At 71.2% G+C, this 57671-nt stretch carries 46 protein-coding genes (2 of these 46 cut by a window edge); 29 read left to right on the forward strand and 17 right to left on the reverse strand.

The features are described from left to right. Positions 1–77: the 3' end of an ROK family protein gene (locus tag ACH4SP_RS33695; RefSeq protein ID WP_398420653.1), read on the forward strand. It extends 1204 nt beyond the left edge of the window; the window shows 77 of its 1281 coding nt (coding positions 1205–1281); its start codon lies off the left edge, out of view; the stop codon is at positions 75–77. A 77-nt stretch (positions 78–154) separates the two neighbouring features. Here ACH4SP_RS33695 and xylA read toward each other — a convergent pair whose 3' ends face one another. Then, complete coding sequence (gene xylA / locus ACH4SP_RS33700; RefSeq protein ID WP_398420655.1) at positions 155–1327, reverse strand: xylose isomerase; 1173 nt, start codon at positions 1325–1327, stop codon at positions 155–157. 186 nt (positions 1328–1513) lie between these two features. Between xylA and xylB the strand changes: the two genes are divergently transcribed. The 11 genes from xylB to ACH4SP_RS33755 all read left to right on the forward strand — a co-directional run bounded on the left by xylB (position 1514) and on the right by ACH4SP_RS33755 (position 16335). Continuing rightward, positions 1514–2998 (forward strand): xylulokinase, encoded by a 1485-nt coding sequence (gene xylB, locus ACH4SP_RS33705; protein WP_398420657.1) that lies wholly within the window; start codon positions 1514–1516, stop codon positions 2996–2998. After that, positions 2995–3207 carry a hypothetical protein gene (locus ACH4SP_RS33710; protein ID WP_398420659.1) on the forward strand — a complete coding sequence of 71 codons (213 nt, stop codon included), beginning with the start codon at positions 2995–2997 and terminating at the stop codon, positions 3205–3207. Before xylB ends, ACH4SP_RS33710 begins: the two co-directional genes overlap by 4 nt. A gap of 211 nt (positions 3208–3418) precedes the next feature. Next, complete coding sequence (locus ACH4SP_RS33715) at positions 3419–5386, forward strand: acyl-CoA dehydrogenase family protein (RefSeq protein WP_398420661.1); 1968 nt, start codon at positions 3419–3421, stop codon at positions 5384–5386. Between the two features lie 66 nt (positions 5387–5452). Next, positions 5453–6181: a hypothetical protein gene (locus ACH4SP_RS33720; RefSeq protein ID WP_398420663.1), complete on the forward strand. Its 729-nt coding sequence runs from the start codon at positions 5453–5455 to the stop codon at positions 6179–6181. A 94-nt stretch (positions 6182–6275) separates the two neighbouring features. Then, positions 6276–8981, forward strand: a complete 2706-nt coding sequence (gene secA / locus ACH4SP_RS33725) for a preprotein translocase subunit SecA (RefSeq protein WP_398420666.1) — start codon at positions 6276–6278, stop codon at positions 8979–8981. A gap of 89 nt (positions 8982–9070) precedes the next feature. Further along, positions 9071–10342 (forward strand): 1-deoxy-D-xylulose-5-phosphate reductoisomerase, encoded by a 1272-nt coding sequence (dxr, locus tag ACH4SP_RS33730; protein ID WP_398420668.1) that lies wholly within the window; start codon positions 9071–9073, stop codon positions 10340–10342. Further along, a complete protein-coding gene (locus ACH4SP_RS33735) occupies positions 10339–11640 on the forward strand; it encodes a M50 family metallopeptidase (RefSeq protein ID WP_398420670.1) in 1302 nt (433 codons plus the stop codon). Before dxr ends, ACH4SP_RS33735 begins: the two co-directional genes overlap by 4 nt. Positions 11641–11821: 181 nt before the next feature. Continuing rightward, a complete protein-coding gene (ispG, locus tag ACH4SP_RS33740) occupies positions 11822–12976 on the forward strand; it encodes a flavodoxin-dependent (E)-4-hydroxy-3-methylbut-2-enyl-diphosphate synthase (protein ID WP_398420673.1) in 1155 nt (384 codons plus the stop codon). Positions 12977–13106: 130 nt separating this feature from the next. Beyond that, positions 13107–13952: a GNAT family N-acetyltransferase gene (locus ACH4SP_RS33745; protein ID WP_398420674.1), complete on the forward strand. Its 846-nt coding sequence runs from the start codon at positions 13107–13109 to the stop codon at positions 13950–13952. A 35-nt stretch (positions 13953–13987) separates the two neighbouring features. Further along, positions 13988–14602: a GNAT family N-acetyltransferase gene (locus tag ACH4SP_RS33750; protein ID WP_398420676.1), complete on the forward strand. Its 615-nt coding sequence runs from the start codon at positions 13988–13990 to the stop codon at positions 14600–14602. Between the two features lie 35 nt (positions 14603–14637). Then, positions 14638–16335, forward strand: coding sequence for a proline--tRNA ligase (locus ACH4SP_RS33755; protein WP_398420678.1), 1698 nt, complete (start codon positions 14638–14640; stop codon positions 16333–16335). 114 nt (positions 16336–16449) lie between these two features. Here the strand turns inward: ACH4SP_RS33755 and ACH4SP_RS33760 are convergent, their stop codons facing one another. Beyond that, on the reverse strand, positions 16450–17061 hold the full coding sequence (locus ACH4SP_RS33760; RefSeq protein WP_398420680.1) for a TetR/AcrR family transcriptional regulator: 612 nt from the start codon (positions 17059–17061) through the stop codon (positions 16450–16452). 89 nt (positions 17062–17150) lie between these two features. Here ACH4SP_RS33760 and ACH4SP_RS33765 point away from each other — a divergent pair, with 89 nt between their 5' ends. Further along, positions 17151–18023 carry an NAD(P)-dependent oxidoreductase gene (locus ACH4SP_RS33765; RefSeq protein WP_398420682.1) on the forward strand — a complete coding sequence of 291 codons (873 nt, stop codon included), beginning with the start codon at positions 17151–17153 and terminating at the stop codon, positions 18021–18023. A gap of 64 nt (positions 18024–18087) precedes the next feature. On the opposite strand, the gene ACH4SP_RS33770 is transcribed toward ACH4SP_RS33765, so the two are convergent. Genes ACH4SP_RS33770 through ACH4SP_RS33780 form a run of 3 tightly spaced genes read right to left on the reverse strand, consistent with a single transcriptional unit; the run spans position 18088 to position 19950 of the window. Next, positions 18088–18987 carry an aminoglycoside phosphotransferase family protein gene (locus ACH4SP_RS33770; RefSeq protein ID WP_398420684.1) on the reverse strand — a complete coding sequence of 300 codons (900 nt, stop codon included), beginning with the start codon at positions 18985–18987 and terminating at the stop codon, positions 18088–18090. A gap of 31 nt (positions 18988–19018) precedes the next feature. Further along, the gene (locus ACH4SP_RS33775) at positions 19019–19456 is read right to left on the reverse strand and encodes a ferritin-like domain-containing protein (RefSeq protein WP_398420686.1); all 438 of its coding nucleotides are present in this window, start codon (positions 19454–19456) and stop codon (positions 19019–19021) included. Next, on the reverse strand, positions 19453–19950 hold the full coding sequence (locus ACH4SP_RS33780) for a hypothetical protein (protein WP_398420688.1): 498 nt from the start codon (positions 19948–19950) through the stop codon (positions 19453–19455). Before ACH4SP_RS33780 ends, ACH4SP_RS33775 begins: the two co-directional genes overlap by 4 nt. A gap of 154 nt (positions 19951–20104) precedes the next feature. Here ACH4SP_RS33780 and rimP point away from each other — a divergent pair, with 154 nt between their 5' ends. The 9 genes from rimP (at position 20105) to ACH4SP_RS33825 (ending at position 32370) form a co-directional block, all read left to right on the forward strand. After that, on the forward strand, positions 20105–20629 hold the full coding sequence (gene rimP / locus ACH4SP_RS33785) for a ribosome maturation factor RimP (RefSeq protein ID WP_398420690.1): 525 nt from the start codon (positions 20105–20107) through the stop codon (positions 20627–20629). Positions 20630–20631: 2 nt separating this feature from the next. Then, positions 20632–21684: a transcription termination factor NusA gene (gene nusA, locus ACH4SP_RS33790; protein ID WP_398420691.1), complete on the forward strand. Its 1053-nt coding sequence runs from the start codon at positions 20632–20634 to the stop codon at positions 21682–21684. 141 nt (positions 21685–21825) lie between these two features. Continuing rightward, a complete protein-coding gene (locus ACH4SP_RS33795) occupies positions 21826–22116 on the forward strand; it encodes a YlxR family protein (RefSeq protein ID WP_398420693.1) in 291 nt (96 codons plus the stop codon). A 155-nt stretch (positions 22117–22271) separates the two neighbouring features. Then, a complete protein-coding gene (gene infB / locus ACH4SP_RS33800; RefSeq protein ID WP_398420695.1) occupies positions 22272–25427 on the forward strand; it encodes a translation initiation factor IF-2 in 3156 nt (1051 codons plus the stop codon). Positions 25428–25584: 157 nt separating this feature from the next. Beyond that, positions 25585–25878: a DUF503 domain-containing protein gene (locus ACH4SP_RS33805; RefSeq protein WP_398420696.1), complete on the forward strand. Its 294-nt coding sequence runs from the start codon at positions 25585–25587 to the stop codon at positions 25876–25878. 26 nt (positions 25879–25904) lie between these two features. Continuing rightward, the gene (gene rbfA / locus ACH4SP_RS33810; RefSeq protein ID WP_398420698.1) at positions 25905–26354 is read left to right on the forward strand and encodes a 30S ribosome-binding factor RbfA; all 450 of its coding nucleotides are present in this window, start codon (positions 25905–25907) and stop codon (positions 26352–26354) included. Next, positions 26351–27256: a tRNA pseudouridine(55) synthase TruB gene (gene truB, locus ACH4SP_RS33815; RefSeq protein WP_398420700.1), complete on the forward strand. Its 906-nt coding sequence runs from the start codon at positions 26351–26353 to the stop codon at positions 27254–27256. The genes rbfA and truB overlap by 4 nt, the downstream gene beginning before the upstream one ends. Positions 27257–27503: 247 nt before the next feature. Then, the gene (locus tag ACH4SP_RS33820; RefSeq protein ID WP_398420702.1) at positions 27504–31325 is read left to right on the forward strand and encodes a trypsin-like peptidase domain-containing protein; all 3822 of its coding nucleotides are present in this window, start codon (positions 27504–27506) and stop codon (positions 31323–31325) included. Between the two features lie 85 nt (positions 31326–31410). Then, positions 31411–32370, forward strand: a complete 960-nt coding sequence (locus ACH4SP_RS33825) for a bifunctional riboflavin kinase/FAD synthetase (protein ID WP_398420704.1) — start codon at positions 31411–31413, stop codon at positions 32368–32370. A gap of 89 nt (positions 32371–32459) precedes the next feature. Here ACH4SP_RS33825 and ACH4SP_RS33830 read toward each other — a convergent pair whose 3' ends face one another. The 10 genes from ACH4SP_RS33830 to eccE all read right to left on the reverse strand — a co-directional run bounded on the left by ACH4SP_RS33830 (position 32460) and on the right by eccE (position 48494). Next, positions 32460–34409 (reverse strand): flavin monoamine oxidase family protein, encoded by a 1950-nt coding sequence (locus ACH4SP_RS33830; RefSeq protein WP_398420705.1) that lies wholly within the window; start codon positions 34407–34409, stop codon positions 32460–32462. Positions 34410–34540: 131 nt separating this feature from the next. Continuing rightward, the gene (locus tag ACH4SP_RS33835) at positions 34541–35551 is read right to left on the reverse strand and encodes an oligopeptide/dipeptide ABC transporter ATP-binding protein (protein ID WP_398420706.1); all 1011 of its coding nucleotides are present in this window, start codon (positions 35549–35551) and stop codon (positions 34541–34543) included. A gap of 246 nt (positions 35552–35797) precedes the next feature. Further along, a complete protein-coding gene (locus ACH4SP_RS33840) occupies positions 35798–36847 on the reverse strand; it encodes an ABC transporter ATP-binding protein (RefSeq protein WP_398420708.1) in 1050 nt (349 codons plus the stop codon). Continuing rightward, positions 36844–37827, reverse strand: coding sequence for an ABC transporter permease (locus ACH4SP_RS33845; RefSeq protein ID WP_398420709.1), 984 nt, complete (start codon positions 37825–37827; stop codon positions 36844–36846). The genes ACH4SP_RS33840 and ACH4SP_RS33845 overlap by 4 nt, the downstream gene beginning before the upstream one ends. Then, positions 37824–38900 (reverse strand): ABC transporter permease, encoded by a 1077-nt coding sequence (locus ACH4SP_RS33850; RefSeq protein ID WP_398420711.1) that lies wholly within the window; start codon positions 38898–38900, stop codon positions 37824–37826. Before ACH4SP_RS33850 ends, ACH4SP_RS33845 begins: the two co-directional genes overlap by 4 nt. A gap of 50 nt (positions 38901–38950) precedes the next feature. Beyond that, entirely contained in the window at positions 38951–40966 is a 2016-nt protein-coding gene (locus tag ACH4SP_RS33855; protein ID WP_398420713.1) for an ABC transporter substrate-binding protein, read from the reverse strand. A 295-nt stretch (positions 40967–41261) separates the two neighbouring features. Then, complete coding sequence (locus ACH4SP_RS33860; RefSeq protein WP_398420714.1) at positions 41262–45272, reverse strand: SCO5717 family growth-regulating ATPase; 4011 nt, start codon at positions 45270–45272, stop codon at positions 41262–41264. 514 nt (positions 45273–45786) lie between these two features. Continuing rightward, positions 45787–46020: a DUF397 domain-containing protein gene (locus ACH4SP_RS33865; protein ID WP_362416549.1), complete on the reverse strand. Its 234-nt coding sequence runs from the start codon at positions 46018–46020 to the stop codon at positions 45787–45789. A gap of 198 nt (positions 46021–46218) precedes the next feature. Then, the gene (locus tag ACH4SP_RS33870; RefSeq protein WP_398420801.1) at positions 46219–46998 is read right to left on the reverse strand and encodes a hypothetical protein; all 780 of its coding nucleotides are present in this window, start codon (positions 46996–46998) and stop codon (positions 46219–46221) included. 71 nt (positions 46999–47069) lie between these two features. Further along, complete coding sequence (gene eccE, locus ACH4SP_RS33875; protein ID WP_398420716.1) at positions 47070–48494, reverse strand: type VII secretion protein EccE; 1425 nt, start codon at positions 48492–48494, stop codon at positions 47070–47072. A 193-nt stretch (positions 48495–48687) separates the two neighbouring features. On the opposite strand from eccE, the gene eccB reads away from it, so the two are divergent. The 7 genes from eccB to ACH4SP_RS33910 all read left to right on the forward strand — a co-directional run bounded on the left by eccB (position 48688) and on the right by ACH4SP_RS33910 (position 56291). Further along, entirely contained in the window at positions 48688–50295 is a 1608-nt protein-coding gene (eccB, locus tag ACH4SP_RS33880) for a type VII secretion protein EccB (RefSeq protein WP_398420718.1), read from the forward strand. Between the two features lie 14 nt (positions 50296–50309). Then, positions 50310–51659 carry a type VII secretion-associated serine protease mycosin gene (gene mycP, locus ACH4SP_RS33885; protein ID WP_398420720.1) on the forward strand — a complete coding sequence of 450 codons (1350 nt, stop codon included), beginning with the start codon at positions 50310–50312 and terminating at the stop codon, positions 51657–51659. Between the two features lie 229 nt (positions 51660–51888). Continuing rightward, complete coding sequence (locus ACH4SP_RS33890) at positions 51889–52290, forward strand: hypothetical protein (RefSeq protein ID WP_398420722.1); 402 nt, start codon at positions 51889–51891, stop codon at positions 52288–52290. 1479 nt (positions 52291–53769) lie between these two features. Next, positions 53770–54186 carry a hypothetical protein gene (locus tag ACH4SP_RS33895; protein WP_398420724.1) on the forward strand — a complete coding sequence of 139 codons (417 nt, stop codon included), beginning with the start codon at positions 53770–53772 and terminating at the stop codon, positions 54184–54186. A gap of 98 nt (positions 54187–54284) precedes the next feature. Further along, positions 54285–55493, forward strand: a complete 1209-nt coding sequence (locus tag ACH4SP_RS33900; RefSeq protein WP_398420725.1) for a S8 family serine peptidase — start codon at positions 54285–54287, stop codon at positions 55491–55493. A gap of 81 nt (positions 55494–55574) precedes the next feature. Further along, a complete protein-coding gene (locus tag ACH4SP_RS33905; protein ID WP_398420726.1) occupies positions 55575–55937 on the forward strand; it encodes a WXG100 family type VII secretion target in 363 nt (120 codons plus the stop codon). 54 nt (positions 55938–55991) lie between these two features. Continuing rightward, positions 55992–56291 carry a WXG100 family type VII secretion target gene (locus tag ACH4SP_RS33910; protein WP_398420728.1) on the forward strand — a complete coding sequence of 100 codons (300 nt, stop codon included), beginning with the start codon at positions 55992–55994 and terminating at the stop codon, positions 56289–56291. Positions 56292–56524: 233 nt separating this feature from the next. On the opposite strand, the gene ACH4SP_RS33915 is transcribed toward ACH4SP_RS33910, so the two are convergent. Continuing rightward, a complete protein-coding gene (locus ACH4SP_RS33915) occupies positions 56525–57085 on the reverse strand; it encodes a hypothetical protein (protein WP_398420730.1) in 561 nt (186 codons plus the stop codon). Positions 57086–57176: 91 nt separating this feature from the next. Further along, positions 57177–57671, reverse strand: the 3' portion of a protein-coding gene (locus ACH4SP_RS33920) for a hypothetical protein (RefSeq protein WP_398420732.1). Its footprint extends 192 nt past the window's final position; 495 of the gene's 687 nt are visible here — the last part of the coding sequence; its start codon lies beyond the right edge, outside the window; it ends in the stop codon at positions 57177–57179.

Consider the following 57671-nt stretch of genomic DNA (forward strand, 5'->3'; position numbering starts at 1 on the left):
CGGCACTTGTCGTACGGGACGTGTTGGCCGACCCGGCCGCATACGCCGAGCGCGTGCAGGTTTCGCCGGGCGGGTAGTGGTGACACTTGCGGGCCGGTGGGGAACTGCGCGACCAGCCACGACGTACCCGCGCGTAAACAACCGCCCCACCAGCTCACCGCACCGCGAGCAAGTGCTCCAGAGCCAGCTGGTCCAGCCGCTCGAAGGCCATCGACCGCTCAGCCGCCGCCGTCACGTCGAACTCCTCGTAGGAACTGCGATCCGCGAGCAGCCCGGCCAGGCCGTCGGCCGCTGTCGGCCGGGCCAGCTCGTCCAGCCGAGAGTCCCGCAGCGCCTGCCGCACGGCAGGATCCGCCCGGAACCCCTCCGCCCGCTCCTTGAGGATCAGATAGTTCCGCATGCACCCCGCCGCCGACTCCCACACCCCATCCATCCCGTCCGTCCGCACCGGCTTGAAGTCGAAGTGCCGCGGCCCCTCGTACCCGGCCGTCTCCAACAGATCCACCAGCCAGAACGCCTGACGCAGGTCCCCCGCGCCGAACCGGAAGTCCTGGTCGTACTTGATGCCGGTCTGGCCGTTGAGGTCGATGTGGAAGAGCTTCCCGGCCCACAGCGCCTGCGCGATGCCGTGCGGGAAGTTCAGCCCCGCCATCTGCTCGTGCCCCGTCTCCGGGTTGACGCCCACCAGTTCCGGACGCTCAAGGCGTTCGATGAACGCGAGCGCGTGGCCGATCGTCGGCAGGAGGATGTCGCCGCGCGGCTCGTTGGGCTTGGGCTCGATGGCGAAGCGCAGGTCGTACCCCTGCTCCGTGACGTAGTCGCCGAGCAGGTCGAAGGCCTCCTTCATGCGGTCGAGCGCCACCCGCACGTCCTTGGCCCCGCCGGACTCCGCACCCTCCCGGCCGCCCCACGCGACGTACGTCGTCGCGCCGAGCTCCACGGCCAGGTCGATGTTGCGGATCGTCTTGCGCAGCGCGAAGCGCCGTACGTCGCGGTCGTTCGCCGTGAAGCCGCCGTCCTTGAAGACCGGGTGCGTGAACAGGTTCGTGGTCGCCATCGGCACCTTCATGCCGGTCGCGTCCAGCGCCTGGCGGAAGCGCTTGACGAGGGCGTCCCGCTCGCCGTCGGCCGCCCCGAACGGAATCAGGTCGTCGTCGTGGAACGTCACCCCGTACGCGCCGAGATCGGCGAGCCGCCGCACCGAATCGACCGGGTCGAGCGCGGGCCTGGTGGCGTCCCCGAAGGGGTCCCGGCCCTGCCAGCCGACGGTCCACAGACCGAAGGTGAACCTGTCGTCGGGGGTGGGGGAGTAGCGGTCCTTCGTCATGGCCGACACCTCGGTCCTCGCCTTGCGCGCGGTATTTGTTTTCTGACCTGACTAATACTGCACGAGGCGGCGGAGGCTGACCAGAAGCCCGTACGGCGCACCCTCGCCCGCCCGCATTTGTTCTGGGTACGATCCAAAACCCCGCACCCTCTGTCAGCCGCCCCGCGAACAGGGAGACACCGACCGATGAGCGCAGCCCCGCACGCCCCTCTCGTCATCGGCGTGGACAGCTCCACCCAGTCCACCAAGGCCGCCGTCGTCGACCGCGACACCGGCCGCATCCTCGGCATCGGGCGCGCCCATCACACCGTCACCGGCACCGGCGGCGCCCGGGAGAGCGACCCCGAGCAGTGGTGGCACGCCCTCGCCGAAGCCGTGTCCGCCGCGCTCAAGGAAGCAGGCGTACGGGCCGGTGCCGTCACCGCCGTCGCGGTGGCGGGCCAGCAGCACGGCCTCGTCGCCCTCGACGCGGCAGGGCGCCCGGTCCGCCCCGCCGTCCTGTGGAACGACACCCGCTCGGCGCCGCAGGCCGCCGCCCTCACCGCGGCCCGTGGCGCCGACTGGTGGCTGGCCCGTACCGGCTCCGTACCCGTCGCTTCGATCACCGCGACCACCTGGCAGTGGCTGCGCGAGCACGAACCGCGTGCCGTCGACGCCACGGCCGCCCTGCGCCTCCCGCACGACTACCTCACCGAACGTCTCGCGGGCGTCGCCGCCACCGACCCCGGTGACGCATCCGGCACCGGCTGGTACTCGACGGCCACGGGCGCCTACGACCCGGAGATCCTCCAACTCCTGCACATCGACAAGGAGTTGCTGCCCGGGATCGCTCCCGCCGGTGCCACCCGTGTCGGTGCGCTCACCGCTGCCGCCGCCGCGCACCTGGGGCTCCCCGCCGGCATCGCCGTCGCCGCCGGAACCGGCGACAACATGGCCGCCGCCGTCGGCCTCGGTCTCGGCGCCGAGGGCCTCCTCGACCACCCGGTGGTCTCCCTCGGCACCTCCGGCACCGTCTTCGCCGCCACCCGCGCCCGCCCCGCCAGTCCCGGCATCAACGGCTTCGCCGCCGCCGACGGCACCTTCCTCCCGCTCGGCTGCACCCTCAACTGCACGCTCGCCGTCGACCGGATCGCCGCGCTCCTGCGCCTCGACCGCGAGGACGCCGCACCCGGCGGCCCGGCCGTCCTCCTCCCGTACCTCGACGGCGAACGCACCCCCGATCTCCCGGACGCCTCCGGCCTGTTGACCGGTCTGCGGCACGCCACCACCCCGCAGCAGCTCCTCGGTGCGGCCTACGAGGGCGCCGTCTTCACCGTGCTCCGCGCCCTCGACGAACTCCTCGCCGCGTGCGGCGCCGACCCGTACGCCCCGGACATCGCCTCCCGCCCCCTGCGCCTCATCGGCGGCGGCGCGCAGGGCCGCACCTGGGTGGAGACCGTGCGCCGCCTCTCCGGCCGCCCCGTACTGCTGCCCGCCGCCACCGAACCGGTCGCCCTGGGGGCCGCCGCGCTGGCCGCGGGAGCGGTCACCGGCGCGGGGCCGGTCGCCGTCGCCACCTCCTGGGGCGTGGCAGAGGCGCGGGAACTCCCGCCCGTGGAGCGGGACCTGGAGAGCTGGGCCCGTATCGACGACGTGCTCCGGCAGACGTTTGTGCGAAAGTGGAGCCCATGATCCCTCTTGTACTGATCGCCATTCTGGTCCTCGCCGCGGGCGGCTGCGTGTGTGTGGTGTGGGCGGAGCGCGGCGGGCCCCGCTGGGTCCGCGTGGTCGCGGCCATGACCCTCGGCGCGGGGAAGCTGGTGCGCAGCTCCGGCAAGGGCAGCAGGACGAAATCGGGCTACAACAGCGGCTCCGACGGCTCCGGCGGCTCCGACGGCTGAGAACCGTCCGGACCCGCACCGCCACCAGACGCGCACCGCCACCGGACCCGTACCGCCACCGGCCCGGTATCGCCACCGCGCGAGGGCTGGTAGCGATGGGCACAATGGGGTACATACGAGTGGGTAGAACCGGTCGGTAGCCGTACAGGCTCATTGCGACGGTACGGCGTCCTCCGGGTCCTTGATCCCGACTCGCGGCGAGGTGAGCCTCATGTCCGCACCACACGCATCAGCAGCCAATCACCGGCCAGGCCAGCAGCCCAAAGTCACCGAACGCGAGGCCCGGCAGGTAGCCGAGGCCGCCCGCGAGCAGGACTGGCGCAAGCCCAGCTTCGCCAAGGAGCTCTTCCTCGGCCGCTTCCGCCTCGACCTCATCCACCCGCACCCGCTGCCCCCGACCGAGGACAGCGAGCGCGGCGAGGCCTTCCTCGCCAAACTGCGCGCGTTCTGCGAGACGGAGATCGACGGCGCCCGCATCGAGCGCGAGGACCGCATCCCCGACGAGACGGTCAACGGGCTCAAGGAGCTCGGCGCGCTCGGCATGAAGATCGACCGGAAGTACGGGGGCCTGGGGCTGACCCAGGTGTACTACAACAAGGCGCTCGCCCTGGTCGGCTCCGCCAGCCCCGCACTCGGCGCGCTGCTCTCCGCGCACCAGTCCATCGGCGTGCCGCAGCCGCTCAAGCTGTTCGGCACGCAGGAGCAGCGGGACGCCTTCCTGCCCCGGCTCGCCCGCAGCGACATCTCCGCGTTCCTGCTGACCGAGCCGGACGTCGGCTCGGACCCGGCGCGGCTTGCCACCTCCGCCGTACCTGACGGCGACGACGGGTACGTGCTCGACGGCGTGAAGCTGTGGACCACCAACGGCGTCGTCGCGGACCTCCTCGTGGTCATGGCCCGTGTCCCGAGGACCGACAGCGGCAAGGGCGGCATCACCGCCTTCGTCGTCGAGGCCGACTCCCCGGGCATCACCGTCGAGCACCGCAACACCTTCATGGGCCTGCGCGGCCTGGAGAACGGCGTCACCCGCTTCCACCAGGTCAAGGTCCCCGCCGCGAACCGCATCGGGCCCGAGGGTGCAGGCCTCAAGATCGCGCTCACCACGCTCAACACCGGGCGGCTCTCCCTCCCCGCCATGTGCGTCGGCGCCGGCAAGTGGTGCCTGAAGATCGCCCGCGAGTGGTCGGCGGTGCGCGAGCAGTGGGGCAAGCCGGTCGCCCACCACGAGGCCGTCGGCGCCAAGATCTCCTTCATCGCCGCCACCACCTTCGCGCTGGAAGCCGTACTCGACCTGTCCTCGCAGATGGCCGACGAGGACCGCAACGACATTCGCATCGAGGCGGCGCTGGCCAAGCTGTACGGGTCCGAGATGGCCTGGCTGATGGCCGATGAGCTGGTCCAGATCAGGGGCGGCCGGGGCTTCGAGACCGCCGACTCGCTCGCCGCGCGCGGCGAACGCGCCGTACCCGCCGAGCAGATCCTCCGCGACCTGCGGATCAACCGGATCTTCGAGGGCTCGACGGAGATCATGCATCTGCTCATCGCCCGCGAGGCCGTCGACGCCCACCTCAAGGTGGCGGGGGACCTGATCGACCCGGACAAGACCCTCGGCGACAAGGCGCGGGCGGGCGCCCAGGCGACCGGCTTCTACGCCCGCTGGCTGCCCAAACTGGTCGCCGGCCCGGGTCAACTCCCGCGCAGCTACGGAGAGTTCCACCCGGACGGGCACCCCGACCTGTCCGGCCACCTCCGCTACGTCGAGCGCACCTCCCGCAAACTGGCCCGCTCCACCTTCTACGCGATGTCCCGCTGGCAGGGCCGGATGGAGACCAAGCAGGGCTTCCTCGGCCGGATCGTCGACATCGGTGCCGAGCTGTTCGCGATGAGCGCGGCCTGCGTACGGGCCGAACTCCTGCGCACCACCGAGGACTACGGCCGCGAGGCGTACCAGCTCGCCGACGTCTTCTGCCGCCAGTCCCGCATCCGCGTCGAAGAACTCCTGAACAGGCTCTGGACCAACACCGACGACCTCGACCACAAGGTGGTCAGGGGCGTCCTCTCCGGCACGTACACCTGGCTGGAACAGGGCATCGTCGACCTCAGCGGCGAAGGACCGTGGATCGCCGACGCCACCCCCGGCCCGGCGAAGGAGGACAACGTGCACCGGCGGATCCGCTGATCCCCAGCGATCTCCAGTAACCGTCAACAGGTGACACCGCGACTTCCCGTGCTCCACGATGAACACATGAACAAGGGGTACGGGAAGAAGCGCACGCTGGCACGCACGACTCTGGCGGTGGTGTCCTGCGCCGTCGCCCTCACGGCCTGCGGCGGCCCTGCCGAGCCCGCAGCCCGCACCGACGGCAAGCCGGCCGCCGCCCCCAAGCCCCTCAGCCAGACCGCCCTCACCGCCCGCGCCCTCACCCCCGGCGAGGAGACCGGTCCGTACCGCGCCGGTGAATACACCGTCTCCGGCGGCCCGTTGAGCGACGACTACACCGCGGCCCCGGCCGTCTGCCAGCCCCTCGTCGGGCTCCGTGCGGCCCGTGGCGGCCCCGCCGCCCAGGTCCACCGCAGGCTCGCCGATCCCGGGAAGCCGCAGGGCACCGACGTCGCCGTGCAGCTGCGCACGTACGCGGCCGGGCGCGCGGCCGGGGTGCTGGCCGACCTGCGCACCGCCGGGCAGAAGTGCGCGGGCGGCTTCGCCGAGGTGCGCGGGGCGGCCCGGGGCACGTACACCGCCGTCGGGAAGCTGCCCGCCCCCGCGGGGGTCGGCGACGAGGCGCAGGCGTTCCGGCTCACGCTGCTCGACGGCAAGGACGGCGCCCCGTCGTACGAGTACCTCACCGTCGTGCGGTCCGGGCCCACCGTGCTCTCCTTCCGGGCCCAGACACTGGAGAGCGCGGACCTCGGCGGCGTGCCGAAGGAGATCGTGGACGCGCAGTGGGAGAAATTCAGCAGCCTCAAGCGTTGACCGCTGTTGAATCCCGCCCCACCCGTACACAACTCTCCTTGCGGCAGCGGAACTTAGCCCAGACAATGGTCCGCCTCAGCGAGGGGGAATTCCGATGCCGGGTTTCGGTCTGGGACGGGTCACCAACAAAATCATGCGCGCGGGCGAGGGCCGCATGCTGCGCAGGCTGCAGAGAATCGTCGAAGAGGTCAATCTCTTCGACGCGGAGTACCGCGAACTCACCGACGAGGAACTCCAGTCGCTCACCGCCGAATTCAAGGAGCGGCTGACCGGCGGCGAAAGCCTCGACGATCTCCTGCCGGAAGCATTCGCCGCCGTGCGCGAAGCGGCCCGGCGCACTCTCGGAATGCGCCACTTCGACGTACAGATCATGGGCGGCGCGGCCCTCCACCTCCAGTGCGTGGCCGAAATGCGCACGGGGGAGGGGAAGACCCTCGTCGCCACCCTGCCGCTCTATCTGAACGCGCTCACCGGAAAGGGCGCCCACCTCGTCACCGTCAACGACTACCTCGCCGAGCGCGACGCCGCATGGATGGGCAGGGCGTACCGCTTCATGGGGCTGACGGTCGGCGTCATCAAGGCCGACATGGAGCCCGCCGACCGGCGCGCCGCCTATGCCTGCGACATCACCTACGGCACCAACACCGAATTCGGCTTCGACTATCTCCGCGACAACATGGCCTGGTCGCTCGGCGAACTCGTCCAGCGCGGCCACCACTTCGCCGTCGTCGACGAGGCGGACTCCATTCTCATCGACGAGGCCCGCACTCCGCTCATCATTTCCGGACCCGCCGACCAGCCCACCAAGTGGTATTCCGTCTTCGTGAAGATGGTCGCGCACATGGAAGGCGTACTCGTCCAGGAGGAGCGGTTCACCACCCAGCAGCAGAAGGACGAACTCGCCGAGATCCGGGCCCGCCACCATTACGAATACGACCCCAAGAAGCGCACCGTCGCCATTCTCGACCCCGGCATCGAATACCTGGAGGACCAGCTCGGCATCGAGAACTTCTACGACTCCGCGCACACCCCGCTCATCGGCCACCTCAACAACGCCATCAAGGCCAAGGAACTCTTCCGCAAGGACAAGGACTACGTCGTCATGGACGGCGAGGTCCTGATCGTCGACGAGCACACCGGCCGTCTGCTGTCCGGCCGCCGCTACAACGAAGGACTCCACCAGGCCATCGAGGCCAAGGAAGAAGTGGAGATCAAGAACGAGAACCAGACCCTCGCCACCGTCACCCTGCAGAACTTCTTCCGCCTCTACGGCAAGGGCCTGTCCGGAATGACCGGCACCGCCATGACCGAGGCCGCCGAGTTCCACCAGATCTACAAGCTCCAGGTGGTGCCGATCCCCACCAACCGGCCGATGGTCCGCCGCGACGAACCCGACCTCATCTACCGCACCGAGGACGCCAAGTACGCGGCCGTCGTCGACGACATAGCCGAGAAGCACGCCGAGGGGCAGCCCGTCCTGGTCGGCACCGTCTCCGTGGAGAAGTCCGAGTACCTCTCCGGACTGCTGCGCCGCCGAGGCATCCCGCACGAGGTCCTCAACGCCCGCAACCACCAGCGCGAGGCCCAGATCGTCGCCCGCGCCGGCCACCGGGGCGCGGTCACCGTCGCCACCAACATGGCGGGCCGCGGCACCGACATCATGCTCGGCGGCAGCCCGGAGCCGCTGGAGCAGGGGGAGTCCGACGAGCCGGTGAAGGAGCTGGTGAAGGAGCCGGTGAAGGAGCCGGTGAAGGAGCCGGTGAGGGAGCTGGCGAAGGAGCCGGTGAGGGAGCCGGTGCAGCTGGACAAGACGGACCGCAGTGCCGCCTCCGAAGAGGTCAAAGCCCTCGGCGGCCTCTACGTCCTGGGCACCGAACGCCACGAGTCCCGCCGCATCGACAACCAGCTCCGCGGCCGCTCGGGCCGCCAGGGCGACCCCGGCGCCTCCCGCTTCTACCTCTCCCTCGAAGACAGCCTGATGCGGCTCTTCCGCGCCCAGGCCGTCGACCGCGTGATGACCATGGCGAACCTCCCCGACGCGGTCCCCATCGAGAACAAGCTGGTCACCCGTGCCGTCGCGTCCGCCCAGGCCCAGATCGAGCGGCAGAACTTCGAGGCCCGCAAGGACCTCCTGAAGTACGACGAGGTCATGGACCGCCAGCGCAAGCTCGTCTACAGCGAACGCCGCCGGGTCCTCGAAGGCGAGGACCTCACCTCCCAGATCAGCCACTTCATGGACGACACCACCGACGCCTACGTCGCGGCGGCGACCGCCGAGGGGTTCGCCGAGGAATGGGACCTGGACCGCCTCTGGGCCGCGCTGCGCCAGCTCTACCCGATCACCCTCACCGTCGCCGGGCTGCGCGAGGACCCCGACCTCACCTCCGAGACCCTCGCCGAAGCCGTACGGGAGGACATCCACGAGCGGTACGGAGCCCGCGAGGCCCAGCTGGGCGCGGACACCCTGCGCGACCTGGAACGCCGGGTCGTCCTCGCCGTACTGGACCGCAAATGGCGTGAACACCTCTACGAGATGGACTACTTGAGGGAGGGCATCGGCCTGCGCTACATGCTCGGCCGCGAACCCGTCTTCGAGTACCAGCGCGAGGGGTTCGAGCTGTTCACCGCCATGATGGACGCCATCAAGGAGGAGACCGTCGGCTTCCTCTTCCACCTGGAGGTGGAGACTGAGGAACCCGCCGCGGACCTGGCGCCCCGCCAGGACGACCGCCTCCGGTTCAGCGCCCCCAGCATGGACACCGAGGACGGCGTCGTCACCCGCGAGAACGACCGGCGATGACGCCCGAGCGGCACCGGCGATGACGCCGTGCGGTACGGAAGCGGGGGCGCGCTGTCCGCAGGCCCCCGCGCGCGGGCCACAATGGGGGGATGACCGACAGTCCAGCCCCCCTCGCCGACCCGCACCTCCGCTTCGGAGCCGTGACCGAAGGGCCGCGCGACGTCGTCGTCCTCGGCTCCACCGGGTCGATCGGCACCCAGGCCATCGACCTGGTGCTGCGCAACCCCGACCGCTTCCGGATCACCGCGCTGTCCGCGGCCGGATCCCAGGTGGACCTGCTCGCCGACCAGGCACGGCAGCTGAAGGTACGCACCGTGGCGGTCGCCCGCGAGGAGGCGGCGCCCGCCCTGCGCGAGGCACTGCGTGCGAGGTACGGCACGGACCCGCTGCCCGAGATCCTGGCCGGCCCCGACGCCGCCACCGAACTCGCCGCCTCCGACTGCCACACCGTCCTCAACGGCATCACGGGCTCCATCGGTCTCGCGCCCACCCTCGCCGCCCTCGAAGCGGGCCGCACCCTCGCGCTCGCCAACAAGGAATCGCTGATCGTCGGCGGCCCCCTGGTGAAGGCCCTCGCGAAGCCCGGCCAGATCATCCCCGTCGACTCCGAGCACGCGGCGCTCTTCCAGGCCCTGGCCGGCGGCAAGCGCAGCGACGTCCGCAAGCTCGTCGTCACCGCGTCGGGCGGCCCGTTCCGCGGCCGTACGAGGGCGGAGCTGGCGGGCGTCACCCGCGAGGACGCCCTCGCCCACCCCACCTGGGCGATGGGCCCCGTCATCACCGTCAACTCGGCGACCCTCGTCAACAAGGGCCTGGAAGTCATCGAGGCGCACCTCCTCTACGACATCCCGTTCGACCGCATCGAGGTCGTCGTCCACCCCCAGTCGTACGTGCATTCCATGGTGGAGTTCGTGGACGGCTCGACCCTCGCCCAGGCCACCCCGCCCGATATGCGCGGCCCCATCGCGCTCGGCATCGGCTGGCCCGAACGGGTTCCTGACGCGGCCCCCGCCTTCGACTGGTCCAAGGCCTCCACCTGGGAATTCTTCCCCCTGGACACCGAGGCGTTCCCCTCCGTGGGACTCGCCCGTCACGTCGGAACGCTCGCGGGCACGGCCCCGGCGGTGTTCAATGCCGCGAACGAGGAATGCGTGGACGCGTTCCTCGCGGGACGGCTGCCGTTCACAGGAATCGTGGATACGGTCGCCGAGGTGGTGGCCGAACACGGAAACCCCGTTTCGGGAACCTCCCTCACGGTCGCGGACGTCCTGGAAGCAGAAACCTGGGCGCGCACCCGCGCCCGTGAACTGGCAAGAAACAAGTCAGCCAAGACAGCAGAGTCGGCGGAGGCCCGCGCATGACGTCCATCCTGTTGACGGTCCTCGGGATAGTCATCTTCTTCGTCGGGCTGCTCATCTCGATCGCCCTGCACGAACTCGGCCACCTCTCCTTCGCCAAGCTCTTCGGCGTCCGGGTGCCCCAGTACATGGTCGGCTTCGGGCCCACCATCTGGTCGAAGAAGAAGGGCGAGACCGAGTACGGCATCAAGGCCATCCCGCTCGGCGGCTACATCCGCATGATCGGCATGTTCCCGCCCGGTGCCGACGGCCGCATCGAGGCCCGCTCCACCTCGCCGTGGCGCGGCATGATCGAGGACGCCCGCTCGGCGGCGTACGAGGAGCTCCAGCCCGGCGACGAGACACGGCTGCTCTACACGCGCAAGCCGTGGAAGCGCTTCGTCGTGATGTTCGCCGGTCCCTTCATGAACCTGAACGTGGCGTTCGTGCTGTTCCTCGGCGTCTTCATGATCATCGGCCAGAACAAGTCGACCACCACCGTCGACAACGTCGTCCCGTGCGTGGTCTCGCAGAGCGAGAACCGCGAGTGCAAGCCCAGTGACCCGGCGTCGCCCGCCCAGGCGGCCGGACTCCAGAAGGGCGACAGGATCGTCGCCTTCCAGGGGCAGCCGGTGGCCGACTGGGCGGCCCTCTCCGACCGCATCCGCGAGTCCAGGGGCCAGGTCAGCATCACCGTCGACCGCGGCGGCCAGCAGAAGGTCCTCACCACCAAGGTGCTGACCAACAAGGTCCTGGCCAAGGACGCCGACGGCAACCCGATCAAGGACCAGTACGTCGAGGCCGGCTACCTCGGCTTCGGTCCCTCCGCCGCCATCACCCCGCTCACCTTCGGCGAGTCCATCGACCAGATGGGCACCATGTTCCAGTCCGGTCTCGACTCCCTCGTGGCGCTCCCGTCCAAGGTCCCCGACCTGTGGAACGCGGCGTTCAACGGCGAGGAGCGCAAGGCCGACTCCCCGATGGGCGTCGTCGGAGCGGCCCGCGTCGGCGGCGAGATCATGGGCCTGGGCCTGCCCACCGACACCACCATCGGCTTCATGCTGACGCTGGTGGCGGGCTTCAACCTGTCCCTCTTCCTGTTCAACATGCTGCCGCTGCTTCCGCTCGACGGCGGGCACATGGCGGGGGCCCTCTGGGAATCCCTCCGCCGCAATCTGGCGAAGGTCTTCAAACGGCCCGACCCGGGCCCCTTCGACGTCGCCAAGCTCATGCCGGTCGCGTACGTCGTCGCGGGGCTGTTCATCTGCTTCACGGCACTGGTGCTGATCGCGGACGTGGTGAACCCCGTCCGCATCTCCTGAGGCCCTGGTACCGCCCGGTCACCGGCGCCCCTTCGGGGGCGCCGTTTCCTGGTCTCCATTGAGTGGATTTGTCGACGGGGTGTACTCCGGTCTTTCGGGGTGACGTACGCTCGAAGACCTGAAAGACCGGAGCCCGCCGATCGTCCCGGGACCTAGATCCACACTTGGGGTTGCACAGCAGATGACTGCAATTTCTCTCGGAATGCCCGCCGTTCCGACGAAGCTCGCCGACCGGAGGGTCAGCCGCAAGATCCAGGTCGGTACCGTCGCGGTCGGCGGGGACGCACCCGTGTCGGTGCAGTCGATGACGACCACCCGTACGTCCGACATCGGCGCGACGCTGCAGCAGATCGCCGAACTCACCGCGTCCGGCTGCCAGATCGTCCGCGTCGCCTGCCCGACGCAGGACGACGCCGACGCGCTCGCCACGATCGCGCGCAAGTCGCAGATCCCGGTGATCGCCGACATCCACTTCCAGCCGAAGTACGTGTTCGCCGCGATCGACGCGGGCTGCGCCGCCGTCCGCGTCAACCCGGGCAACATCAAGCAGTTCGACGACAAGGTGAAGGAGATCGCGCACGCCGCGAAGGACTCCGGCACCCCGATCCGCATCGGCGTCAACGCGGGCTCCCTCGACGCCCGCCTGCTGAAGAAGTACGGCAAGGCCACCCCGGAGGCCCTCGTCGAGTCCGCCCTCTGGGAGGCGTCCCTCTTCGAGGAGCACGGCTTCGGCGACATCAAGATCTCGGTCAAGCACAACGACCCGGTCGTGATGGTCAACGCCTACCGCCAGCTCGCCGCCCAGTGCGACTACCCGCTGCACCTCGGCGTCACCGAGGCGGGCCCCGCCTTCCAGGGCACCATCAAGTCGGCCGTCGCCTTCGGCGCCCTGCTCTCCGAGGGCATCGGCGACACCATCCGCGTCTCGCTCTCCGCACCGCCGGCCGAAGAGGTCAAGGTCGGTCTCCAGATCCTGGAGTCCCTCAACCTCAAGCAGCGCCGCCTGGAGATCGTCTCCTGCCCGTCCTGCGGCCGCGCCCAGGTCGACGTGTACAAGCTCGCCGACCAGGTCAGCGCAGGCCTGGAGGGCATGGAGGTCCCCCTCCGCGTCGCCGTCATGGGCTGTGTCGTCAACGGCCCCGGCGAGGCCCGCGAGGCCGACCTCGGTGTCGCCTCCGGCAACGGCAAGGGCCAGATCTTCGTCAAGGGCGAGGTCATCAAGACCGTCCCCGAGTCGAAGATCGTCGAGACCCTGATCGAAGAAGCGATGAAGATCGCCGAGCAGATGGAGAAGGACGGCATCCCGTCCGGCGAGCCCGAGGTCTCCATCAGCTGACCCGCGCCCCCCGTCGTCACGGCCCCGCCCCCGAACCTCTCGGGTGCGGGGCTTTTCGGTCCGGCTGGGTGCTTTCGAACGTGCCGGGTACAGTGCGGAGATCAGCGATCCGTACGGTGAGGCCCTCTACGTGTTGACGACGACCACCTGCCGCGTCCTCGCCCCCGGCGACCTGGGCGAGGCGCTCGCCCTGCTGGAGAGCGAACCCGTCAACAACGCCTTCGTGACCTCCCGGGTCCAGGTCGCGGGCCTCGACCCCTGGCGCCTCGGCGGCGAGATGTGGGGCTGGTACGAGGACGGACGGCTGCGCAGCCTCTGCTACTCCGGCGCCAACCTGGTCCCGATCTGCGCCACCCCCGAAGCCGTCCGCGCCTTCGCCGAGCGGGCCCGCCGCACCGGCCGCCGCTGCTCCTCGATCGTCGGCCCCGCCGAGGCCACCGCCCCGCTGTGGCGCCTCCTCGAACCGAGCTGGGGCCCCGCCCGCGACGTCCGCGCCCACCAGCCCCTGATGGTCGCGGAGGCGCTTCCCCCCGACATCACGCCTGATCCGCTCGTCCGCCGCATCCGCAAGGACGAAATGGAAACGATCATGCCGGCGTGCGTGGCGATGTTCACCGAGGAGGTCGGCGTCTCCCCGATGGCGGGCGACGGCGGACTCCTCTACCAGGCCCGGGTGGCCGAACTGGTCGGCGCCGGACGCTCCTTCGCCCGCATAGAGGACGGCAAGGTCGTATTCAAGGCGGAAATCGGCGCCGCCACCCCCGCCGCCTGCCAGATCCAGGGCGTCTGGGTCGCCCCCGAGCACCGGGGCCGCGGGCTGTCCGTGAGCGGCATGACCGCCGTCCTGCGCTATGCGCTGGCCGACGTCGCGCCCGTCGTCAGCCTCTACGTCAACGACTTCAACACCCCGGCCAGGGCGTCGTACCGGAGGGTCGGCTTCCGCGAGGTCGGCGCCTTCATGAGCGTCCTCTTCTGAACCCTCCTCCGTCCGACGGCGGCTAGGGTTCGCCCATGACGGATGACGTACGGGTCGGCCCCCTCGACCTCGCCGCGCACGTGGACGAGGCGCTCGCCGTGCAGGCGGTCGCCTTCGGCCTCGGACCGGACGAGGTGGGCGTACGGCGCCACATCGTCCTGCGGCACATGACGAGCCCGGGGGCGCGGGCCCTCGGCGCGACGACCGGGGACGGCCGGCTGATCGGCTTCGTGTACGGCATGCCGAACGACCGTGCCCACTGGTGGTCCACCATCGTGGAGCCCTACCTCCGGGACACCGGGCGGGACGGGTGGCTCGACGGCTCCTTCGTCATCACGGAACTCCACGTCCACCCGGACTTCCAGGCACGGGGCATCGGCCGCAACCTGATCACGTCCATCACGGACACGGCAGTCGAACCCCGCTCGATCCTCTCCGCGATCGACATCGAGAGCCCGGCCCGCGGCCTCTACCGCTCGCTCGGCTACGTGGACCTCGCCCAACAGGTCCACTTCCCGAGCGCACCGCGGCCGTACGCGGTGATGGGCGCCGCACTGCCGCTGACGCGAAGCCGGCGCGGGCCGGCGGAGGGCCGGAGTCCGGGACTGAGCCCCGTAACCGATTTCCGCCCGCCCCCACCCCCCGGCTAACCTCCTGACATCACCCTTCCGAGCAGGAGTTCACCATGGCCCAGGTCCAGCGCATGTCCCGTTTGATGGTCAAGACATTGCGTGACGACCCGGCGGACGCCGAGACCCTCAGCCACAAGCTGCTGGTCCGCGCCGGATACGTCCGTCGCAACGCCGCCGGCATCTGGACCTGGCTGCCGCTCGGCAAGAAGGTCCTGGACAACATCTCCCGCGTGGTGCGCGAGGAGATGGACGCCATCGGCGCCCAGGAGGTCCTCCTCCCCGCCCTCCTGCCCAAGGAGGCGTACGAGGCCTCCGGCCGCTGGGAGGAGTACGGCGACCTGCTCTTCCGCCTCAAGGACCGCAAGGGCGCCGACTACCTCCTCGGCCCCACCCACGAAGAGATCTTCACCCAGACGGTCAAGGACCAGTGCACGTCCTACAAGGACCTGCCGGTGATGCTGTACCAGATCCAGACGAAGTACCGCGACGAGGCCCGCCCCCGGTCCGGCGTGCTCCGCGGCCGCGAGTTCCAGATGAAGGACTCGTACTCCTTCGACACGACCGACGAGGGCCTCGCCGAGTCGTACCGCCTGCACCGCGAGGCGTACATCAAGATCTTCAACCGGCTCGGCCTGGACCACCGCATCGTGTCTGCCGTCTCCGGCGCCATGGGCGGCTCCGCGTCCGAGGAGTTCCTCGCCCCGGCCGCCGCCGGCGAGGACACCTTCGCCGACTGCCCGAACTGCGACTACGCCGCGAACACCGAGGCCGTCACCTTCGCGCTGAAGGCCGTCGAGGGCGCCGAGCACCCGGCCGCCGAGGACATCGCAACCCCCGACACCCCCACCATCGAGACCCTCGCCGCGCAGCTCGGCGTGGAGGCCTCCGCGACCCTGAAGAACCTCCTGGTGAAGGTCGACGGCGAGATCGTCGCCGTCGGCGTCCCGGGCCACCGCGAGGTCGACCTCGGCAAGCTGGGCGAGCACCTCGCCCCGGCCGTCGTCGAGCTGGTCACGGCCGAGGACTTCGAGGGCCGTGACGACCTCGTACGCGGCTACGTCGGGCCGCAGGGCCTCGCCAAGGTCCGCTACATCGCCGACCCCCGCGTCGCCCCCGGCACCGCCTGGATCACCGGCGCCAACAAGGCCGACACCCACGCCAGGAACGTCGTCGCGGGCCGCGACTTCGAGGTCGACGACTACCTCGACGTCGTCGTCGTCGAAGAGGGCGACCCGTGCCCCAACTGCGGCACCGGCCTCAAGCTGGACCGCGCCATCGAGATCGGCCACATCTTCCAGCTCGGCCGCAAGTACGCCGACACGTTCTCCCTCGACGTGCTCGGCCAGCAGGGCAAGCCGGTCCGCGTGACCATGGGCTCGTACGGCATCGGCGTCTCGCGCGCCGTGGCCGCCCTCGCCGAGCAGTCCGCCGACGACAAGGGCCTGTGCTGGACCCCCGAGATCGCCCCGGCCGACGTGCACGTCGTCGCGGCGGGCAAGGCGCTCCAGACGGAGCTGGCCGTCGAGGTCGCGGAGAAGCTGGCGGAGGCCGGACTGCGCGTCCTGGTCGACGAGCGCCCGGGCGTCTCGCCCGGCGTGAAGTTCACCGACTCCGAGCTCATCGGCGTCCCGAAGATCCTGGTCGCGGGCCGCCGCGCCGCCGACGGCGTCCTGGAGCTGAAGGACCGCCGCACCGGTGAGCGCGAGGAGCTGACGGTGGACGAGGCGATCGCCCGCCTGACCGGCAAGTAGTCCGTACGGAAGGGCCCCGCACTCCTTCTCGGAGTGCGGGGCCCTTCCGTATGCCCGACCAGCGGATCGGTGGGCCGCTGCGCGGGCCTTCCCCCACCCCGCCCCTGACTGCCCTCAGCGATACGACTCGATCAGCCGCGCCAGGTGTCGGCCCACGACCTCCAGCGGCTCCGTGCTGCGGGCCACCTGTGCGGCCATCTCCGCGCCCTCCAGCGCGCTGATGACGGTGTACGCGAGCTCCGCCGCGTCCCGCTCCCCGAAGCCCGCCCTGCGCAGCGCGTCCGCCACCAGCGCCCGCCAGCGTGCGAACGCCTCGGCCGCCGCCTCCTGGATGCCGGGGGAGTCCCCCGCCGTGCCGACGACCGTCGAGGTCACCGGGCAGCCGTCCAGCCAGTCGGAGTCGCGCAGCCCTTCCCCGAGCACCTTCGTCAGGACCAGGATCGCCGTCGCGGGACTGTCCTCGGCGGCCAGCATCTTCTCCAGGATGTCGGCGAACTCCTCGTCCCCGTGCCGCACGGCTGCCGTGCCCAGCTCCTGCTTGCCGCCCGGGAAGAAGTGGTAGACGGAGCCGAGCGTGGCCTCCGCCTCCCGGGCGATCTGCTTGACGCCGGTGCCCTGGTAGCCCTGGCGCTGCATCAGCCGTGAGGTCGTACGGACGATGCGCTCGCGCGTACCGAGGGGGGTGGCTTCGGGGTCCTGCCGGGGCTCCTGCTGCTTCGTCTTCACGGTCGAACTCTACCGAATAGAGCGTTCGTTCCAGACTCTGTGCTAGCGTGATCACTAGATAGAGCGTTCGTTCTAGAGGGGATATTCTTATGGGCACGCAGTTCTCCGTCACCGTCATCGGTCTCGGCCCGATGGGGCAGGCCATGGCGTCGGCCTACCTCGCCGCCGGTCACCGCGTCACCGTCTGGAACCGCACCGCGAGCCGTGCCGACGACCTCGTCGCCCGCGGCGCCGTCCGCGCGGACAGCGCCGAACAGGCCCTCGCCGCCAATGAGTTGGTCATCCTGAGCCTCACCGACTACGCCGCGATGTACGCGATCCTGGAGACCGCCACCGCCGCCCTGCCCGGCCGCGTGCTGGTCAACCTCAGCTCCGACACCCCCGAGCGGGCCCGCGAGGCGGCGAAGTGGGCCGCCGCGCACGGCGCCCAGCACCTCACCGGCGGCGTCGGCTCCCCGCCCAACCGCATCGGCGGCTCCGACGTGTACACGTACTACAGCGGCCCGAAGGACGTCTTCGAGCAGCACAAGGAGACCCTGGAAGTCCTCACCCGGGGCGACTACAAGGGCGAGGACCCCGGTCTCGGCGCGCTCTACTACCAGCTCCAGATGGACATGTTCTGGACCGGCCTGACCAGCTGGCTGCACGCCGTCGCGGTGGCCCGGGCCAACGGCGTCACCGCTGAGGAGCTGCTGCCGTACGCCACCGACGTCATGGGCGGCATGCCGGACTTCTTCGCCCACTACACGCCCCGCGTCGACGCGGGCGAGAACGGCGGCGAGCTGGAGCGGCTGTCGATGGGCGTCGCCAGCATCGACCACGTCCTGCACACCACCCGCGACGCGGGCGTCGACCCGGTGCTCCCCGCCGCCGTACTGGAGATCTTCCGGCGCGGGGCGGCGGCCGGGCACGCCGAGGACAGCCTCACCAGCCTGGTCGAGGTCTTCACCGGGAACGCCTGACCGGTACGACGGCAGAGGGCGGGGCGGGTGTGCGCACACCCGCCCCGCCCTCACCCGCCGTCCGCTACAGCCAGCTCGCGAACTCCAGCAGCATCTCGCCGTCCTGCGTCCGTCCCGCCGCCAGCGCCCGCGTCCCCGACTCGACCGCGCGGAACAGCGTCCAGCCGTGCAGCCGCTCCCGGTCCACGTCCAGGGAGTCGGCCAGCCGGTTGATCCGGCGGCGGGTGGCGGGGGAGCCGGCCGCGGTCGCGATCTGGTCCTCGATCCGGTCGCGGACCAGCCGGGCCAGGTCGTACGCCCGCTCGCCGACGAGGGGGTCGGGGCCGACCGCCAGCCACGGCGTGCGGTCGCCGCCGAGCACCTTGCCCTGTCTGAAGTTGCCGTGCAGGAGCAGGCGTTCGGGGGCGGCGGCGACCAGTTCGTCGCGGGCCGCGAGGGCGGCGTCGACCAGCGGGGTCAGCTCCTCGGGAGCCTTGCGCATCGGCGCGGACTGCCGCGCCGTGCGCTCCTCGACGGTCTCGAAGGGGTGTGCTTCCGCCGGCTGAACCCACAGCTTCCGTACGACTCCGGCCGCTTCGAGCAGCGCCTTCGCCTCCGGCAGCGAACGCAGCGACACCTCGCAGTGGAGCCGCTCCAGGAGCAGGGCCCCGTCCCCGGCGGCCGGGTCGTCGGCGAGCTGTACGGCACCCCAGCCGTTCCAGTGGGCGAGGGCCGCCCGCTCCCGCTCCGGGTGGGCGGCCCCGGGGGCGAGCTTGAGCGCGCCCTGGGTGCCGTCGGGGCGGCGCACCAGCACCACCATGCTGCTCCGGCCGCCCGGCGCCTGGACGCGCTCGACCGTCAACTCCCGGGCGGCGACGGCCTCCTGAGCCACCGTCGGCACCTGCCCCAGCCAGTCGGCGGCGGCTGCTTCCCCCTGCGCCTCGCCCAGCGCCTTCACCAGGCGCTGCGACGGTTCGAAAGCCATAGGTGGGGTGTTCTCCTTCGATTCGGAGGACTCACACGCCTTCGCGTACCGAAGTGGTCAGTTCGGCGAGCCCAGGAAAGGCTACGCTGCCGCCCTGCCAGCGGACCGCCCGCACCGCCGCCTCGCGCAGCGCCCCGGCGGCCTCGCGCCGCAGCGGGCCCTCGGCGGCGCGCACCAGGTCCGCGTACACCCCGGCCACCCGGTCCTCCAGTACGGCGGCCAGCTTCGCCGCCGCGGCCGGGTCCGGCACCGGGAACGGCAGCGCGTACGCCGCCTCCGCGACCGCCGGCCTCCCGCCCAGGTCGTGCACCGTGCGGGCCAGCGCGTCGCGCCGGGAGCGGTGCGCGTCGTACGCCTCGCGCGCCTCGGTCCGGCGCTTGTCGCCGATCCGGCCGCCCACGACCCCGTACCCGTACACCGCCGCGTGCTCGGCTGCGAGCGCGGCCTGCACCGCGTCCAGGGTGCTCATGCGGAAGCTCCGTCCGTCAGCAGGTACACGTGCACGGCGCCCGCCGCCGCCACCGACGCCAGTAGCCTGGCCAGCTCCGGGGTGGCCCGGACCACCGCGGCCAGATGGGCGTCGGAGGCCCGCTGCTCGGCCTCGGCCAGTTCCCGCAGCGCCGCCTTCGATTCGGTGGCCACGGTCACCGGCGGGGTCCCGGCGGCCGCCCGGCCGCTGCCGCGCAGCACGTTCGCCTGCCGCGCGACCTCCGCGCGCAGCGGCCGCAGCCGGGCGCTCTCGCCGGGGTGCTTCGTCAGCAGGGCGTCGTAGTGGGCGAGCAGGTCCGTGCTCGTACGGGCCGCGGTCTCGCGCAGACGCAGCGCGGCCTTCCGGACCGCCGTGCTCGTCTCCGTACCGGCGGAACCGGAAGGGGTGCCTCCGTCCGAGCAGCCGGCCAGCAGGCCCGCCGCGGCGGCCCCGCTCCAGGCCAGCGCACGTCTGCGAGTGGTGGGCGTGCGCACTGTGTCCGTCTCCCTCGGTTCCCGGGTGATCACCGCAGGCGAGCGTACCCGCGCCTTGCCCGGGACGGACGGCAACACCCCTCCGGACCGGATACCCTTTGACCTGACACACGACGAAACAGACAACAGCACACGCGGCCGAGGAGTCACCCGGATGAGCACCACCCAGAGCGACAGGCTGCGCGAACTGCTGGAACCGCTGGTCGCCGCCAAGGGCCTGGACCTCGAAGAGATCGAGGTGTCCAAGGCGGGCAGGCGACGCATGCTGCGGATCGTCGTGGACTCGGAGGAGGGCGTCGAGCTCGACGCGTGCGCCGAGGTCAGCCGCGCGATCTCCGACAAGCTCGACGAGAGCGACGCGATGGGCGACGAGGAGTACGTCCTCGAAGTCGGCTCTCCGGGCGCCGACCGCCCGCTCACCGAGCACCGCCACTACGTACGGGCCACCGGCCGCCTCGCGAAGCTCACGCTGACCGACGGCGCCGAGCTGATCGCCCGCATCCTCGCCGTCGACGAGGCCGGACTCGACCTGGAAGTGCCGGGCGTGAAGGGGCGCAAGCCGACCGCCCGCCGCGTGGAATTCGCCGACATCGCGAAGGCCCGCGTCGAGGTCGAGTTCAACCGCAAGGACGACGACAACAAGAAGATCGTGAACGACGAGAAGGAAGAGGAGGCGTAGCCGTGGACATCGACGTGAAGCTTCTGAAGGGCTTGGCGAAGGAGAAGGAGATCTCCTTCGACCAGCTGGCCGAGGCGATCGAGCAGGCCCTCCTCATCGCCTACCACCGCACGGACGGCAGTTTCCGCCGCGCCCGCGTCAAGCTGGACCGTGAGAACGGCCATGTGACGGTGTGGGCGAAGGAGGACCCGGCGGACCTCGAAGAGGGCCAGGAGCCCAAGGAGTTCGACGACACCCCGGACGACTTCGGCCGGATCGCCGCCAGCACCGCCAAGCAGGTCATCCTCCAGCGTCTGCGCGACGCCGAGGACGACCAGACCTTCGGCGAGTTCGCGGGTCTGGAGGGCGAGGTCATCGCGGGCGTCGTCCAGCAGGGCATGGACGCCAAGAACGTGCTGGTGGACATCGGCAAGCTGGAGGCCATCCTGCCGGTGCAGGAGCAGGTCCCCGGCGAGGAGTACACGCACGGCCTGCGGCTGCGCACCTTCGTCGTCCGCGTCGCCAAGGGCGTCCGCGGCCCGTCCGTGACCCTGTCGCGCACGCACCCCAACCTGGTGAAGAAGCTCTTCGCGCTGGAGGTCCCGGAGATCGCCGACGGTTCGGTGGTCATCGAGGCCATCGCCCGCGAGGCCGGTCACCGCACCAAGATCGCGGTCCGCTCGACGCGCTCCGGCATCAACCCCAAGGGCGCCTGCATCGGCCCGATGGGCAGCCGTGTGCGCAATGTCATGGCGGAGCTGCACGGCGAGAAGATCGACATCGTCGACTGGTCCGACGACCCGGCCGAGATGGTCGCCAACGCGCTGTCCCCGGCCCGTGTCTCCAAGGTCGAGGTGGTCGACATGTCGACCCGCTCCGCCCGGGTGACCGTGCCGGACTACCAGCTGTCGCTCGCCATCGGCAAGGAGGGCCAGAACGCCCGCCTGGCCGCCCGCCTCACCGGCTGGCGCATCGACATCCGCCCCGACACCGAGGAGCTCGGTGAGGGTGAGGAGCCGGGCGAGTACCGGCGTGACAGCGGTGACGGACGTGACCGCCGGGACGACCGCGGCTGACGCGTCGCACGAGGCGAGTACGTCGCGAGGTGAGCCCGGGTGAGACCCGGGCCACATCGTTTTTTGGACCGATCTTGAGCGAGCAGGCTTTCGATTCTTGCCCCAAAGGGGTGAGGTCGGTGCGGGGAGGTAGACTTAGTCGTGTCTGGCCAAACGCATACCGGCGCATGCCCTGAGCGAACCTGTGTGGGTTGCCGGGAGCGAGCGGCCAAGAGCGATCTGCTGCGCATCGTGATGATCGAGGGTGCATGCGTCCCCGATCCTCGCGGTACGCTGCCCGGCCGGGGTGCTTACGTACACCCCGCCTCTGCCTGTTACGACCTGGCGGTCCGCCGCCGGGCGTTTCCCCGGGCCTTTCGGGGCCAGGGACCGCTCGATACCGCGCCACTGGAGAAATACGTGGCGCAGTGCGTCGAGCAGGCGACACCGTAAGACGTAACAAACGAACGGCACGGGTCCCCGTGCGGTCAGGTACCTCGCGAGTTGGAAGTAGGTCGAGATTGCGATGAGCACTCGATGAGTACGCGATGAGTACGCCCATGAAGTAGCGACGGTCCGGCGTTCAACCCGGACCTAAAAGGAGCGAAGTGGCTAAGGTCCGGGTATACGAACTCGCCAAGGAGTTCGGTGTTGAGAGCAAGGTCGTCATGGCCAAGCTCCAAGAACTTGGTGAATTCGTCCGTTCGGCGTCCTCGACGATCGAGGCGCCGGTTGTACGCAAGTTGACTGACGCACTGCAGGGTCCCGGCGGCAACGCCGGCAAGTCCGCAGCGAAGCCCGGCGCGCCCCGCAAGGCGACGCCGGCCAAGCCCGCGGCCCCGTCCGCGGCGACCCCGGCTCCGGCGGCCCCGCGCCCCGGTGCCCCCAAGCCCGGTGCACCGGCCCCCAAGCCGGCCGCCGCCGAGGCCCCCAAGAGCGAGCCCACGGCCCCCGCCGCGACCCCGGCTGCCGCCGGTCCGCGTCCGGGCCCCAAGCCCGCAGCGGCCAAGCCGGCCCCGGTCACCCCGGTGCCGCAGGCCGAGTTCTCCGCACCCGCCCCGGCCCAGAACGCGCCGGCCCAGAACGCTGCTCCGGCAGCGCCGCAGGCCGCACGTCCCGCCGGTGCCACCCCCGGTCCGCGTCCGGCCCGTCCGGCCCCGGCCCAGCGCGACAGCGCCCCCCGTGAGGGCGGCCAGCGCGACAACCGCGGCGAGCGTGGCGGCGACCGCCCCGCACGCCCCGCCGGCCAGGGCGCCCCGCGTCCCGGCGGTGCCCGTCCCTCGGGTCCCCGCCCCGGCAACAACCCCTTCACCTCCGGCGGTTCCACCGGCATGGCGCGCCCGCAGGCGCCCCGTCCCGGCGGCAACGCCCCCCGTCCCGGCGGTGCCGGTGCGCCCGGTGGCGCCCCGCGTCCGCAGGGCGGTCCCGGCGGCGCTCCGCGTCCGCAGGGCGGCCAGGGCGGCGCAGGCCGTCCGAGCCCCGGTGGCATGCCCCGTCCGCAGGGCGGCGCCCCGCGTCCGGGCGGTGCCCCCAGCGGTAACCGCCCGAACCCGGGCATGATGCCGCAGCGTCCGGCTGCCGGTCCCCGTCCTGGTGGCGGCCCCGGCGGCGGTGGCCGTGGTCCCGGTGGCGGCGCAGGTCGTCCGGGTGGCGGCGGCGGTCGTCCCGGTGGCGGCGGCGGCTTCGCCGGTCGTCCCGGTGGTGGCGGCGGCGGCTTCGCAGGCCGTCCGGCCGGTCCCGGTGGCGGTGGCGGCGGCTTCGCCGGTCGTCCCGGTGGCGGCGGCGGTGGACGTCCCGGCTTCGCCGGCCGTCCCGGTGGTCCCAACGCACGTGGTGGCACGCAGGGCGCCTTCGGCCGCCCCGGCGGTCCCGCGCGTCGCGGTCGCAAGTCGAAGCGTCAGAGGCGCCAGGAGTACGAGGCCATGCAGGCCCCGTCCGTGGGCGGCGTGATGCTGCCTCGCGGCAACGGACAGACCGTCCGCCTGTCGCGCGGTGCCTCGCTCACCGACTTCGCCGAGAAGATCAACGCCAACCCGGCGTCGCTCGTCGGCGTGATGATGAACCTCGGCGAGATGGTCACTGCCACGCAGTCCGTCTCCGACGAGACGCTGAAGCTGCTCGCCGACGAGATGAACTTCATCCTCGAAATCGTCAGCCCGGAGGAGGAGGACCGCGAGCTTCTCGAGTCCTTCGACATCGAGTTCGGCGAGGACGAGGGCGGCGAGGACATGCTCGTCTCCCGTCCGCCGGTCGTGACCGTCATGGGTCACGTCGACCACGGTAAGACCCGCCTCCTGGACGCGATCCGCAAGACGAACGTCGTTGCGGGCGAGGCCGGTGGCATCACGCAGCACATCGGTGCGTACCAGGTCGCCACCGAGGTCAACGGTGAAGAGCGCGCCATCACCTTCATCGACACCCCCGGTCACGAGGCGTTCACCGCCATGCGTGCCCGTGGTGCGAAGTCCACCGACATCGCGATCCTCGTGGTCGCGGCCAACGACGGTGTGATGCCGCAGACGATCGAGGCGCTCAACCACGCCAAGGCCGCCGGTGTCCCGATCGTCGTCGCGGTCAACAAGATCGACGTCGAGGGCGCCGACCCGACCAAGGTGCGCGGTCAGCTCACCGAGTTCGGTCTGGTGGCGGAGGAGTACGGCGGCGACACGATGTTCGTCGACATCTCGGCCCGTCAGAGCCTCAACATCGAGGCCCTGCTGGAAGCGGTCATCCTGACCGCGGACGCTTCGCTCGACCTCCGGGCGAACGCCGAGATGGACGCACAGGGCATCGCGATCGAGGCCCACCTTGACAAGGGCCGTGGTGCTGTCGCCACCGTCCTCGTCCAGCGCGGTACCCTCCGCGTCGGCGACACGATGGTCGCGGGCGACGCCTACGGCCGCGTGCGCGCCATGCTCGACGACAACGGCAACAACGTGCAGGAAGCGGGTCCCTCGACCCCCGTCCTGGTGCTGGGTCTCACCAACGTCCCCGGCGCCGGCGACAACTTCCTCGTCGTCGAGGAGGACCGCACGGCCCGTCAGATCGCCGAGAAGCGTGCCGCTCGTGAGCGGAACGCGGCGTTCGCCCGCCGTGGCGTCCGGTTCTCCCTGGAGAACCTGGACGAGGCCCTCAAGGCCGGTCTGGTGCAGGACCTCAACATCATCATCAAGGGTGACGCGTCCGGTTCGGTGGAGGCTCTCGAGTCCTCGCTGCTCCAGCTCGACGTCTCCGACGAGGTCGACATCCGCGTCCTGCACCGTGGTGTGGGTGCGGTCACCGAGTCCGACATCGACCTGGCGACGGGTTCCGACGCCATCGTCATCGGATTCAACGTCCGTGCGGCCGGCCGTGCTCAGCAGATGGCCGAGCGCGAGGGCGTCGACGTCCGCTACTACTCGGTGATCTACCAGGCCATCGAGGAGATCGAAGCAGCGCTCAAGGGCATGCTCAAGCCGGAGTACGAGGAGGTCGAGCTCGGTACCGCGGAGATCCGCGAGATCTTCCGCTCGTCCAAGCTCGGCAACATCGCCGGTGTCCTCATCCGCTCGGGCGAGGTCAAGCGCAACACCAAGGCGCGCCTCGTCCGCGACGGCAAGGTCATCGCCGAGGACCTCAACATCCAGGGTCTGCGCCGCTTCAAGGACGACGTCACCGAGATCCGCGAAGGGTTCGAGGGCGGTATCAACCTCGGCAACTTCAACGACATCAAGATCGACGACGTCATCGCGACGTACGAGATGCGGGAGAAGCCGCGCGGCTAAGGCCGACGTGCGCTAGCACCGTGCAGTGTCAGTCGGGGCCGCTCGGCGGAGATTATTTCCGTCGAGCGGCCCCGGCCGTTGCGTGTACGGTTCTTGTGTCCCTGCCAAGCAGTGGCAGCGGTACACGAACCCGAACCGGCGGGACATCCGGACACACATGTATGTGGGGACTCTGTCCTTCGACCTCCTGCTCGGCGACGTACGGTCGCTGAAGGAGAAACGCTCCGTCGTCCGGCCGATCGTCGCCGAGCTGCACCGCAAGTTCGCGGTCAGCGTGGCGGAGGTGGGGGACCAGGACCTCCACCGCAGGGCCGAGATCGGACTCGCGGTGGTGGCGGGTGACACGGGGCACCTCACAGACGTACTGGACCGGTGCGAGCGCATGGTGGCCGCCCGGCCCGAAGTGGAGTTGCTGTCGGTACGACGGCGGCTGCACAGTGACGAAGACTGAGCAAGAACACACAAGGAGAAGGACCAGTGGCCGACAACGCTCGGGCGAAGAAGCTGGCGGACCTCATTCAGCAGGTCGTCGCCGAGAAGCTCCTGCGCGGGGTCAAGGACCCGCGTCTGGGGACGCACGTGACGATCACGGACACCCGCGTCACCGGTGACCTGCGGGAGGCCACGGTCTTCTACACGGTGTACGGCGACGACGAGGACCGGGCCAGCGCTGCGGCGGGGCTGCAGAGCGCCAAGGGCGTCCTGCGCTCGGCGGTCGGGCAGGCGGCGGGCACCAAGTTCACGCCCACCCTCACCTTCGTCGCGGACGCTCTCCCGGAGAACGCCAAGACGATCGAGGAGCTCCTCGACAAGGCGCGGGCCACCGACGCCAAGGTGCGCGAGACCTCGTCCGGCGCGACGTTCGCCGGCGACGCGGACCCGTACAAGAAGCCCGGTGACGACGACGAGGACGACGCCACCGCATGAGCAACGCAGTAGTGAGCAAGACGCCGGACGGCCTTGTCATCGTCGACAAGCCGTCCGGCTTCACTTCGCACGACGTCGTCGCGAAGATGCGCGGGATCGCCAAGACCCGCCGCGTCGGCCACGCCGGCACGCTCGACCCGATGGCGACGGGGGTGCTGGTGCTCGGCGTCGAGAAGGCGACCAAGCTGCTCGGCCACCTCGCGCTGACCGAGAAGGAGTACCTGGGCACCATCCGGCTCGGCCAGGACACCCTCACGGACGACGCCGAGGGCGACATCATCTCGTCCACCGACGCGTCCGCCGTCACCCGCGAGGGCATCGACGCGGGCGTCGCGGAGCTGTCCGGCGACATCATGCAGGTGCCGTCCAAGGTCAGCGCCATCAAGATCGACGGCAAGCGCTCGTACAAGCGGGCCCGCGAGGGCGAGGACTTCGAGATCCCGGCGCGTCCGGTGACCGTCTCCTCCTTCCAGGTGTACGACGTGCGCCCGGCGGTCGCGGAGGACGGCACGCCCGTCGTGGACCTGGTCGTCTCGGTGGTCTGCTCGTCCGGCACGTACATCCGCGCCCTCGCGCGCGACCTCGGCGCCGGTCTCGGCGTCGGCGGCCACCTCACCGCGCTGCGGCGCACCCGGGTCGGTCCGTACGGTCTGGACGGGGCACGCACCCTGGACCAGCACCAGGAGGAGCTGACCGTCATGCCGATCGCGGACGCGGCGGCAGCGGCGTTCCCGCGCTGGGACGTCGACGAGAAGCGGGCCGGACTGATCATGAACGGCGTGCGCATCGACATGCCGGCGTACGAGCGCAACCCGGTGGCCGTCTACGGCCCCGACGGGCGCTTCCTCGCCCTGGTCGAGGAGCAGCGGGGCAAGGCGAAGAGTCTGGCCGTCTTCGGCTGAGAGGTTCCTTTCGGGGATGGCGTGGTGAAATCGTGGAGCGGGCGGTCGATGTACTGCCCGCTCCACGGTTTCCTCCCGCTCCCCCTCGGTTCCCCCTGACAGGGGTCTGTCCGTTTCGGGCGGGCGATTCACCCCTGCGGGCGGGCGCTCGGAGTGAATACGGGGAGTGACGGGGGGCGCTTTCGCCGGGCGTTCTTCTGCAACTGATCATCCTCTGCCTACGGTCGTGGGCAGGGGGTGTTCCTTGATGGCGGACGACGGGACCCGGCCGGTTCCGCCGGTCGTGCTGGTGCGGATCTGCGACCTGGCCGGGCGGCCGCGCGGCACCGGCTTCGTCGCGGACGACCTGGGCACCGTCGTCACCAGCCACGAGACCGTCGACGGGCTGAGCCGCCTCGTCCTGCACGCCCCGGGCGACCGTACCTGTCTCGCCGAGGCCGACGCCATCACCCCGCTGCCGGAGCACGGCCTCGCACTCGTACGCACCGAGGGGCTCGATGTGCGCCCGCTCCCGGTGACCGGGCGGACGGAGATCGCGGTCGGGACGTACGTACGGCTGGCGGCCGGGGGGTGGCGGGAGGCGCGGGTGCTGGGGGCGGCGCCCGTGACGTACACGGCGACCGACCGCTTCCATCTCCTGGACTCCGCGATGGAGTTGGCGATGGGGACGGCGGGGAGCGACGCGCTGCGGCTGGGCGGGGCGGCGGCCGGGGGGCCGGTGCTCGACGCGGAGACCGGGGCGGTGCTGGCGGTCCTCGGGACGTCGCTGACCTCGGCGCACCGGGCGGCCGGTTATGCCGTTCCGCTGACGACCAGGGCGGACGGCCCGCTGACGGGCGGGGCGGACGGTCCGCTGGGGGAGCTGCTGCGGCGGAACGCGGCGAGCGTGCCCGCGTACGGGCAGGACCTGAATCTGGCGGGCGCCCTGCAGCTGACGGCCACGTCGGTGGGGTCCGTGGGCGGTCCTGGCCTGTGGCAGGAGCCGGTCGAACGGGAGTGGCTGGTAAGGGAGTTCGCGGACTTCGAGGCGGGCGGTGCGGCGGTGCTCGGGCTGGTGGGTGCGCCCGGGACCGGACGTACCACCGAGCTCGCCGCACTCGCCGCGCGGCGGGCCCGCGGGGCCGGGCCCGCGCCGACCGTATGGCTGCGCGGGGCCGATCTGCGGGACAAGGACGCGTCGGTCGCGGCCGCGGTGGGGCGGGCGCTGGCGCAGGCGGGGCGGATCGTCGCCGCGTCCGGGGCGCCGGGGGACATGGGCGTGGCCACGCCGGAGCGGGTGGCACGGCTGGCGCGGGACGCCGGGCGGCCCCTGCTCGTACTCCTGGACGGGCCCGAGGAGATGCCGCCGGTACTCGCGCACCGGCTCGCGGAGTGGACGGCGGGGACGGCGCTCTGGCTGCGGGAGTGCGGGGCGCGGCTGGTGATCGCGTGCAGGCCGGAGCACTGGGAGCAGGCCGGGGCGCTGTATCCGCCGGAGGCATTGCACCAGGTGATGGCGGACCGGCTGCCTCCGGCGGTCCTCGTGGGGGACCTGGCGGAGGCGGAGGCGGGCCGCGCGCGGGAACGGTACGGGATCGAGGCCGGGGCGCTCGGGGAACCGGACGCCCGGCATCCGCTGACCCTGCGACTGCTGGCGGAGGTAAGGGCGGCGCTGCCGGGCGGCACGGCGCCCGGGTGCCCGACGCGGGAGGAGGTCTTCGAGGCGTACCTGGGTCTGGCGTGCTTGCGGGTGGCGGTACGCGTGGCCGCCGCCCGGCGTCCGGCGCTGCGCGGCAGTGCGGTGCGGCGACTTGCGGCTGAGGTGTCCGGCCGGTTGCACGAGGCGGCGCGGCGGTGTCTGGGCCCCGGGCAGGGCGAGTTGGGCCGGGCGGCCTTCGAGGAGATCTTCCCGTGGCGCACGGGGTGGGCGTCGGCGGTGCTGACGGAGGGGGTGCTGGTGCCGGCGGGGGGCGGATACCGCTTCGCGCACGAGGAGGTGGCGGACTGGGTGCAGGGGGCGCACCTGGATCTGGGGGAGGCGGTGCAGGGGCTGGTGCACCGGGGGACGGCGGAGGTGCTGGGGGTGGTGTCCGGGGCGACGTCGCCCCGGACACCACCCGTGGTGGGGGGAGTGTGGCCGGGGGCGGTGCGAGTGCCTGCGCAGGGGCGGAGGACGGGCGGGGTCCGGGACGGGGATCCGGGAGGCGAGGGGGACGCGCGGGTGCTGCCGGTGCCGCGTCATCGGATCGGTCCCGTGGTGGAGGCCATGCTCCTGCTGGAGCGGAATGTCGGGACCGCCGAACTGGCCGTGTGCCTGCGGGAGTTGATCGCCTCGCTGGAGGTCATGGAGGGCGAGGAGAGCGCCGACGCCCAGTGGTGGGGTGCCCAGCTGCTCGCGGAGACCCTGCTGCGGGTGCCCGACGTCGGGCCGTACAGCGCCGTGCTGAAGGAGCTCGCCGAAGCGGTCACCGCGCGCTCGCTGCGCGCGGGCGGCCCGCGGGGGCTCGGGGGCCTCGGCCGGTTCGGGCCCTGGTTCTGGGAGCGGATCGCGGTCGACCAGGCCGAACGGGTCGACCTGCTGCGGGTGCTGGTGCTCGCGGACGGGGTGCCGGACCACCAGGCGTCCTCTCAGCCGGATCACCAGGCATCCCCTCGGCCGGATCACCAGGCATCCCCTCGGCCGGATCACCAGGCATCCCCTCAGCCGGACCAGCAGGCGTCCCCTCGGCCGGAGCACCAGGACCAGGCGCCCCCCGAGGCTCTCCCTCCCGCTCCCCGCTATCTCGACGCCCTGGTGCGTCTGCTCGTCGTCGACGTGCGGCGGGTGCAGGTCCTCCTGTGCGGGTGGTTCGGGGACGGGCGGGTGCTGCCGGGCGGGGCCGGGCTCACCGTCGCCGAGGTCGCGCAGGTCGTGCTGCACACGCACCGGGGGCTCGCCGTCGACGACCTCGTGGAGACGCTGGTGGAGGCGGGGCACGAGCGGGCCGACGAGCTGCTGCACGTCCTCGCCGTCGACGAGAGCGCCGCGCTGTGCCGGGCCGTCGACCGGTGGGCGCACGACGGGCGGGCCGAGCGGCGGGTGGCCGCCGCCTCCTACGGGGGCGTGGTGGCTCCGCACGCGGCCGGGGCCGCGGACCGGGAGCTGCTGCGGTTCGCCGCACTCGCGCTGCTGGCGCGGGGCGAGGACCTGAGCCTGCACGGGGCGGCGCTGGCACTTCTCGTACGGGATCCGGCTTCGCGGTCGCGGTTCCTGCCGCGTGCCGTGGCCGCGTTCGTCGTCGGCGAGCCGCGGGTGCCCGCGGACGCGCTCGTCGCCGCGCTGAGCACGCATCCGGAGCCCGTGCTCGCCGCCCTCAGGACCGGTCTGCACGCCGCCGACTCCCGGGCGGGCGAAGTGCTGGCCGCCCTGGCGGGGGTGAACACGCCCGCTCTCGCCCGCCGCGCCGCCGCCCTCGTCGCCGAGTACCTGGCCCGGTGCCCGGACGGTGCCGGGCACGTGGCCGCGTACGTCGACGCGCGCCTGGAGAGCGGTCCCGGCGCCAGGGCCGTGCTGTTTCCGCTGGTGAGCGGGGCGCTGCGGGGGAGTCCTTGGCAGGTGAGGAGTGTGCTGGCGCCGGTGCTGGCCGCGCCGGGGAGCACCGTTTCCCGGGCACTGCGGGCCGAGCTCCTCGACGTGCTCCTGGAGTACGAGGAGTTCGAGGAGTACGTGCGCGAGTGCCCGGGGCGGGAGGGGCGGGAACCCGCCGTGCTGGACGCCGTGCTCGTGGCCGCCGCGCGCGGGGCGCGGGTCCGGGACGAGGAGTGGACCCGGGAGCTGGTGCGGCGGGCCGGGACGCTGCTCGTCCGCACGCCGGACGGCGCCACGCGGTTCGACCGGCGGCTCGTGGCGCTGGCCCGCGAGGTGCCCGGATTCGCCCGGCTGGTCGCCGGGTGGCTGGCCGCGGCGCCGCAGCAGTGGGCGGCCCTGGTCGGTCCCAGCTCCCGGCGGACGGTGCAGACGCTGGCCGAGGCGTCGCCGCCCCACCAGGGGCACGAGGGCGGGGACGGGGGCACCGATGCGGGGTGCCGGGCGTGGGCATGGCAGTCTTAGACCTGCGTAAGAGCAGGCTTCGGGGTCCGTCCGGACCTCCTGGCAGCCAACATCACGTACAAGAGACGTACAAGGAGCGGTCACAGTGCAGCGCTGGCGTGGCTTGGAGGACATCCCCCAGGACTGGGGACGCAGCGTCGTCACCATCGGCTCCTACGACGGCGTGCACCGCGGGCACCAGCTGATCATCGGGCGGGCGGTGGAGCGCGCCCGCGAGCTGGGCGTGCAGTCCGTCGTGGTCACCTTCGACCCGCACCCGAGCGAGGTCGTGCGTCCCGGCAGCCACCCGCCGCTGCTGGCCCCGCACCACCGGCGCGCCGAGCTGATGGCGGAGCTGGGGGTCGACGCCCTGCTGATCCTGCCGTTCACCGCCGAGTTCTCGAAGCTCTCGCCCGCCGAATTCGTGGTGAAGGTGCTGGTCGACAAGTTGCACGCGCAGCTCGTGGTGGAGGGCCCGAACTTCCGCTTCGGGCACCGCGCCGCCGGGAACGTGGCGTTCCTCGCCGAGCTGGGGCCGACCTACGACTACGGCGTCGAGGTCATCGACCTGTACGTGAGCGGAGCGGCGGGCGGCGGCGAGCCGTTCTCGTCCACGCTCACCCGGCGCCTCGTCGCCGAGGGCGACGTCGCGGGCGCCGCCGAGATCCTGGGCCGTCCGCACCGGGTCGAAGGCGTGGTCGTACGGGGCGAGCAGCGCGGCCGCGAGCTGGGCTACCCGACCGCCAACGTGGAGACCCTGCCGCACACGGCCGTACCGGCCGACGGCGTGTACGCGGGCTGGCTGACCGCCGACGGCGAGCGGATGCCGGCGGCGATCTCGGTGGGCACGAACCCGCAGTTCGAGGGCAAGAAGCGGACCGTCGAGGCGTACGCCATCGACCGGGTGGGTCTCGATCTGTACGGGCTGCACGTGGCCGTGGAATTCCTGGCGTACGTGCGCGGCATGGCCAAGTTCGAGTCGATCGACGCGCTGCTCGAAGCGATCGCGGACGACGTGAAGCAGTCGCGGGCGCTGATCGCGGACGCGGACGCCGCCGCGAAGTAGCAGTCGCGGAAAGGGGGGCCTCCTGACCGGAGGCCCCCCTTTCCGTCAGCGCTCACCTTTCCGTATGTGCTCGGGCCTTCCGCATGCGCTCAGCCGGTGTGCACCTCCAGTGCCGTCCGCACCGCCGACTCCAGCGCCCCCTCGATCCAGGCCGGCTTGACCGAGGTGTGGCAGCCCGCGAAGTGCAGCCGCCCCTCGGGGGCCGGGATGTCCGGGAAGAGTTCCGTGTGCTGGCCGGGCAGCAGCACCGACGCCTCCCCGTACGCATACGGGTCGCGCATCCACGACTGGGTCCTGCCGACCCCTGTGTAGAACACCTCGATCCGCTGCCCGTACACGTCCTGCACCCCGCCCAGCGCGCGCGGGTAGCGCTCCTCGTCGTCGAGGGAGTCCCACTTCAGGGCGTCGTCGGCCCAGCTGTACGAGGCGAGCAGCACTCCGCCCGCACTGCCGGGCACCGGGTACGACGGCTCGAACATGAACCGGTTGGGGTTGTCGGTGATCGATCCGCCGCCGATCACCGGGACCGCTTCGGGCTGGTCCCGCCGGGTGGCCCGGTGCGCCGCGTAGTGCACCCGCTGGCTCCGCGAGATGTGCTCCTCCGGTACGGAGGGGTGGGCGCCGAGCAGCGTGCCGTCGGCCGGGGCCCTGCCGCGCCGGTAGGCGTCGTACAGGCCGGGCCCGACCGCGTTCAGCTCCCGCTGCCAGTCCGCCTCGTCGAACTCCCACCAGCGGCGGGAGAATTCCAGCAGCACCTTGGTCGCCGAGTCGTAGTGCACCTCGGTGATCGCGCGCCGCTTCCGGTACGAGAGGGCGGGCGTGAAGGCGACGTGGCGCAGCCCGCTGAACGGCACGGTGAGGATCACCTCGTCGCCGTGGAAGGTCTCCTGCACCACGTCCTGCCCGTCGCGGCCCTCGGAGACGGTGTGCACGTCGACCCCGCGCCCGTCGTGCTCGACGCGCACCGCGCGCCGGTCGAGCCGTACGGAGTCCTTCACCCGGTCGTAGAGCGCGTCGGTGAACGTCGCGGTGCCGCCCGGCAGTTCGTAGAAGGCCGTGTCCGGGCTGATCAGGGCCGCGGAGAGGAAGCTGTGCAGGAAGGCGAGGTGCAGCCGGGACGTCATGTTCTGGACCGTGCCGACCAGGTCGATCGTCGCGTCGTCGAGCTTCGCCTGCTCCGTCAGGTACCGGTACATCGACCAGTGGCCGTACCTTTCGAGGACCGTCGCCCAGCCCTCCACCAGCGCGTCGCCGCTCTTCCCGTCGATCAGCGCGCGGGCGGGCGCGAGCGCGGTGCGCACGATGTCGGCGGCGGTGACGTTCTCGTACCGTGCGGGGACGCCGAAGGAACGATTCACCGCACGGGGGTCGCGCTGGTAGTCGGCCCGGCGGGCCCGGACGCCGTTGACCAGGATCCAGGTGCGCAGGGCGGGCATGCCCGAGACGTCCACGTCCGACAGGTGGAAGCGGCGGCGCTTGAGCCCGAGGGCGTCGAACAGGCCGGTGGCCAGCGGGTGGCTGTCGGGGATGCGCATCGCGCCGGCCTCGGCGTACTGCCCGGGGTCGGCGAACGGCTGCGCGGCGTTCTCCTGGCCGCCGGTGCGGAAGGTCTTGACCCGGCCGCCGACCCGGTTGCCGTTGGCCTCGATGACGGTGACCCGGTGACCGGCCTGGAGGAGGAGGTGCGCGGCGGTCATCCCCGCCGGTCCTGCCCCGACGACCAGGACCTTCTTGGGGGCCCGTCGGCTGCGCGGCAGGCCGTCGCCGAGGAGGATCCGCGAGTAGCCGGGGACCAGCGGCTGGTTGTCCCGGTCGAGGACGAGGACGGCGCGGGCCACGGCGAGGCAGACGTCGCGGGGCACGGGGGCCTGGGCGGGCGCGTGCGCGGGGGCCTGCGCGGGGGAGAGCGGCGGGGACGCGGCGGTGGCGGCCGCGGTGCCGGGGAGGGCGAGGCCGGCGGCACCGACACCGGTCGCGGCGATGACCGTACGCCTGGACGGCTGTGCATTCTGCTGGTTTTCGTACCCTTTCCATGTCATTTGGCCTACGTTCCGGCCCGGCGGGCCGGAGAGAGCAGGAAACACTCGCACGAGTGGAGCGATTCACTCGTTCCGCCCACCGGGAGCGGGGTACCTGGGCACCCGGGCCCGCTCCTTCTTGTGCCCCGCCGCTACGCCCGCCGGGTCGCCGCCGCCCAGTGGCAGGCGACCTGGGGGGCGTCCCGGTGCGCGGGAAGCACCGGCAGCGCTTCCGTACGGCACTGGTCCGCGACCCCCGCCGCAGCCGCCTCGCCCGAGGCGAGGATCTGGCAGCGGGCGTGGAAGCGGCAGCCCGACGGGATGCGGGAGGGGTCCGGGGGCTCACCGGTGAGCACGACCGGTGATCCGTCCGCCTCCGGAAGGACCGACAACAGGGCCTGGGTGTACGGGTGTTGGGGTGCGGTCAGGACGTCCTCGACGGGTCCGCTCTCCACGATCCGGCCCAGGTACATGACGGCCACCCGGTCCGCGATGTTCCAGGCGAGGCCGAGGTCGTGGGTGACGACGAGCGCGGACAGGCCCAGCTCGTCGCGGAGTTGGAGGAGCAGCGCGAGGATCTCGCCGCGCACGGAGGCGTCGAGGGAGGCCACCGGCTCGTCGGCGACGATGAGTTCGGGGCCGAGGACGAGGGCGCCCGCGATGACGACGCGCTGGCGCTGGCCGCCCGAGAGCTCGTGCGGGTAGCGCAGGAAGAACCGCTCGGGCGGCCGGAGACCGGCCCGGGACAGGGCCTCGCCGACGGCCGCGCGTTCGTCCCCGTCGTAACCGTGGATACGGAGGCCCTCGGCGACGGCGTCGTACACGGTGTGCCGGGGGTTGAGGGAGCCGCTGGGGTCCTGGAGGACGAGCTGGACGCGCTTGCGGTACGACTTGAGGGCGCGCGAGCGGTAGTCGAGGGCGGCCCCGCCGAACGCCACCTCGCCGGAGGTGGGGCGGGCCAGACCGAGCAGGGTCCGGGCGAGGGTCGTCTTGCCGCAGCCGGACTCGCCGACCAGGGCGAGGATCTCGCCGGGCGCGAGAGCGAGGTCGACGCCGTCGACGGCACGGGCGGGGGGTTCGCCGCGGCGGCCGGGGAAGGTGAGGTGGAGGTCGTGGGCGGAGAGGAGGGGGGTGGTGGAGGTGGCGGTGGGGGCGGTGGTCATCTTTGACTCCCTCGGGGAGAAGCGGGCGGTGTCGGCATCTTCAGCCTGTCGGGGGGTACCCCCTGGTCCTTAGGACCTTGGGGGAGTTTGAGGGCACGGGGCGGAGCCGGGCACGGGGCGAAGCCCCGGACGTCAGCCCCCACCCAGCCCCGCGGCGAGCGGTTTCGGGAAGGGGCGGGGAGGGGCGGAATCCGCGAAGCGGCCCACCCACCGGCACCGGTGCGGGCCGGTGCGACCCACGCCCGCTCAGGGGCCGCTCCCCGCAGGGTCCGGGGAATGCTGGACCGGGACCGTCGTCCCCACATGCACACACGCCGCCCGGTGCAACGGCCCCGCGTTGCGCAGTACCTGGTCGTCCGTGGAGCAGGACTCCAGCGACACCACGCACCGTGGGTGAAACGTGCACCCCGACGGCAGGTCGGCAGGATCCGGCGGGTCACCCGGCAGCCCCCGCGGGGCGCCCCGCGACGCGAGGTCGCCGACGCGCGGGAAGGCCGCGGACAGGGCGCGCCCGTAGGGGTGCTGGGCCCGGGAGTAGACGTCCGCCGCCGGTCCCTCCTCCACCACCCGCCCCGCGTACATCACCGCCAGCCGGTCGCAGGTGTCCGCGAGGACCGCCAGGTCGTGGCTGATCATCAGCAGGGAGATGTTCTGCTCGGCGACCAACCGCTCGATCAGCCGCAGGATCTGGGCCTGGATCATGACGTCCAGGGCCGTCGTCGGCTCGTCGGCGACGATCAGGTGCGGGTCGCAGGCCAGCGACATGGCGATCATGACGCGCTGGCGCTGGCCGCCGGAGAGCTCGTGCGGGTAGGCCTTCGCGCGGGCGGCGGGCAGCCCGACCTGTTCGAGGAGCTCGGCGGCGCGCCTGCGGGCCGCCGCCGGGGTCGCCTGCCGGTGGATCAGGACCGGTTCGGCGATCTGGTCGCCGATGCGGTGCACCGCGTTGAGCGAGTGCATCGCGCCCTGGAAGACGATCGAGGCCCCCGCCCACCGGACCGCCCGCAGCCGCCCCCACTTCATGGTGAGGACGTCCTCCCCGTCGAGGAGGATCTCGCCGGTCAGCTTCGCGCTCGCGGGCAGCAGCCGCAGCAGCGCCAGTGCGAGGGTCGACTTGCCGCAGCCGGACTCGCCCGCGACGCCGAGCTTCTGCCCGGCCGCGAGGGTGAGGTCCACGCCTCGTACCGCATGGACGTCCTTGCCGTACGTGACGTGCAGGTTCTTCAGTTCCAGCACCGGTGCCGCGCTCGGACTGTCCGGCGTCCTCAGCGTCTTCGGTGTCTGCGGCGTCCTCAACGGGGCACCCCCAGCTTCGGGTTGAGTACGGTCTCGACGGCGCGCCCGCACAGGGTGAAGGCCAGCGCGACGAGTGCGATGGCGAGTCCCGGCGGCGCCAGGTACCACCAGTGTCCCGACGACACCGCGCCCGCCTGGCGCGCGTCCTGCAGCATGCCGCCCCACGAGACGACGTCCGGGTCCCCTAGGCCGAGGAAGGCGAGGGTCGCCTCGGTGAGGATGGCGCTGGAGATGCCGAGGGTGGTCTGGGCGAGGACGAGCGGCATGACGTTGGGCAGCACGTGCCGGGTCATGACGTGGGCGTGGCCGCCGCCGAGCGCCCGCGCGCGCTCGATGTAGGGGCGCGACTCGACGGCCAGGGTCTGCGCGCGTACGAGACGGGCGGTCGTCGGCCAGGAGGTGACGCCGATGGCGAGGACCACCGTCCAGATGCTGTGCGACAGCACGGTGGCCAGGACGATCGCCAGCACCAGGGAGGGCATCACCAGGAACCAGTCGGTGACCCGCATCGCGACCGTGGCGAACCAGCCGCCGAAGTGCCCCGCCAGGATGCCGACCAGCGTGCCGATCGCGACCGACAGGGCCGCCGCCATCAGCCCGACGGCCAGCGAGACCCGCGCCCCGTACAGCAGCAGCCCGAACAGGGAACGCCCGAACTGGTCGGTCCCCAGCGGGAATTGAGCGCTGGGCGATTCGAGGGCCTGACCGGGGGCGTTCGTCACGTTCTGTACGTCGCTGCCGACGAGGAGCGGGGCGGCCAGGGCGATCACGGCGATCAGGATCAGCCCGGCAAGGCCGATCAGCCCGGCCCGCTGCGCCCGGTACTGCTTCCAGAACCGGGCGGCGGACTTGCGGCGGCGGGTCCACGCGAGGGATTTCGCGGTGTCGGCGCGTACGGGCCTGGACTCATCGGATTCAACGGATTCATCGGATTCGGCGGGCTCGGTGGGCTCGGCGGACTCGGTGGATTCGGCAGTCATCGGCCCACCCTGGGGTCGAGCAGTGGATACAGCAGGTCGGCGAGGAGGTTCATCAGGATCATCGCGCCCGCGAAGACCACGAACAGGCCCTGGACCAGCGGCAGATCGGGCACGCTCAGCGCCTGGTAGAAGAGCCCGCCCAGGCCCGGCCAGGAGAAGACCGTCTCGACGAGGATCGAACCGGCCGCCACATGGCCCAGGTTGATGAAGATCATGGTGATGGTGGGCAGCAGTGCGTTCGGCACGGCGTGCCTGCGGCGTACGAGGGAGTCCCGCAGGCCCTTCGCCCGCGCGGTGGTCAGGTAGTCGCTGCCCATCTCGTCGAGCAGCGAGGAGCGCATGACCAGGAGGGTCTGCGCGTATCCGACCGCGACCAGGGTGAGGACGGGCAGCACCATGTGGTGGGCGACGTCCAGGACGTGCGCGAACCCCGTCTCGTTGCCGGACTCCATGCCGCCGGTCGGGAACATGCCGGGGATCGGCCCGATGCCCACCGAGAACACGATGATCAGGAGCAGCCCGAGCCAGAATCCGGGGATGGACCAGAGGGCCAGCGCGATCCCGGTGTTCAGCCGGTCGCCGAGCCCGCCGTGCCGCCAGGCGGAGCGCGTACCGAGCAGCAGCCCGAGCGCCGAGTAGACGAGGACGGCGACGCCCGTCAGCAGCAGCGTCGCCGGGAACTTCTCCGCGATCAACTCCCCGACGGGGGCGTGGAACTGGTACGAGATGCCGAGGTCGCCGGAGAGCGCCTTGCCGCAGTAGTCGGTGAACTGCTGCCACATCGGCTGGTCGAGCCCGAACTGCCTGCGCAGTACGGCCAGTTGCTCATCGGTGACCTGCCGGCCGTGCGTCATCGCCCGCACGGGGTCCCCGGGGATGATCCGGAACAGGAAGAAGCTGGTGACGAGCACGGCGAACAGCGAGACGGCGGCGCCGCCCAGCTTCCCCGCGACGTACAGCAGATAGGCGGTCTTCGGCCCGACGGCGCGCGCGAAGGCGCGGCGCGGCGGCCCGGACTTCACCGGGCCGCCGTCGGGTTTCCGCACCACGGCGGGGGTGCTTGCGGTGCTCATGGCGGGGTGGGGTCCTCCGGACTGTTCGCGGGCCGTGTGCGGTGCGTGGACTACTCGCGGTCCTCCGCGGTGGAGCGGCGGCGCCTGGCGGTGACGACGGCGATCGCGGCGACCAGCAGGACGCCGATACCGGAGACGATCCAGACGGTGGGCGAGGTGCCGCCGTCCCCGTCGTCACCGCTGCCGGATTCGGCGACCGGTTCCGCCGACCACCAGCTCCAGTAGCCGTCCTGGCCCCAGATGTTGCCCGCCGCCTGAGGCATCGTCAGGATCGACTTGATCTGGTCGGTGCGGTACGCCTCCACCGCGTTCGGGTAGACCATCACGTTCATGAACCCGGTGTCGTACAGCCGTGACTGCATCTGCTTGACGAGGTCGACGCGCTTGGCCTTGTCGTACTCGACGGTCTGCCGGGCGTAGAGGTCGTCGAACTGCTTGTCGCAGATGAAGTTGTCGGTCTGGCCGCTGACGTCGGCCGAGGTGGGCAGCGCACCGCAGGTGTGGATCGACAGGACGTAGTCCGGGTCCGGGTTGACCGAGTAGCCGTCGAAGGCGAGGTCGTAATTGCCCTTCTGCCAGGGGTCGGTGACGTCGTCCAGGCACTCGACCTTCAGGCCGATGCCGAGCGCGCCCCACCACTCCTGGAGGTACTTGCCGATCGCCTTGTCGTTGGGGTCGATGGCGTGGCACAGGATGCGGAGGTCGAGCGGCTTGCCGCCCTTGTCGAGGCGCTTGCCCGCCGCGTCCTTCTTGTAGCCGGCGGCGTCGAGGGTCCTGGCCGCGGCGGCCGGATCGTAGGTGATCCTCTGCTCGGGGGACGGCTGCCAGTGGTAATCGGCGAAGCGCGGCGGGAGGTAGCCCTGCCCCTCGACGGCGTGCCCCTGGTAGACCTTGTCGACGATCGTCTTGCGGTCGACGGCCTGGAAGAGGGCCTTGCGGACGGCCGGGTCGAGCATGGCCGGGTTCCCGTCGCCGAACTTCCGCCCGGACTTGTCCTTGGCGCCGGGGTTGGTGGCGAGGGCGAAGAAGCGGCGTCCTGGCGCGTCGTTGACCTTGATGTCCGGCTCGGACTTCAGGGACGCGGCCTGCGCGGGCGTCAGATTCTGTACGAAGCCGACCTCGCCGCGGCGCAGGGCGGCGACCGCCGCGTCACCGTCCTTGTAGTACTTCAGGGTCAGCTCCTCGAACTTCGGCGCACCGCGCCAGAAGTCCTTGTTGGCCCTGAGCTTCACGTACTGGTCGGTCTTGTAGTCGGTGATGACGTACGGACCGTTGCCGACGATCGGGAAACTGTCGTCGTTGTTGAACTTCGAGAAGTCGCCGACCTTCTCCCAGATGTGCTTCGGGACGATCGGCACGTCCAGCGCCGTCATCGTCGCCTGCGGCTTCTTGAGTTCGACGACGAGGGTCTCGGGGTCCGGGGCCGTGACCTTCTTGAAGTTGGCGGTGAAGCTGCCGTTGGCGGTGGCGGCGCCCTCGTCCGTCATCATCTTGTTGAAGGTCCAGGCGGCGTCGGCGGCGGTGGCCTGCTTGCCGTCCGACCACTTGGAGTTCTTGCGGATCTTGTACGTCCACGTGAGCTTGTCCGGGGAGGACTTCCACTCGGTGGCGAGGGCGGGGACGGTGTGCGCGTCCTTGACGTCGTAGTTCGTCAGGTAGTCGTAGACGAGCCGCAGGAGCGTCGTGCTGGAGAGCCTGGTCGCCAGGAACGGGCTGAGCGAGTCGACGCTCTGGGCGATGGCGACGGTGAGGTTCTGGCCGTCGGCCTTGGCCTGGGCGGGTGCGGCGGCCTTTGCCGCTCCGGCGGCCGCGTCGGCCTTGGCCGGGGGCGCTGCTTGGGCCTGCGACGGCGCCGGGCTCAGCGGGGTGGCGGCTCCGGCCAGCAGGGCGAAGGCGGCGGCCCCGGTCGCCAGGAGACGGCGGGTGGGGCGGCGGCGGGTGGAGCGGCGCCGGGTGCCGGGGGTGGTGCGGTGCGTGGAGCCGTTCGTGCGGCCGTTCGTCCAGCCGTTCGTGCAGCCGTGTGTGGAGCCGTTCGTGGAGCCGTGCGTAGTGCCCTTTGTGTCCATGGACGGAGACCTCGCGTCGTCACTTGCGCGTCACTTGCTCGTACGTGCCCGGGAGGCGGGTGGATCATGGGTTGGCAGAGGGGTGTGGCGAAGGTCTACCAGCGCTCTTCCAGGCATGTCAACGGCGTGCGGGCGCGGCGTCGACGGTACGTCAAGTGCCGTTTGTGCTGCGGGAATACGGGGCAGGGCGGCGTGGCGCGCGGGGTCAGGACGCGCGGAGGGCCCGCTCCGTGGTCACGTCACGGGGACGTGGGGGTCACGGGACGGGCCCTCATTGGTCTCGACCTCTGAAGCCCTACTGCTGAGGGGCTGACGGCGCCGCCGGAGGCTGCTGCGGGGGCCAGTTGGCGGGCGGGAGGGGAGCGGCTTGGGGGTCGGGGTCGTGGGGGTCGGAGCTCTGGGGGGCGGAGCCTTGGGGGGTGGGCCGGCCGGGGTGTGCGGGCTGGCCCGGCTGCGGGAATTCCGGTGCGCCGGGCTGTCCGGGCAGGGGCTGCGCGGGCTGCTGCTGCGCGGGCTGCTGCTGTGCGGGCTGCTGCTGTGCGGGCAGTGGCTGTGCTGCGGGTCCGCCGGTGAACTGCACGTCGGAGAAGGGGGATTGGCCGGGGAAGCCGTGGGGTGCGGGCTGGCCCTGGGGCACGGGCTGCCCCTGGGGGGCGGGGGCCTGCTGCCAGCTGCCGGGGGACTGGGGCTGCTGGGGGTAGGGCTGGGGCTGGGGTTGAGGCTGGGCGTAGGGCTGGGCCTGACCCTGTGCGGGGACCTGAGCTTGGCCCGGGGCCTGCGGGAACTGGCCCGGTTGCGGTGCGGGTGCACCGGGCTGGGGCTGGGCCAGGGGCTGGACCTGGGGCTGCGGTTGCGGCTGCTGCCAGTGCTGGTCGGGCTGGCCCGGCTGCTGGGGTGCGTACGGCTGGCCGGGTTGTCCCGGCTGACCCGGCTGACCCGGCTGACCGGGCTGACCGGGCTGCTCAGGGGCGTACGGCTGGCCTGGCTGTGCCGACTGGCCCGGCTGCTGAGGTGCGTACTGCTGACCCTGCTGGCCGGGGTGACCGGGCTGCTGGGGGGCGTACGGCTGGTGGTACTGGCCCGGGTTCTGCGGCTGGCCGTGGGTGTGCTGGGCCTGTTGGGCCTGGTGGGCCTGCTGGGCCGGGATGTGCTGGCCCGGTGCCTGGCCGGATCCCTGCGGCTGGCCCTGTCCGTGGCCCGGCATCGGCGGGGCCAGGTGCGGCGGCGGGTTGCCGTCCGCCGTCCACAGGCCCTGCGCCTGTTGCGCCCGTACGAAGTCCTCGGCGACCAGCGACGAGAGGTGGAAGTACGCCTCGCGGGTCTTCGGCCGCATCATGTCGAGGTCGACCTCGGCGCCCGCCGACAGGTGCTCGTCGAACGGCACCACGACCACGCCCCTGCAGCGCGTCTCGAAGTGCTGCACGATGTCGTCGACCTTGACCATCTTGCCGGTCTCGCGGACCCCGGAGATGACGGTCAGTGAACGCTGCACCAGCTCCGCGTACCCGTGTGCCGACAGCCAGTCCAGCGTCGTCGACGCGCTGCTCGCACCGTCCACCGAAGGCGTCGAGATGATGATCAACTGGTCGGCCAGGTCGAGGACTCCGCGCATCGCGCTGTAGAGGAGGCCGGTGCCCGAGTCGGTGAGGATGATCGGGTACTGCTTGCCCAGCACGTCGATCGCGCGCCGGTAGTCCTCGTCGTTGAAGGCCGTGGAGACGGCCGGGTCGACGTCGTTGGCGATGATCTCCAGGCCGGAGGGGGCCTGCGAGGTGAACCGCCGGATGTCCATGTAGCTGTTGAGGTACGGGATCGCCTGCACGAGGTCGCGGATCGTCGCCCCGGTCTCGCGCCGCACGCGGCGGCCGAGCGTACCCGCGTCGGGGTTGGCGTCGATGGCGAGGATCTTGTCCTGCCGCTCGGTGGCGAGGGTCGCGCCGAGCGCGGTGGTCGTCGTGGTCTTGCCGACGCCGCCCTTGAGGGAGATCACCGCGATGCGGTAGCAGGAGAGGACCGGGGTGCGGATCAGCTCCAGCTTGCGCAGCCGCTCGGCCTCCTCCTTCTTCCCGCCGAACTTGAAGCGGGACCCGGCGGACGGATTGCGGCTGCTCTTGGGCTTCTGCTTGTTGTTGCGCAGCAGGCGCTCGGAGGACAGCTCGACGGCGGCGGTGTACCCGAGGGGAGCCCCGGGGTGTGAAGCCTGCCGCTGGTCGTGAGCCACGGGGGAGGGCCAGGCGGCGCCGGTCCGGGGGTCGACGGGAGCGACGGGGGCTTCCGGCTGGGGCTGCTGCGGCTGCGGCAGGGGCTGGGGTTGTTGTTGCTGGGGCTGCGGCTGCTGGTGGTGCTGCTGTACGGGCTGCTGGGCGGGGGTGCCGAGAGCGCCGGGAGCCGTGGCTTCCGGCGGTGCGGCGGCGGAACTTGCCTGTGCTGCCTGGGAGTTGTCCGGTGCGGCGGGGGCCTGCGGGAATCCGTACCCGCTCTGCGGTGCGGGTGCCGGTGCGGGCATGGGTGCGGGGGCCGGGAGCGGTGCCGCGCCGGGCTGCGGGAAGCCGTAGCCGCTCTGCGGTGTCGCGGGGGCGGGCGGCTGTGGGAACGCGGACGCGGCTTCCTGCGCCGGGGTGCCGGGCGCCGGGACCGGAGGCTGGGGCTGCGTGCCGCCGGGCTGCGGGAATCCGTACCCGCCGTTCTGAGTCGGGGCAGGGGCAGGGGCAGGGGCAGGAGCGGGGGCAGGCATCGGCGCCGGGGGCTGTGCGGGGCCGGGCTGCGGGAATCCGTACCCCTGCTGCTGCGGAGGGCCGGGGACCGGCGGCTGCGGGGCGGTGTGGCTGCCCTGCGGCGCTTCCGGCTGCTGCGGGAATCCGTAACCGCTCTGAGGTGCGGGTGCGGGTGCGGGTGCGGGTACCGGGGTCTGCGGGAAGCCGGGGGAGCCCTGCGGCTGCTGGCCGGACGACTCGCTCGACGGCGCGGGTGCGGGCCAGGGCGACGGAGTGGCGGGCGGCGCGGGCCACTGCGGTGCGGTCGAGGGCGCCGCGGGCTGGAAGGAGGGAGGAAGCGGCGGCAGGCTGCCCTGCGGAGGTGCCGGGGGAGTCCACTGGGGTGCGGGTGCGGGCGCGGATGCACCGGCGGGCGGAGCGTCCTGGGGCTCGTCGGCGAGGGAGACGACGGGGGTGTCTGTGGGGGCGTCCTCGGGGGTTTCCTCGGGAACGGCGTCGTTCACGGGGACGTCGGTGACCGGTGCGCCGGGAGCGGCCGTTGCGTCGGGAGCGGCCGCGTCCGCGACATCCGCGTCTGCGAGGAAGTCGCGGGGCACGGAGTCGCTCGGCGTGAAGTCTCCCGTCGCGAAGTCGTCCGGTACGGAATCACTCGGTACGGAGTCGTTCGGCTCGGCCGTGTCGGGGCCGTCGGTCGGGTCCGTGTCGTCGGCGGAGACATCGGCGGGGGCGTCGGCGTGCGAGAGATCCGACGGAGCGTCAAGAAGGCTGCCTGCAGGGGAAGTTGCTGCCGCCGAGGCCGTGATGGTGTCCGGGTTCGAGTCCGAGGGCTGAACCTCGGCAGGCGCGTCCGTCGCAGCCAGGGCGTCGGAATCGAGGTCGGCGGCCGGCTCCGAGACAGAGTCGGCAACGGGGATCACCCAGTCTTCGGCGGAAGCGGAAGCGGAAGCGGAATCCGGGCCGGGACCGGTCTCCGCATCGGCGGCGGCGGTCACGCCCTCGCGCTCGCCCTCGTCGGTCTCCGTGTCGACCCCGTCCGGCTTCGGCTCAGACCCCGATTCCGTACCGGCTGCGGCTGCGGAATCGGCCCCGGTACGGGCACCGGCGCCGGACTCGTCCTCCGCCCGAGCGGTCCCGCTCGCCGAAGCATCCGGCGTCGTCGAGCCGTCGCCCGTACCGCCGTCGCCCGAACCGCCGTCGCCCGTACCGTCCTCCGCCGCAGCGGTATCCGTGCGCGCCGCAGCGGTATCCGTGCGCGCCGCAGCGGTATCCGTGCGCGCCGCAGCGGTATCCGTGCGCGCCGCAGCGGCAGCCGCAGCCGCCGCTTCAATTTCCGCGAATTCCCGCTTCAGCGCGGCGGGGGAGAAGCGCATGGTCGCCCCGCTCTCCAGGTCCCCCTCCCTGAACGGCTCCGGCTCGGCGGCCGGAGCTGCGGCGGCACCCGAGGGACCCGCGTTCTGCGTGTACCAAGCGGGCGGCGTGTAGTCGATCGTGAACTCGCCCGTCTGGTCGGCCTCCGCGTCGGGCGACTCCTCGACGGGCGCGCTGACGGGCACGTTCCAGCCCTCGCGGATCTCGTCCCGCTCGCTGTTCACATTGCCTCCTGCTGTGGTCGAGCACCCTGGTGCCGTGCATGGTGGGTGGGGTGACCGCTTCCGTCGTCCGAACCGCTCGGCTCTTCCCCGTGTTCTGCCGGGGCGCCCGGCGCACCCTGCCTGCTGCTCGCAGGCCCGCCTGTCGCGCCCGTGCGTCAGCCTAGTCGTCAGCACTGCCCGTACGGCAGGCCCGAGCGGCCGACGAACCGTGCCTCCGACGTCACTTGACGCCCAGAAGTGACCTCCTGGCATCACTCCGTAACGACTAAATCGGTCACAACTCGACATCTCCGTACGGAACGCAGTCCGTCCACCCGGCTGCCCGCACGCTTCCCAACAATCAGGTGTCAACACCTGTGGCGTGTGTCATGGCAGCGTGCACAGACTCTGCACAACCCATCGATCAAACGCTCGCCGCGCACAGCGCACACAGAGTGCACGGCGCACGCAGCGCACACAGCAAAGAGCGGCCACCGGGCAGACCCCCGGCGACCGCTCTCAGGTGCGAGCCCGGCTACGTCAGGTCGAACTCGCCGTCCCGCGCCCCCAGCACGAACGCCGTCCACTCCGCCTCGGTGTACCGGAGCACGGTCTCCGGGTCCGCCGACGAACGCATCGCCACGGCGCCCTCGGGCAGGTACGCGATCTCCACGCGCTCCTCGGCGTCCTCGGTGCCCGGCGCACCGAGCCACTCCACGTCCGAGATGTCGAGGGCGTAGAGCGCGTCCTTCTCCTGCTGCGTTCCCATTCCGGTGTCCTTCCGCTTCCACTCGGCCCGACTCAACGGCCCACGGTCAACAGCCGCTCTCACAAGCGCCGTTCGTTCCCAGGACCATGTTGCCCGATACGTAAGCACGGGGTTCCGTCATCGAGTCGATCGTGCTAGCGCGTACGTCAGCTCGCACATCGGCTCGCACATCAGCTCGCACATCAGCTCGTACGTCCGTCAGTCCATCCGGCGCGCAGGGCCGATCAGCGTCCCCTCGATCGGGGTGGGCATCGTCGTGACCCAGTGCCGCTCCCGGCCCGCGCACCACAGGGTGACGCCGTCGCCGAGGCCGGGCAGGGCCGCGACCTCCTCCGGGGTCAGTCCCAGCAGCCGGCCGATCTGCTGCGCCTCGTCGGGGGAGACCCGCTGGACGCCGACGAGCGCCGAGTCCCGGATCAGCCGGGGTGCCACCGGGCTCAGATACGGCAGCAGCGTCAGTACCGACTGCCACGGCGACGACACGATCCGCCCGCGTGGCGGCCGCATCCCGCAGTCCCGTACGACCAGCACGGGCGAGCCGGGGGTCGCGCCGCTGGGCGGCACCCGCCCCACCTCGTACAGCGTCAGGCAGTCCTGACCCGAAGCCGGGCCTGCGCCCGGACCGCCGGATCCTGCGCCCGGACCGCCGGATCCCCCGCCCGGACCGCCGGATCCCCCACCCGCCGCCTGGGCGAGCTGGGTCCACGCCTGGGTGCGGCCGGTCTCGACGCTCACCCGCGCGCCCGTGCCCGCGGTGCGCAGCGCCAGTGCCTGAGCCGTCCAGAGGCCGCCGATGAGCAGGACTTCGTACGGGTTCGGACGGTGCAGTCCGAGAATCCGCGGATGGCCGCCGGTGTCGTCGCCGAGCAGGATGCCGTCGTCGCCGACGGGCAGGGCGAGTGCGCCGAGGTCGTCCGTCGGAATGCTGTGCCCGGGGTGGCGGGGGCCGCGCAGCCCGCGCGGTACGACGTCCTTGATTCGGGCCGCGACGCCGCCGCCCGCGGTCCTGCGGCCCGTACCCCTGCCGCCCGTGCTCCTGCCGGCGCCCCTCACTCGGCACCGCCCAGCGGCAGAGTGGCCAGCGCGCCCGGCAGCTGCTCCCGGTCCAGCCGCACCAGAGAGACCTTCGCGGAACCCGCCATGCGCTCCAACTCCTTTCGTACGGACACCAGTTGGGTGTCGGAGTCGCCGGTGACGCGGACGTGCCCGGCCACCGTCGACGTCCCCCGGTGCGGACCGCGCCGCACGGTCAGGCTGACGGTGGTCGCGTACGAGGGGACCTCGGCCAGTGCCGAGACCACCCGGGGCAGCGGGGTCGCGGCCCGCCCCAGCTCGGGCCAGCGGCCCACCGCGTACGTGGTGTGCAGTCGGTCGTCGCAGCTCCAGACGCGGGACGTCTCGGCGGTCCGCCGACTCGCGCCCGTACCCGCACCTGCGCCCGGTCCGCCCGCCGCTCCGCCCGCGGGTCCGGCCGCGGGCCCACCGGTCCGGGCGCAGGCGGTCGTGGCCACCGCCGAGTTCAGCTCCTCCTGATTGAGCACGACGGCCCGGAACCCCGCCCCGGTGACCCGGCTCGCCACGTGGTCGGCGACCCGCACCAGACAGCGCTGGGCACCGGCCACACCGCCGCCGCGCGCCTCGACCGCCTCGTGGGCGAGCTCGGGGTCCAGCTTCAGCGCGATCCAGGTCATCCGCAGGGCGGGCGCCGGAGTCTGCTGCTGGAGGGTGGCGTGCGAGAGACGGGCGGCCGACCGCTCGGGCAGGTGCGGGGCGGGTGCGGAGCGGACCTGCTGGAGCAGCTGTGCCGACTCCAGCACGATGTCGTCCACCGTGAGGCAGTCGCCGAGCAGCGACAGCGGCAGCGCCCGCGCACCGGACGCGGGCCGCAGCGCCTCGCCGCTCGCCTCGACGCGTACGACCGCGGTGAGGAACGTGCCGTCGCCGAGCATGCCGACGGTGCGCCGGTCCCTGTCCACATAGGTGTACGGGCCGAACCCGGGCACGTTCTCCGCGATCGGCACCAGCGCGGGGTCGAGCGCGGGATCGAGTACCGCCGAGGTGCCCCGCCGGCGGCGTGCCCGCAGGGCGAACACCGCGGCCAGCCAGTCCTGCACCGCGCGCCCCCGGCGGCGTACCACCGCGAGCAGCAGCAGCGCCACGGCCACCACCAGTCCGGGGACCAGCCAGATGCCACCGGCGAGCCAGCCGAGACCGCCCGCGGCCACGGCGAGCTCCACCAGGACGAGCTGGCGCAGCGGCAGTGAGGCGGGTCGGCCGGTGCGGGAGAGCGGGCGCAGCCCGGTCTTCGCAGGGGGGTCGGCGGGGCGTGCCGCAGGGGCGTTCCCTGTGGGCGAGGCAGCCGAACCAGCCGGGCTGTTCGATTCATTGCTGCGTTGCCGACGGGAAGTGGTACGTCGGTTTCCGGATGGTTGCGGTGTGTTCCGCCCCCCGCGTTCGCGCGTTGTCGTCGCCACCGCAGCCTTCCCGTCGCTTCTACAACCAGCGCCCCCGTGTCAGGGGGTTGACCGGGCGATCACAGTACCGGAGCAGCGGGCCCCGGGCACCGGCAGGCATAGTGAGGGGCAGCAGGACCGCAGGAGCCGCCCGGAGGAGCGCGGTGGGCCCGGGGACCTGTGCGGCCCAGCGGGGAGAGGGAACAGCGGACAGATGGCATCACGTCGGGACGAACTCAACGCCTACACATTTGCGAAGAGGAGGCTGATTGCGCAGTTTCTCCAACCCAGTTCGACGGGTTCGGAGGAAGGTGCGCCCCGGCCGTTGCGGGCGGTGATTCCGGGCGCGATCGTGGGTGTGGTGATCCTCGCGGGCTTCGGCGCCTGGGGCATGTTCAAGCCGGTCGCACCCAAGGAATGGGACAAGCCGGGCGAGAACGTGATCATTGCGAGCAAGTCGACCACTCGCTATGTCGTGTTGAGGACCGACGGCAAGACACAACTGCACCCCGTCCTGAACATGTCCTCCGCCCGGCTCCTCCTCGACCCGGACAAGGGCAAGGTCATCAACATCGACGAGAAGGTGCTGGACAGCGGCAAGATCCCGCACGGCGCCACCCTCGGCATACCGTACGGACCCGACCGGCTGCCGGATGCCAAGGAGGCGGGCGGCGCCAAGCGGTGGGCGGTCTGCGAGCAGCAGGGCGAGGGCGGCAGGGCCATCCAGAAGGCGGCGTTCGTGTTCGCCGAGCGCGAGGCCGCGAAGACCGACGGCCGCGAACGCCTCACCGGCGGCGACCTGCTGTACGTCGAGGGACCGGGCCCGCAGCGCACCCGCTATCTGGTGGACGCGGGCGGCACCGCGTACCCCGTCGCCAAGTCGGAACTGCTGCTGCGCCAGCTGGTCGGCCAGGGCAGGGTCCCGCAGCGCGTCTCGGCCGGCTGGCTGGCGACCCTGCACCGGGGCGACGCGATCGACTTCCCCCGCATCACCCCGTCGGAAGGAGTGCCCAACGCTCCGGCGGGCGCCCCCGGCAGCCTGCGGCCCGAGCAGAACAAGGTGGGCATGGTGCTGCGGGCCACCGACGGCACCAAGGCCCAGCAGTACGTGGTCCTCAAGGGCCGCGTCGCCCCGGTCTCGGACTTCACGGCGAAGCTCCTCCTCAACAGCCGCGACCTGATCGGGCTCGGCCAGGCGGGCCGTCCGACGGCGGTGAGCGCGGCTGCGATCGAGCCGGGAGCGCCGTTCGGCCAGGACCGCAAGTGGCCGCAGGCGGAGCCGAGGCCGGTGAACGATTCGGCGACGAACGGCGCGTCGGGCACGGGTGCCTCGTCCGGCGCCTCGCAGCCGGGCCAGGCCGGGGGCCAGCCGGGCCCCGCCCGCAACACCGTCTGCAACGTCCTGCGCGGCGTCGACAAGTCAACCAGCGCCACCACCCTCAGCACCTGGGCGGGCCCCGCCTTCCCCGCACCGCTGCCGACCGGTGCGAGCAGTGCGTACGTCACTCCGGGCTCGGGCCAGCTGTTCCGCCAGTTCAAGGGCTCGGCGACCGGCACGGGCTTCGTGTTCCTGGTGACCGACACGGGGCTGCGGTACGCGATGCAGTCCAACGGCGACAGCGCCACGGGCGACCCGGGCGGCGGCATCGGCGCCGGTACGAAGGCGGAGAAGCAGGCCCGCGCCCAGGAGGAGGCCCAGGCGCAGAACCGCCTCGGCTACAAGGCGGTCCAGCCCGCCCCGATACCGGTCGCCTGGTCGGAGTTCCTGCCCACGGGACCGCGCTTGTCGACGGGTGCGGCGCGTCAGCCGCAGGGCTCGTGAAGGGCGGCACGGGCGTGACGCGCGTCTCACGTCGGTTGTTGGTGGGAGCCGGCCCCCTGGTGGGGGCGCTGGGGGTGTTGGGGCTGCTCGCCGTGTCGGCGTCGCCCGCGGTCGCCGCTCCGGCACCCGGTACGGATACGGAGCCTGCCGGACAGTGCACGTACCCCTCGAAGCCGTACGAAGGGCGCCCCTGGGCCCTCCAACGGGTCCTGCTCGACGAGGTGTGGAAGCAGTCCACCGGCAAGGGCGTCCGTGTCGCCGTCATCGACAGCGGCGTCGACGTGAAGAACAAGCAGCTCACGGCAGCCGTGGACGTCAAGAGCGGCCGCAACGTACTGCCCAACCCCCTCAAGGACGAAAAGGGCGAACTGATCGAGCGCGGCAAGGAGGACGGGACGTCGGACACCGTCGGCCACGGCACGAAGGTCGCGGGCATCATCGCCGCCCGCCCGGCGAAGGGCACGGGTTTCGTCGGCCTGGCACCGGACGCGACGATCATCCCGATCCAGCAGAACGACGCGGAGGGCCACGGCAACGCCCTCACGCTGGCGACCGCGATCAACCACGCCATCGCCAAAGAAGCCAAGATCATCAACATCTCGCAGGACACGGCGAACGCGACGGAACCGACACCCGTACTCAGGCAGGCCGTCAATCTCGCCCTGTCCAAGAACATCCTGATCATCGCCTCCGCAGGCAACGACGGCCTCGGCGGCAACCTCAAACCCACCTACCCGGCGTCCTATCCGGGCGTCCTCGCCGTCGCGGCCTCCGACCGCAACAACGAACGGGCGGCGTTCTCGCAGTCCGGCGAGTTCGTCGGCGTCGCGGCCCCGGGCGTGGACATGATCTCCACGGTCCCCGGCGGCGGCCACTGCGCGGACAGCGGTACGAGCTTCTCCGCGCCGTACGTGACCGGGGTCGCCGCCCTGATCAGGGCCAAGCACCCGAAGTGGACCAACGCGCAGGTCATCACCCAGATCAAACAGACCGCCGAACGCTCCATCCCCGGCCACGACCGCCTGGTCGGCTGGGGCGTGGTCGACCCGGTCCGCGCCCTGACGGAGGACGAACACCCCCCGGCCGGAGCACCCGTCCCGGGCGGCGGCCTGACCGGCGTCCACGCCCCGACAGCGGTCGAACTCCCGGTGGGAGAAACCCCGGAGGAGCGCAATGCCCGCCTCGGTACGTACGTGGTCGTGGGCGGCGGAGTGCTCGTGGCGGTGATCGCGGGGGCGGCGGTGGCGGTACGGGACTCGCGGCGGCGCGGCGGTCGCGGTCGCAGTAGTCGTCATGGTCGCAGTAGCGAACATGGATCACCCCAATTTGGGACGCGTGGGACAAGTCCGTACCAACGACCGTGAAGTGGTCGATGACCTGCGATTTGCCTGTCTGATATAGGGGTTGGCTGAGTCTCAGATCTAGATAGAGTGGTTCCTCTGTGACGGTTGGGACTCGCATTCACTGCGATAGCAACCGGTGGGAACAGAGCAAACGGGGACGGGGAGGGATCAGATCGTGGGAGACCCGGGCACGGGGGACCTGGCGAAGGGCGTAGGCGCGCTTCGGACGTTCCAGAAGCGGGTGAACGCCATGCTGACGGACCTGGAGGGCGGCGACGCAGGCCGCACGCAGATCGCGGCACAGAGGGTGTCACGCGCGGCATTGAGCGGGACCAACGCGACGTTCGCGGAGGCCGACGGGTTGTACGCGCAGTACAACCGGGTGCATCAGCAACTCACGTCGCTGTCGAAGACGTTGGGGTTCCAGATCGAGCTGCTGAGCATCGGCGTTCATGCGTCGGAGGTCGGCTACAACAACGTCGAGGAGGAGCTGCGGCAGCGGTATCAGGAGATCGATGCGGGGCTGGTGGCGGAGCAAGCGGCTCAGAAGGAGCAGGAACGGGCCTACCAGGAAGCACAGCGGAAGCAGCAGATGCAGGCCGGTCAGCCTGAGTTGAAGGCCCCCGTCTCGTCCACCAAGCCGGGGGTATGAGCCATGACTGACGACAACACGCAGGCATCCGGCGAGAAGGCACAGCGCGCGAAGGACCTTGAGGGAGTCGACCAACAGCTCAAGACCACCGAGGCTCTTCGTGAGTTCTCGGATGCGACGACCCAGATGGCCCCCCTGGCCTTCGGTGGTCTGATGCCGGGGATCCCCGCCCTCCCGCCGGTCCTGCCCGGGTACGCAAACAGGACCAACTTCGAGTCCCATGACCTCAACGCCATGATCGACCTGGTGGAGAGCGCGAAACCCGAAGAGCTGGAGAATGCGGGTCAGGCTCTCTGGAGGGCCAGGGACGCACTCAAGTCGGCGGCTGCGGAACTTGATGCCCACATCAAGGGTGTGTCCTGGACCGGTGACGGCGGCACCAGTTTCCGTGCATTCGGTACGGGTCTTGTTGCACACGCTCGACAGCTGAGCGGCTTCGCCGACACCGCTGCCAAGCAGATCACGGTTGCAGGCACCGGCCTGGCCTCCGTGTACAAGGCCATGCCGCCGAGGGACAGTCGGTTCGACAAGCGCAAGCCCGAAGACGTGCCGATGGTGAGCCGTGTCGAGGGCAACGCGACGTACGACATGGCGGTGAAGACCGAGAAGAACCGCCAAGAGGCCATCAACCAGCTGAACCGCCTGTCGTCGTTCTACGCGGTCTCGCAGGAGACCTTGGCGGCTCAGGAAGCTCCGCGGTTCGACAAGAAGCTGCAGGCGAACGTGCCTCCGCCCACCGGCGGCGGTGGCGGAACCGATGGCGGCGCAGGCGGCGGCGCCGCACGAGGGGCTGCCGGAGGAGGTGCCGGGGGCCTCGGAGCGGCCAGAGCCGTCGCGCCTGCCGATACGTCCGGTCCCGGTGCGGCAGTCGGACGGGCGGACGGCCTCGATGGCGCCGTCCCGGCGGGCGGCGACATTGCCCGACCCGGTGCCGTGGTCGGCGGGGTTTCCCCCGCGCGGGGCGCCGACCAGTCGATGGAACTCGCGCGGGTCGCCACACCACCGGCCCCCGCACCCACTACGAGCGTCGCTCCTCCGGTTGCTCCGCCGGCCCCCGGGCCGGCCCTGGGCACTGCACCGCCTCCCGTAGCCCCGGGCTACATGCCTCCGGTCCAGGGCGGAACCGCTCGGACGCCGGGCATGCCTCCGATGGGTCGGGCTGGTACGTCCGGTCAGCCCCCGGTGGGTCGTGGGGGTACGTCGGGTCAGCCTCCGATGGGTCGGGCTGGTACGTCCGGTCAGCCTCCGATGGGGCGGGCCGGTACGTCCGGTCAGCCCCCGGTGGGTCGTGGGGGTACGTCGGGTCAGCCTCCGATGGGACGTTCCGGTACGTCCGGTCAGCCTCCGATGGGTCGTGGGGGTACGTCGGGTCAGCCTCCGATGGGACGCGCTGGTACGTCCGGTCAGCCTCCGATGGGTCGGGCCGGTACATCTGGTCAGCCCCCGATGGGACGTGCCGGAGGACGTACGGACGGAATCATGGGCGGCAACCCGCAACGCACCGCCCCCGGCTCGTCCGGCTCCCGCATTCCGCGCGGCACGGTTGTCGGTACCGAGCCCGGCACCTCGGGTCGCGGGTCCACCGGTCGTATCCCCACCGGCGGAGCCGTCGGAGCGAACCCCGTATCCGGTACGCCCGCCCGCCCGGCCGGCCGCCCCACCTCCAGCACGAACGGTGTGGTGGGTACTCCCCGAGACGGCACGGTTCCCTCCGGCCGCCCCGGTACCGGTGGCTTCACACAGGGCGGAGCCGGACTCGTACGAGGCCCGGCAGGTCAGCGCAACGCGAACGAGCGCGAGGAACGAGACGGTTCGCAGCGTCCCGACTACCTGACCGAGGACGAAGAGACCTGGACGGCCGGCCGCCGTAGCGCCGTCCCTCCGGTGATCGACTAAGTACGGCCGAGCACGACCTCGTACGACTAAGCACAGCGAAAGGTCCGGAAGCCAGGATGACGGCAGGAACCAGCCAGACTCGAAGGCGTCGGCAGCGCATGCACTGCGCGCTGGCAGCAGCAGTGGCGTGGAGTATCGGTGCTGCTGTCGTGGCACCGGCCGCAGTGGCCGCCGACGCCTCGCCGGAGCAGTGGTACCTGGGCCCGATGAAGGCGGAGGAGATCTGGAAGGTCTCCACGGGCAAGGGTGTCAAGGTCGCCGTCATCGACTCCGGTGTCCATGCGTCCACGCCATCGCTTCAGGGGCAGGTCCTGCCGGGGAAGCACTTCACCAGAGAAGGCTCGGACACGCAGACCGACGACACGAACGGCCAGGGGACCACCACGGCCGAGTTGATCGCGGGTACTGGCAAGGGCGGCGGGATCCGGGGTCTGGCGCCGGGAGCGAAGATCATCCCTTTCAAGGTTCGCCTCTACAAGCACGATGAGCGTCGCGAGTTCATGGAGGATTCCCTGTACCGGGCGGTGAAAGCCGCAGCCGATAGCGATGCGCAGATCATCAATATCTCGGTGGGTAGCCAGCACGGCATCGACATGGGCAACTTCGGGCAGACCGATGCTTTTAAGTATGCCGCTCAGAAAGGCAAGTTGGTATTTGCAGGAACGGGCGACAACGCCAAGCAGGGGAATAAGGAGCAGTACCCGGCCGCGCACTTGGAGGTTGTGGGAGTCGCGTCGGTCGACCGCAACAGCGACCCGGCGGACTACTCCCAGTATGGGGAGGGCGACGTCGATCTCGCAGCTCCAGGTTCCGGCGTCCCCCGTTGGTGCGATGCGAAGTTCCAGCGCTACTGCGACGGAGGCGGAACCGTCGCCGCATCGGCGGTGGCCTCCGCGTCGGCGGCTCTGATTTGGGCCAAGCATCCGGACTGGACGGCGAATCAGGTCCTGCGCGTCATGTTCGACACGGCGAGCCGGAATTGGGTAACGGGCAAGCGCGATGACCATATGGGGCACGGCATCATCCGCCCACGGGACATCCTCCTCGAAGGCAAGGGCAATCCGGGTAAGCCGGAGCCGGGAGTCCCCGCGTACGGAGTGTGGCCCATCCCCTCGACCGCTGCGGCCCCCACCACACCCCCGACCAGTCCTGCTACCCCCACCAGCCCTCCAACCCTCGCCGCCTCCTCCAAGGACACCCCCGACTCCGGCCCCTCCGCCCTCCTCATCGGTGGGATTGCCGCAGCCGCACTGGTCCTCGCCGCCGGCGCCTTCGCCCTCGTCCGCAGGCGCCGCGCGGCCCACTGAACCGCACCACCCGACGGCCCCGGGAATCCCCGGCTCCGTCACCTCGCTCACACCACACGGATCCGAAGGGAAGCCGCGCTCATGGTAGCCAGGCAAGCCAATGACGAAGTAACTCTCAAGAAGACGCAGGAGACGCTCACCAGGAACTTCGGCGGCGTCAAGCAGACGCTGCACAACCTGAACGGCGCCCTCGACGACCTCGAAGGCAAGTGGGTCGGCATCGGCGCCGGCGCCTTCAACAAGAAGCAGACCGAGATCAACAACCGGATCGTGGCGATAGGCAAGCTCCTCCTGAAGTTCCAGGAGGGCATCGAGGCGGCCCGGACCATCAAGGACAACAACGAGGACGAGATCCTCCAGTCGATCAGGGGCATCGACGTCGTGGACGGCTACAACGGCGACGCCAAGGCCGAGGCCAACACCTCGAACCTCAACAAGTTCTGAGCCTCTCGCGCCCCTGCTCCACATCCTTCCCTCCACACCACTAAGGAGTACTTCATGCCCGCCCCACAAGACGGTTCGATGGTCGTCACGTATGCCTCTCTCGACCTGGCAGCAGAGAATGTCAGGCGGCAGTCGGGCAAGCTGGAAGCGCAGCTCAAGGAAATCCAGGCGATGGTCGCCAGCCACTCCACCCTCTGGGAGGGTGAGGCTCAGACGGCCTACAAGGCTCGTCAGGACGACTGGAACAACCAGGCCGCCGCGATCCACGACGCCCTGAAGAAGATCTCTCACCAGATCAGCGAAGCAGTCGGCAAGTACAAGTCCGCCGACGCGAAGGCCGCAGGCAACTTCTAGAACTCTGTGGTCGCACAGCACGCAAGACCGGGGTGGGTACGCGCGGGAGGTGCCCACCCCGAGTCATGCGCCGGTACGTTCCACAGCCCAGGCAGCCGCCATCAACTGGGCGGCGTCACCCATGACTTGACCCCTTGATGCGTCGGCAGCGCCTCACCTCTCCCACTCGCCGCCCTCGCCGAGGAGAGCAGCGGACTCCCGAAAGCGGATGACCGCCTCGGGAGTCCCGCCCATCACACTGTGCACCCCAGTTCCTTCTTGAGCGCGAGGGTGTACGCCTTGCCGAAGGCGACGATGTCCTTACGGCGTTGGACGATGTCTTCGGAGCCTGCCGAGAAGACCAGGTAGGGCCGCACGCGAGGAGTCTTCGGTCCGTTGCACTTGGTGTCGACGATGATCGACCAGTCGCCCAGCACGGTCATGTCGAAGGGAAGGCCCTTGACCACTTCGAGGTTCTTGAACTTGTACGACTCGATCGGATCCCTGGGGTCGAGGAACTCCTCGGAGCGCGCCACGTCCGCGTAGATCGTGTCCTTCTTGTCGACACGTAGATTGCAGGTGATTGACTTGAGCGTCGTAGTGAAATCTTGTCCTCGGGAGTTCTGTTCGACGCTTTTGCCGTCGCGGAGCATCGGTGCCATGACGTCCGGATTCATGGAGATGTGGCAGAACTTCGCCGGGATGCTGTAGTCGCGTCCTCCTGAGGAGCACGACGTCGTGGCTGTGAGCATCGCACAGGACACGAGGAGGGCCGGCAGGCGGACAGCCCGGAGCCTGTTCGGGCGGGCGCTCATCGCTCTCCTCCCGCGCGGTCCGCGGATGCGGTGGCGCGGTCCGCGGATGCGCCGATCGCCTGGTCACCTTCCCTTTCCACTTCTTCGCCGGTCACACCGTGCACCCCAGTTCCTTCTTGACCGCGAGGGTGTACGCCTTGCCGAACGCGAGGATGTCCTTGCGGCGTTGGACGGTGTTCTCGGCGCCGGAGAAGAATTCGAGGACGGGGCGTACGCGGGTGGATTTCGGTCCGTTGCACCGGGTGTCGATGATGATCGTCCGGTCGCCCAGCACGGTGAGGTCGAAGGGGAGGCCCTTGACCACTTCGAGGTTCTTCACCCGCTTCGACTCGACCGGATCCTTGGTGGGGTCGAGGATCTTCTCGCCGCGGGAGAGCTGCACGTAGATGGTGTCCTCCCCGTCGACGCGCAGTTCGCAGTAGACCGGCTTGTTGCTCTGGGCGAAGTCCGTGTCCCGATACTCCTGCGCCACGTTCCCCCGGTGCTCCTCGTCCAGCTTCTCCCCGTCGGGGAGCATCGGAGCCATGATGTCGGAACCCATCGGTACGTGGCAGAACTTCGCCGGGATGCTGTAGTCGCGGCCCCC

Origin of the sequence: Streptomyces sp. NPDC021093 (genome assembly GCF_044333135.1) — a bacterium.
Lineage (GTDB): Bacteria > Actinomycetota > Actinomycetes > Streptomycetales > Streptomycetaceae > Streptomyces.

What these genes read in the sequence shown, in the direction of transcription:
- xylA (WP_398420655.1), bottom strand. Translation starts at nt 1,327, where the DNA reads ATGACGAAGGACCGCTACTCCCCCACCCCCGACGACAGGTTCACCTTC.
- xylB (WP_398420657.1), top strand. Translation starts at nt 1,514, where the DNA reads ATGAGCGCAGCCCCGCACGCCCCTCTCGTCATCGGCGTGGACAGCTCC.
- ACH4SP_RS33710 (WP_398420659.1), top strand. Translation starts at nt 2,995, where the DNA reads ATGATCCCTCTTGTACTGATCGCCATTCTGGTCCTCGCCGCGGGCGGC.
- ACH4SP_RS33715 (WP_398420661.1), top strand. Translation starts at nt 3,419, where the DNA reads ATGTCCGCACCACACGCATCAGCAGCCAATCACCGGCCAGGCCAGCAG.
- ACH4SP_RS33720 (WP_398420663.1), top strand. Translation starts at nt 5,453, where the DNA reads ATGAACAAGGGGTACGGGAAGAAGCGCACGCTGGCACGCACGACTCTG.
- secA (WP_398420666.1), top strand. Translation starts at nt 6,276, where the DNA reads ATGCCGGGTTTCGGTCTGGGACGGGTCACCAACAAAATCATGCGCGCG.
- dxr (WP_398420668.1), top strand. Translation starts at nt 9,071, where the DNA reads ATGACCGACAGTCCAGCCCCCCTCGCCGACCCGCACCTCCGCTTCGGA.
- ACH4SP_RS33735 (WP_398420670.1), top strand. Translation starts at nt 10,339, where the DNA reads ATGACGTCCATCCTGTTGACGGTCCTCGGGATAGTCATCTTCTTCGTC.
- ispG (WP_398420673.1), top strand. Translation starts at nt 11,822, where the DNA reads ATGACTGCAATTTCTCTCGGAATGCCCGCCGTTCCGACGAAGCTCGCC.
- ACH4SP_RS33750 (WP_398420676.1), top strand. Translation starts at nt 13,988, where the DNA reads ATGACGGATGACGTACGGGTCGGCCCCCTCGACCTCGCCGCGCACGTG.
- ACH4SP_RS33755 (WP_398420678.1), top strand. Translation starts at nt 14,638, where the DNA reads ATGGCCCAGGTCCAGCGCATGTCCCGTTTGATGGTCAAGACATTGCGT.
- ACH4SP_RS33765 (WP_398420682.1), top strand. Translation starts at nt 17,151, where the DNA reads ATGGGCACGCAGTTCTCCGTCACCGTCATCGGTCTCGGCCCGATGGGG.
- ACH4SP_RS33770 (WP_398420684.1), bottom strand. Translation starts at nt 18,987, where the DNA reads ATGGCTTTCGAACCGTCGCAGCGCCTGGTGAAGGCGCTGGGCGAGGCG.
- ACH4SP_RS33775 (WP_398420686.1), bottom strand. Translation starts at nt 19,456, where the DNA reads ATGAGCACCCTGGACGCGGTGCAGGCCGCGCTCGCAGCCGAGCACGCG.
- rimP (WP_398420690.1), top strand. Translation starts at nt 20,105, where the DNA reads ATGAGCACCACCCAGAGCGACAGGCTGCGCGAACTGCTGGAACCGCTG.
- ACH4SP_RS33805 (WP_398420696.1), top strand. Translation starts at nt 25,585, where the DNA reads ATGTATGTGGGGACTCTGTCCTTCGACCTCCTGCTCGGCGACGTACGG.
- truB (WP_398420700.1), top strand. Translation starts at nt 26,351, where the DNA reads ATGAGCAACGCAGTAGTGAGCAAGACGCCGGACGGCCTTGTCATCGTC.
- ACH4SP_RS33820 (WP_398420702.1), top strand. Translation starts at nt 27,504, where the DNA reads ATGGCGGACGACGGGACCCGGCCGGTTCCGCCGGTCGTGCTGGTGCGG.
- ACH4SP_RS33830 (WP_398420705.1), bottom strand. Translation starts at nt 34,409, where the DNA reads ATGACATGGAAAGGGTACGAAAACCAGCAGAATGCACAGCCGTCCAGG.
- ACH4SP_RS33835 (WP_398420706.1), bottom strand. Translation starts at nt 35,551, where the DNA reads ATGACCACCGCCCCCACCGCCACCTCCACCACCCCCCTCCTCTCCGCC.
- ACH4SP_RS33845 (WP_398420709.1), bottom strand. Translation starts at nt 37,827, where the DNA reads ATGACTGCCGAATCCACCGAGTCCGCCGAGCCCACCGAGCCCGCCGAA.
- ACH4SP_RS33850 (WP_398420711.1), bottom strand. Translation starts at nt 38,900, where the DNA reads ATGAGCACCGCAAGCACCCCCGCCGTGGTGCGGAAACCCGACGGCGGC.
- ACH4SP_RS33855 (WP_398420713.1), bottom strand. Translation starts at nt 40,966, where the DNA reads ATGGACACAAAGGGCACTACGCACGGCTCCACGAACGGCTCCACACAC.
- ACH4SP_RS33865 (WP_362416549.1), bottom strand. Translation starts at nt 46,020, where the DNA reads ATGGGAACGCAGCAGGAGAAGGACGCGCTCTACGCCCTCGACATCTCG.
- eccB (WP_398420718.1), top strand. Translation starts at nt 48,688, where the DNA reads ATGGCATCACGTCGGGACGAACTCAACGCCTACACATTTGCGAAGAGG.
- ACH4SP_RS33890 (WP_398420722.1), top strand. Translation starts at nt 51,889, where the DNA reads ATGCTGACGGACCTGGAGGGCGGCGACGCAGGCCGCACGCAGATCGCG.
- ACH4SP_RS33895 (WP_398420724.1), top strand. Translation starts at nt 53,770, where the DNA reads ATGGGCGGCAACCCGCAACGCACCGCCCCCGGCTCGTCCGGCTCCCGC.
- ACH4SP_RS33900 (WP_398420725.1), top strand. Translation starts at nt 54,285, where the DNA reads ATGCACTGCGCGCTGGCAGCAGCAGTGGCGTGGAGTATCGGTGCTGCT.
- ACH4SP_RS33905 (WP_398420726.1), top strand. Translation starts at nt 55,575, where the DNA reads ATGGTAGCCAGGCAAGCCAATGACGAAGTAACTCTCAAGAAGACGCAG.
- ACH4SP_RS33910 (WP_398420728.1), top strand. Translation starts at nt 55,992, where the DNA reads ATGCCCGCCCCACAAGACGGTTCGATGGTCGTCACGTATGCCTCTCTC.
- ACH4SP_RS33915 (WP_398420730.1), bottom strand. Translation starts at nt 57,085, where the DNA reads ATGAGCGCCCGCCCGAACAGGCTCCGGGCTGTCCGCCTGCCGGCCCTC.